Raw genomic sequence first — 50,483 nt, forward strand, 5'->3', positions numbered from 1 at the left:
ATCAATCGCCTCAAGCGGTTCCGTCGGTTCGCTACTCGCTACGAAAAGACCGCCCGCAACTACCTCGCCATGGCGCTGATCGCCTGTATCCTCATCTGGATCGGGGTTTGAAAACAGGCCCTAGGACGCCATCTCGCGAGTTGTTCACTCGTCGAGCTCCTCATCCTCCCGCAGGGTTCGCCTTGTCTCGGCTTCCGAGTGTCGCCTGGCCTCGTTCAATCAGGAAGGTGACGCGTGATCGTTGTGTCATTGGGTTCCCCCTCGTAAGAAAAGAAACCAGAACATGAGAAGGCTGACGATCAGCCACAGCCCAACCAGCAGGTACATCCGATTCGAAACCTGCTTGACCCGGACGCCGTAATGGCCGTTGGCGATCGCCTTTATGGTCCTGGGGTGTACGCGCACAAAGAGAGGTCCGTACAACCTGATACGATGATATCTCCCTAGACGAACCTCCTCCTGGAGCAATTGGCGACCACCTTCGGTTTTCCGAAGTTCGAGATAGTACCAGAAGGTTAATCCACCCATGGCCAAGCCATTGATCGCTATAAAGAGGACAAGGCGCGTCATTTTCCCCATCCTGGCAGGAATGATACGGAAGAGCCTGAGCACGACCACTTTGCCAGCTGGATGGCCCTCGCCAGGTTCCAGATGAATCCTGAGCAAAGGCGTTCTCTCTTGACCCCCTGAATGAAACAGATCGCGTATCCAAGCCCCTCTGCTGCCGCTCGCGTAACGCAAGCCGAGCGAGCAACCGAGTCTGATTGGGCTACAAAACTCCTCCATAATTCTTCCCGGACCTTCGGATCTTGCGCTATTACTTGACCGGATCAGCCGCTTCTCTTTTCTTTTCAATCAGCACGAAGGACGAGAAGAAGCGCTGAACGACCTCGGAATCTTCAATGCCGGGCTTTCCGAGGCTGAGGACGCGGTAGAGATTGCCATTCTTCTCGACATACAGGTAAGTGCCAACATATCCATCTTTGGTTTCGTAGGTCATATAATAAGCCGGGGAACCGCCAACGGTACTCCGGCGTTCAGTCATCAACTTATACTCGTTCTTTTCAATAAACATTTTACTAATGATTTTCACATTTTTTTCCGCACGCGATTCCAAATCAATTCTTAGTTCCTCTGAAAGAGATATGAGATACACGGCGGAGGCAGAATATGCCCGGTTTTCGCCTTCCAGTTTCGCTTCGAAGATTCTCACGTTGCTGCCAACAGTGGACGAGCTGAGTTCAGGAGGTGCCGGGAACTCGATGCGAAAGCCTCCTTCAGAGATGTGCTCTGTCCAGGTCTGTGCCAGCGCGCTACTGCCAACCAGCATCAGTCCGGCAGCCAGCAAGTTCCTTGACATGCCTCTTCTCCTCGTTGCTTTTCGCGTAGTGCGAAAGATGAAAAGATATGTCGAACGGTTTCGGGACTTTCAGTGCCAGGCTTTCCCACGCCAGGGATGCGATACCTGGATACAGTTCTCGCCCTATCCCACCCTGGTACTATAGCGCGCCTGCTCGCGTGTAGGGCGGCCGACCTGTGCCAGCAGCGGTCATTGCGGGAGCGCCCATCTCAATTTTCTCTGTGTCGGTGCGCGCCCCGGGTGGCAAACTCACCCCCTGCTGCGGTCATGGCAAGGCCGCAGCAACGGCACATTGCAACCAACCGCATCGTGGCACAGGAACAAGACCATGGATTTCGACGTCATGACCCGCGCCACCACCTGGAACCAGGTGGCTGACCTGGCGCGCCGCACGGAGGCGACAGGCTTTTCCGGCATGCTGTTCACCGAAGGCCACCAGGTGCCGTGGATGAACATCGCCGCCGCGGCGCTGGCGGCGCCGTCCCTGCATTTCTCGACCGGCATCGCCATCGCCTTCGCGCGCAGCCCGATGATCACGGCGCAGATCGCCTGGGAGCTGGCCCAGAACACGCAGGGCAGGTTCCGCCTCGGGCTCGGCAGCCAGGTGAAGGCGCACATCACCAAGCGATACGGCAGCACGTTCGACAAGCCGGCGCCCCAGATGAAGGACTACGTGCAGGCCGTGAAGGCCTGCCTCTCGGCCTTTCGGCGGGAGGGGCCGCTCCATCATGATGGCCCCTACTACAAGCTGAGCCTGCTGACCGAGCAATGGACCCCGTCCCGGCACGAGCACGAGGATGTCAAGGTCGACATCTCGGCCGTCGGCCCGATCATGGTGCGGGTGGCCGGGGAGGTCGCGGACGGCGTGCACGTCCATCCCATGCATTCGATGCACTACATCAAGAATCGCCTGCTGCCGGGCCTTGCCGAGGGGGCGGGCCGGGCCGGACGCGACGTCGCGAAGATCGACAAGATCATCCCGGTCATCGTCGCGGCGGGCAACACGCCGGAAGAGCAGGCCGTGCCGATCAGGGAGGCCAAGACGACGCTCGCCTTCTATGGCGCCACGCCGAACTATGCCTTCCAGTTCGACGACCTCGGCTTCACCGGCCTGCGCGACCAGCTGCGCGACTGCCTCAAGACGGGCGACAGCGAACGCAGCCAGGCCCTGATCACCGACGAGATCCTTCAGCAGTTCGCCGTGGTGGCGCGCTGGGACGACGTCGCCGACCGGTTGATCGAGCGCTACAGGGGCATCGCGTCGCGCCTCGTCATCTACCTCGCCTCGCACTGGCGCGAGGTCGACCCGAAGACTCTCGAACGCTGGGGCGAAGTGGCGCGCGCGGTGCGCAAGGCCGGATGAGAAGACCGATGACTGTCTCGCATCTTGCACAGCGAAGAAAAATGACTATTATGACCATATAGACATTTACGATTGGGATAGCCCCATGAGCGCCAACAACTGGACTGTCGCCGAGGCCAAGGCACGGTTCAGCGAACTCATCGAGCAGGCACAGGCCAAGGGACCGCAGACCGTCACCAAGCACGGTCGAACCGCGGCCATCGTCGTGTCGGCCGAGGAATGGGAGAGGAAATCGAAGCGAATAGGTAATCTGGCGGAGTTCTTCGCCACCTCTCCTCTCCGGGAATCGGGCATCGAGATCAAGCGAAGGAAGGACCGTCCTCGAAAGGCCGCGCTGTGAGCTTCCTGCTCGACACCAATGTCGTCTCCGAGTGGGTGAAGAAGAGGCCCGATGCGGGCGTCATCACCTGGCTCGCAGAGATCGACGAGGACCGCGTGTTCCTGAGCGTGGTGACACTGGCCGAGCTCAGGCACGGCATCGATCGGTTGGCTGACGGCAACCGGCGCAGGCGACTTGATACCTGGCTGCGGGACGAGCTCCCGCTTCGCTTCGAGGGCCGCCTGCTGTCGGTCGACCGGACCGTCGCTGATCGCTGGGGCGAGGTGGTGGCACGCCGCGAGGCCGCGGGCCGGCCGATCGGGGTGATGGACGCGTTCATCGCTGCCACCGCGAACGTCCACGGGCTCAAGCTCGTGACCCGCAACGAGTCGGATTTCAGAACGGCGGTGAAGGAGATCATCAATCCCTGGAGAGGCTAGTGCCGGCTATCTGTGGAAGGTGATCGCGACTGTCATCCCGAGCGCAGCGAGGGATCTCCTGCGAATGGCGCACTGTGCGTCCCGCGCGGGAGATCCCTCGCTGCGCTCGGGATGACGGATGTATCAGCGACCTGCGATTCCCAGCACTAGTTACTGCACTACCGCCGTGCAAGCACGGCGGTTCCGCGCCGTCAGACTTTTGCGTATTCCAGGCGGAAGCCGTCGCCCCAGCGCTTGATGTGGCCGACCGAGGGCGACGGAAAGTGCATCGTGCAGCACAGCGTGTCGGTGTCGCAGTAGCGCTCGAGGAAATTCCGGCGCGTCCGGACAGCCTGGTCGCGATCGGTGTCGACACGCATGACCAATTCGGGATAGCGGGCCTGAATCGGCGAATGGATCAGATCGCCGGTGAACACCGCGGCGTCGCCGCCCTTGCCGGCGCAGACCGCGAAATGGTCGGGCGTGTGGCCCGGGGTCGGGCTCAATCGGATATGGTCGTTGAGCGCATGATCGCTGCTGACCAGTTCGGCCCGGTTGGCCTCGATGATCGGCAGCACGCTGTCGGTGATCTGGTCGAGCGGCGTCTTCTGATGGATCTCGCTCCAATAGGTGTATTCTTTTTTCGAAAACAGGTAGCGCGCCTTCGGAAAGGTCGGGACCCAGCGCCCGTTCTCCAGCCTGGTGTTCCAGCCGACGTGATCGCCGTGCAGATGCGTGCACATCACGAAATCGATGTCCTCGACCCCGAGACCGGCAGCCTTCAGCGCGCTCATCCAGTTGCCGTCGGCCTTCTTGTTCCAGGCCGGCCGCAGCGGAAAATTCTTGTCGTTGCCGATGCAGCTGTCGACCAGGATATTGTGGTGCGGCGTCTTGACGACATACGACTGGAAGCACAACACGACATTCCCGCTCGCGCTGTCATAGCCGCCGGGCGCCAGCCAGGCGAGGTTCTCGCTGAGCGTTTCCTTTGACAAGGTCGGCAGGAAGTCGAGCATCGGTGTGAAGCCGCTCTCCTGCTCGACGATCCGGTGGATGGTCATGTCGTTGACGGAAAAGCTCGTGCGCATGGCTCGCGTCTCCTCATCCGTGGGCTATCCGGACTTGCCGGCCTATCGTAGCCTAGCCTGCAGCCGATGACGAACGGCGCCTTTGGACGACTAGCGCTGGGAACCGCAGGTCGCTGATACATCCGTCATCCCGAGCGCAGCGAGGGATCTCCCGCGTGGGACGCACAGTACGCTATTCGCAGGAGATCCCTCTCCTGAGCCTGTCGAAGGGGCGCTCGGGATCACAGTCGCGACTCACCTTCCACCGATAGCCGGTAGTAGAGGTCACCGTAGGAGCGTGCGTGAGTCCTAACGCGCCTTCATCTTGAGCTCAGTAAAAGAGATAGGACCCGTCTGGCTCCTGTGACGGAACACCCAGCTCGTCCCGGGCAAACATGGCCGTGATGGCCTTGCCGAGCGGATCAGTGTCAGCCCGCAGACGCTCGCTTGCCATCCCTCGCTGGAGAACCGCTGCATCGTCAGCCACATCGCCCATTGGCCACAGCGCCGAGCTTGCGAGACGGCGCTTCCGCATCATCAGACTCTGGAGAAGGCAGTCGAAAGAGTGCTCCCGATAACCTTCGTGAATCGCCATGGGCACGTGAACCGTCACTGGCCGGGTTTGGCCGATGCGATGCACGCGGTCATTGCACTGCTCTTCGACCGCCGGATTCCACCATCGCGACAAATGGATCACATGCGTTGCTGCGGTGAGGGTAAGTCCGGTGCCCGCCGCTTTCGGACCAAGGACAAGGAGATCGAACCCACGATCTTCGGAGAGATGCCGTTGAAAGCGGTCCACGATCGCCTGGCGCTGGGGGATCGGCGTATCACCGTTGATAAGATCGACGCGCACGAGGCCCAGCTCGCTGCGAACAAGCTCGATGAAGCGGTATTGCATCTGGCGGTGTTCAATGAAGACCAGCGCGCGCTCGCCCTTTGCCTTCACCCGCCTCAATATTTCCATTGTCGCTTCGAGGCGCCCGGAGGAGCGGGTAAAATCTTCATTGTTCATTTCTTCATCCAAGGACGGATGAACCGAAACACTACGGATATGATGCAGCATCTTGAGCTGCGCGCCCAACCCGCCACGGGCAAGCTTGAGCCGCGCGTCATCATAGGCCAGCGCCTGAGCATCCGGCATCAGGCGAGGATGAATGCGACGCGACTTTGACGGGAGATCGGTAGCGACTGTTTCCTTCAACCGACGGATTGCCAGCGGTGGCTTTGTGCCCCCGCGCTCGAAAACACGGGAGTACAACTCCGCCATATTGCCTTCTTCCGGCTTCAGGTACCGTTGGCGAAATTCCTTGAGGCTGTCGAGCGAACCGGCAGCCAGCTGATCCATGACAGCCCAGAGATCGACAGTACTGTTCTCAATGGGGGTGCCCGTAAGGCCGATCCTAAAATCGGCGTTGATGGAGCGGGCGGCAACCGCGCGCAGACTGATCGGGTTCTTCAGCGCCTGGATTTCATCAAAGACAACGGCCGAGAAAGGAATACGGGCGAGCGAGTGCTGGTAATTGGTTAACGTGGTGTAGGTCGTCAGCATCCAGAACCGGTGCGCCCTGCCCTCCGCCACAGCCTCGTGCAGCGCGCCGAAATCGAGCTTGGCTTCGCCGCTGTCGGTATCTGTTCCCCGAAAACCGGTGCGCCTGCGTCCACCGAGGCTCGAGCCGTAGAGGCGAATGAGATGGCCGAGCCCCGTCTCATCCATGTGACGGGCGACCTCCTGCTCCCAGTTTTCCAGAAGAGAGGTCGGCGCAACGACGAGAACAGGCCCACGTTTCCTGACCTCGGGACGCGCCAACGCCGTGTTCAGCCATGCCAGGAATGCGATCGTCTGGAGCGTCTTGCCGAGCCCTTGTTCGTCGGCATTCAGAACGCCGGGCAATCCCGATCGCCACGCCTCGATCTGCCAGGCGAAGCTTTCGACTTGATGGGATTTGAGCGGCGTGCGAACCGAGCCGGGCAAGGCATCCGCGATACCGGACGTTCTTGGCTTCAGCTTCGCATGCCATTTGAGGTCTTCATAGTTGACTTCGGTATCCAAAACGAAGGGTCCGCCTCTTTCGGCATCGACCTCCCGGTCATTCGGCTCGACAGGCCCGGCGTTGATCCTGTCAAGCCGCTCGTCAAGCAGCTTGAGCATTTCCGGGCGTGCCGGCAGCACCAGATCCTCGAGCTCCACCGTCGGCCACTGCTTTTCGATCGCTGTGGCCACGCGATCACGCAGGGCTTCGAGCTGCGCTGCGTCCTGCCGTCCTAGCGCATCAGCCAGACGACCAGCGAATTCTTCGGGCAACCATGTCGTGCTGCTCGGTTCGATCTCACCCAGATCGGGCTTCTCGTACTTCACGATGCCCGTCACGCGTTCCGAGAATTCCTGCGTCTCCACCAGAACAGGGCCGATTGCAGCTTCGATCGCTTCCTGCTCCGCCGCTGGCGACAATCCGTCCAGCTGTCCGGAGCGGCGAAGCTGAGCCTCGATTGCCTCGGTCAGCTTCGGCAGCGGGTTCTGAATGAAGGCGCGGCGATCTTCGGGGGACGCCTTCTGCATGCCGGCCATGACAGAAAGTGCCGGCGCCGCAGAGCGCTCCACGACGACATAGCGTCCTGGAGAAAGGCGATAGGCCGGCAAGGCGCCGCGTCCTCTGACCAGAGACTGAAATCGCTGAAGATCGGGGCCATCGACTTCACTCATCGATTCGGATGGCTCGGCAAAGCCCGAGGCAGCGTCACGCGCATCCAGCGTATCGCTCGAAAATGGAACCAGGTCGAAGTCCGTATCCCCCTTTGGTGAGATCGAGAAACGATCGACGAGGCGCACTTCGAGACCACTGAGGAAATCGGTCATGGAGATGCGCGATGCTTCGTCTCTACCCGCAATCGACGCGCCAGGATCAAGCGCCTTGCGGAAGCGACCGAGCGCCTCCCAGTCCGCGGCATCGCCTTGACCGGATTGATGGGAATCCGCGACCTCGATCGCGTCCAGCATCCAGAGAGGCAACCGTCTTGCACCCTGTGCGGTCTCCAGCATCGCGCCCGTCCGTCGCGGCAGCTGGCGCTGGCCGTTGCGTGACCATTCGTAGCGGAGGCGAAAGCCGGACGAACCGACGATGCCCTCAGCGTCGGTTCTAAGGGTCATATCCACCAATGGCGGCAATCCCAGCAGCTGGCCTGCCTCACCCGAGATCGACGCAGCGATACGATGAGACATCACGACGCGATCGGAATCGATCGACAAACGCTCGCGAAGCGCGTCCGCGGCAGCGCGCAAATCGGCGATCGCGTATGCGAGCGGCCGCTCCCCAGCAGGGAGGTGCTGCAGATCCGCTTCTGCGCCGCGACGAACAAGACGATGAAGCAGGCTCGTGCTTTTTCTCTTCACGGTGAGCGTGACCGCGTCGGGAGACGTAGATACAAGAAGCTCCATTGCTCGACCTAAATCTGCTCCATCACCCAGCTTTGCCAATTTCCAACATGTGCTCTTGCTTTTGAGCCAGGGAGTAGCCTGATCTGCTCACAATCATAGCGCCACTGATACAGGGTGGGCGCAGATCTGTCGGTCTCGTCAAAGATGTGAACCTTATAGCTATGAGAGCCTTCGACAACGATCTTTCTGCCGATCTTGAGCACAAGCAGCGAAGTATCCGACCTGCTGCCGCCGGCAGTCTGGCGTCCGAAGCTTAGAGTTCCCCTCCCACCCCCTCGCTGCTTTGCCTCTTGCTCTGCGGTATCACCGAAGGCCACCCACGCGGCGTCCACCCGCCCTCGACTATGCAACCCCAGCCAGAACTTTCTTCGCGGCTCCCACATATGGCTGCGCTCTACAGCCGAGACGACATCGAGGAAGAAGCGAATATTTTCGCCAGTCAGCCAGCGAAGGATGACAGCCAACCTATGATCGGGCACCGCAGACCAGATCCCGCCGCGCTGGACTCGTGGATCACCGTAGATGCCGATGATGTTTTCGGTCAGATAGCGAAGATCATTAGCCGGGGGCGCACAGTTTACCCAGGGCCCGAGCAAGGCCGAAATCGCCTCACCGGCCCCAGTGCTCTTGGCTTCTCGGCCCTCCGGCTTCAACCATTCAATGAGCCGCTTCATCTCAACCCTCGTGTCGAGATGCGGTTCGATTTGAGTCACATAAGCCAGATGAACTGCGTTCATAAGGCCGGGACCGTGAGGGCTGTGAATACCGAGCTTCTGCAGGCCGGTCCAAAGATCGTCCATGGAGATCATTTTCCGTGCAACGGCATCCGCCACAACGTTCGGCGACAGCATCTCCGGGGTAGCGTCCAGCAGCATGCGCCAACGCGCGCCCAAACGGTCCGTCACCGCCGACAATGCGCTGGCGAGCTTGTGGGTATGATCCGCGGCAGCATCGAAGCTGTCCATGTAGATGGAAAACATGCCGCCTAGAAAGCCGGCGCGGGTCGAAGCACGTGTTTCGCGGTAATAGAATTCCCGCAGTCCGGCGAGGTCTGGCCGCTCGCGGCGTTCCTCGTCGAACAAAGCCCTGCCAGCGCTCGTGATCAGCGATAGCTTGGTGTCTTTCCACTCATCGCGATCGAGCCGATCGCGGACCATGACGACGAGCCGCTCGCGATCCTTCTCCGGCGGGTTCGCAACGACATCGGGCCATCGGGCCATGATCCGCTCGGTCCTGGACATCAGCAGGTTCAGGGATGGCAGCGCCGGGCTGTTGAATTGGCGCTTCTGCGATAAGGCCTTGGAGAGTGTCATTTCGTCTCTCCTCGCAAGAGGCCTGCGCTCAATGCCTCGCGTATCCGCCCGATCTCCTCCGACTTGCTTGGCGCGTACATGATGATGCGAAGATCCACGCGGCGATTGGTATCACGGCCCTCCTTCGTCGCATTGTCTCTGACTGGCCTCATCTGTCCGTAGCCGGCGACCGACAATACGGGCTGCCGCCGGAAATTGAGAAGCTCGACGAGCTCCGGGGCCCTTCCGCGTATCGTGAAAAAGGTGTTGTTCGCACGCTCGGTCGACAGAGTAAGGTTCGACGCGAAGTCACCCGTCGAATCGGTGTGGCCTTCGATTTGAAGAGCCTCAATCACGGCATGTGCCGGGTTGCAGTCAGCCTTCCAATTCGAGCGGGCTCCCAGCGTGTAGCACGGAAGAATTTCCGCCAGACGAGTGGCCAGCGCTTCGACGATGGTCCTCCTGTCCGGCCGAAGTAAGGACGAGCCGGACGCAAAAAGGCCATCGCCCTGGAAACGCAGCGCGTCGATTTCTTCGCTGATGACGACCTGCAGATCGGGAAAGTCTATTTTCAGCTGCTTCTGCAGCGTTTCGAGAATGCGTCGCCGTTCGACAGCCGATAGCGCGAGATAGGTTTCAAGCGGATCGACCTTGCGAAGTTTTTCAAGCTCCTGCTTCAGCTGCGCAATTTCACGCTGCAGCTCGTCAATTTGCTTCTGCTTCGCGTCGATCGCTCCACGGAGTTCCTTGATCACCGCCTCTTGCTGGTCGATAAGCATCCGGAGCCGCGTGACCTCGCGACGTGCATCGTCCCGCTGTCGCACGACCTGATCGTAGTCGGCTCGCGGCACCATGCTTTGATCATTGTATTTGCTGGCAAAATAGGCCAGCAGCAGGATGACGACGAAAAGGAAGCTGACAGTCATGTCCGTCATGGACATGAAAGCACTTTCCTCTTCCTCCTCCTCATGGCGCGCTCGCTGGCCACCGCGCATCACGCTCTCCGCGATTGCGGAGCGAATTGCTCGGCCTGCTCGACGATCTCCCGCATTGTATCCAGCGCTGGACTAAGCCGATTCTGCATGTCCCGCACGTGTCCGAACATGCCCTGGACAGCCTTCTCGACATTCTCGGTATAGAGCTCGAAAGCCTGACCGAGCTTTCCATCCATGTCGTCCAGCCGGTCACCCTGCCCTCGCAATCTCTCCAGCATGACGGTCACACCGCCGAGGGCGCTTTCGATCGCCTTTGTCTCGCTGCCGAGAATTTCCCGGGCGGCGGCCAGCGCCGATGCGGCGGAATCAGCCGTCGCTTCCGCCGAACGGGTGACCGTGCTCGCCACTCGTTGGGTGCTGTCGGTCAACTGCCTGATCGAGCTATCCATCCGATCGGCGATGGACTTCACCGGTGTCGCTGCCGCGACCAGCTCGGCTGCTGCGCCCTTGAATGTGCCTGCGGCTTTCTCCGATGCGTCTGCGCCGGCCCTTACGCCATCGGACATGCGCCGCATGTCGGATGCACCTTGATTGAGCTGATTGATCAGAGCCTCGAGCCGCGTTCCGATTTCAGCAAGGGGCGCGAGCAACCCGGCTCCCGCCCTTTGCGACACATCTTCGGCTACCCGTGCGATTTCCGCGCTCGTCCGGTTGAACACTTCCGCGACATCTTTGCCGGCATTGCCAATCTGGTCGGCGACCTGCTGGCTGGCAAGCTTCATGCGCTCCTGCGCGGTTTCGGTTCCGGTGCGTGTCGCCGCCTCGATTTCCTGCTTGAACGACGCTGCCGCCCGACGCATGTCATCGGCCGCCGCCGACATCGCCCGCGCGCCCTCGCCGGTATTGTCGCGGATACCTTCGAGTGTACGGTTCATCACCGACAGGAGCTTTTCCGCACCTTCGCTGAAGGTGCCGCCAGTGACCTCCGCCGTGTTCATGAGCGCCGCGCGCAAATCCTCAACCGCCTGTGCGACGCGTTCTGTCACACCCTCCATTTCGGAGCCGATTCGTCCCGAGCTCTGATCGAACCGGTCCGCCAGGGAGCCGAGCCGGTCGCTCGCATCCGAAATCTTCTGACTGGCTTCCGAGAGCGCCAGGCCAATGGAGTCCGTCAGCTGGCTCGACAGACCGGAAACCATATCTCCGACGCCTTCCGTCCCCATCTTGCCAACCTTCTCGACGATTGGCGCCATGGCGTCTGCGATGGAGTTCTGGATGGCCGCAGGAAGCTCTTCTCGCAATGGACGGCCGATCTCGGCGACCAGCTCCATGCCGATCAGACGGAAATGCTCCCTTTGCTCGCGCGTCGCGTTCAGCTGCTCCGCAGCGAGCGCTTCCAAGCTGATATAGGTCAGATGTCTTTCGATCGCACCACACAGGTCATGGATGGCTTTTTCCAACCTGCCATAGAAAATGCGCAGGAAGATCGTGAAGACAATCGAGCAAAATAGCCCGGTCAGCGACATGATGAACTTGGCCGACGCTACCGACAACAGCTCCTGCATCGCAGCGCTATCGATCGCGGCTCGCCCGCCAAGGCTTTGCAGAGCCGCGATCAGCCCAAGGAAGGTCAGGAACAAACCAACTGATACGAATAGTCCTGGCATTATCCGCCAGCCACCGACACCAAATCCCAAATCTTCGGGATTGAGAAACGTGGATGGTCGCACGGCATTTCGCAGAATGATCTTGCCGTCCTCTTCATGAGGGACAAGCGTCTCACGATACTTGAGCCACGCTCTGGCTAGGTTGTGGCGATATCTATTGCTGCCGCCTTGGTCGATTGCCGCGGAAAGCCTGTCTATGTCGCGGCTGAAATCCGCGCCACTGTGGCTGCTTTCTATCTGCCTCGTGAGCCAGGCAACAGCCCTTTCCTGCCGGGATGTTTGTCGGATGAAGAGGATCGTGCAGATTGCAAGCAGTGCAACCAACCCTAGAGCGACATATCCTGGAAACTCTTCCCTTACCAGAATATTAGCTGCCGAAAGGATGAAGCTGACAGTGGATCGGCCAATTTCTTGAATTTCTTGAAACACTTAGTCTTTGCCCCCTGCGACTCTGCCCCGAAGAGTCTCAATGAAAGAAAATAAACCAAAGGGCGGTGATGCAATCAAGGGACATGTGTGAGGGAATGGATGCCAGAAGCTGGAGGTGGCTGGGTTTGTTTGAACAGCGTTTCGCCTTCGATACACGGCAGCCTGCCGGGATTGTCGGGACGGTTTGGTGCGCGCTTGAGGTGCAACGGAGGGAGGGCGTAGCCCGACCGCAGTGCACCCCAAGCGCGCGGCGAAATTCAAGCCGCCAGGGTCTGCTGCAGACGGTCGAAGCAGGCTTGACCAGGCGTTCGCGGGTGAAGGCTCGAGTGTGGACATCGCGTATTGTCGAAGCTGAAGGGCCGGCCCGGCGAGGTACGGGCCTCGCCGACGCTGTCGCAGGCAGGCAGACTTTTATTTCGTTCGCCTCTTTTCGTTCCGTTGTGGTGCACCGGGGTAGCTGTTTATATTGTTGAAGTTCTTGTTATGTTCCGAGAGGCCGCCAACCACTTCCCCTCGACAAGCACCGCCACTCTCCGCCGACATAGAGTTCGCCCCATGACCGTATCGGCCGTGTACACCAGTAGCGCGCGCCTCACTGGCGACAGCCGGCCGAGCGCACGCAACGCCAGCGACGGACCTGAGACAGCAGCGGAGCACCCTCCGCACAGAGCCAGTCCATGGTCAGACGTTGCCCATGATCCGGCCCTTCGACGAGCTCAGGACAGGCTGCTACGCGCCAGTGCGCCATCTCAGGCCAGGTCCACCGACCCGCAGCGGTGCGATCCCGGCCGCGACGCGCCCACCTTTCCGGTGCAGATCCTCCCGCCGCTCTGGCGCGACTGGTGCCGGCGCAACGCAGGCGCCGCCAGCGCACCCGCCGACTATGTGGCGCTGTCATTGTTGACGATGGCTGCGGGCCTGATTGGCGGCGGGCGGCGCATCGCGCCCGTGCCGGCGTGGCGCGAGCCCTGCGTGCTGTGGACGGCCCTGGCTGGCGCGCCGGGATCGGGCCGCACCCGGGGCATGGACGCCGCGCTGAGCCTGGTTCGCGAGCTGGAGCACCGCCTGGGCACCACCGGCGACGCCGCCTACGGCCGCTATGCCGGCGCACGGGAAGCGGCGCGCGTGCATGCGCGGCTCTGGCGCCAGGACGTGCGCAACATGGTGATCGCAGGCGAAGCACCCGATCCGTTGCCGCGGGAGGCCATGGACCCGCCGCCACCCCGCCGGCTGGTCATGGACGATCCGCGCATCCAGCACATTGCCGACGCCGGGCGCGGCAACCCGCAAGGCATGCTGCTGGCGCCTGGCACGCTCGATGGCTGGCTTGCCGCGCGGCGCCGGGCCGGCCCGGATCAGCGCTGCTGGCTGAAGGCGTGGTCGGCACAGCCCTGGACGTTCGGCCGCCCGGGCGCGCCCGTGGCTGACATCACCTGCGCCGTGTCGATCCTGGGCACGCTGCGGCCCGAGGCGATCCCGCGGATGCGCCCCGGTGATGGCGATGACGTGCTCGCGCGGTTCCTGTTCGCCGGCCCGCAGCGGCCAGCGGTCCAGCCGCTATCGCTGGCGGCGGATGGCCTGTGCCCGGCGGCGCTCGACGCGCTGGCGCGCCTGCGCGACATGCCGCCGGCCGTGCGCGACGTGCCGCTGGCGCCCGAGGCGCTGGCCCTGTTCGAGGTCTTCCGACATGCGCACGACGCGGAAGCCGCCGCGCTGGACGGACGCGAGGCGGCGTGGTGGGACAACGGCCCGGCCCTGGTGCTGCGCCTGGCCGGCGTGCTCTGCTTCCTCGACTGGGCGGCGCGGGCTGCCGGCACGCCGGAACCGGCGGTTGTGTCGGCCCGGGACATCGGCGCCGCCATCGATCTGTGGCAGGTCTGCCTCTGGCCGCAGGCACGCGCCGTGTTCGATACGCTCGGCCGGCGCGACATGGAACGCGTGCAGCGCTGGCTGGCGGCGCAGCGCCTGACCGAGGTGTCGCGCGAGCAGATCCGCCGCGACGCCCTCTCGCAGGCCGTCGACGCCGCCCAGGCCGACGCGGTCGCCGAGAAGCTCGTCGCCGCCGGCTGGTTGCGCCCGGTGGGCCGCACCAAGACCGGCCCCGGCCGCCCTGCCCGTCGCTGGCACGTCGCCCCCGGCTTGTGGGAAGAAAATCCTCCCCACGCCTCAGCGTGGGGAGGTGCCCCGGCACGACGTTTCGACGCTTCGCGTCGAAACGTTGGTGGACGGAGGGGAGCCGACGTGGTGCCTGCATCTGAGACACCGTGTGAGGTCCCCCTCCGGCCTTCGGCCACCTCCCCCACTGCGTGGGGGAGGGAGGAAGCCACAATTTCCGCTACCCCCTTTGAGTCGGAGGCTCGCGATATCAGTTTTCCCGCCGCCCCGGGGCACAGCGAAGAACCCGGAGCGCGGGCGTCTCGCCCGCATCAGCGCGAAGCGCCGACCACCTCGATAGCGCCCGCCGCTTCCGCTCCGGACGAATGCGGGCGAGCCGCCCGCGCGCCGGGTTCCTTGCGTCCAGGACGACAAGACCATGAAATTTCCGCTACATGGTTCGAGTTTCTCACCCCGGTGACGGAGGACATGCATGCAGCCCCTGCCGCTTCTGCCGACCATGGGCGTCGGCAGCTACGCCTCGCCCGGCTGGTTCATCTCGGGCCGGGCGCGCCTGCGGGAGGGTGACTTCGGGCCTGCCGACAGCGACGAGATGTTCGAGGATGCCACCCGCATCGCCATCGCCGACCAGGTCGAGGCCGGGCTGGACATCATCAGCGACGGCGAGCTGCACCGTCAGCGCTTCGTGTTCGAGATGTTCCAACACCTGCACGGACTGAAGCGCGTGCCGCCGGCCCGCAAGCTGGGCGTGCCGGGCTATGACATGGCGCCGCATTTCACCGTCGAGGGCGCCGTCACGGCGCCGCGCGGCCTGGGCGTCGTCGGCGAGTATCAGACCTTGCTGCGGCTGGCGCCCGGGCGGCACCTGAAGGTGGCCCTGCCCGGCCCCGTCACCTTCGCCGGATTCATGACCGCCGGCAGCCACGATCCCGGCGCGGTCGTCGAGTCGCTGATCGGCATCGTGCGCACGGAGCTCGAGGGCCTCGCGGCCGCGGGCGTCGACTACATCCAGCTCGACGAGCCGGGCCTGCCGGAAGCGCCGCTGGGCCTGTCGCTCGACGATTGCGTGGCCGTCATCAATCGGACCCTGGCCGGCTTCGCCTTCCGCCGCGGCGTGCATGTCTGCTTCGGCAACAACGCCGGCCGGCCGATGGCCGACCGCGACATCGTCCGGCTGATGCCCGGTCTTGTCGCGCTGAAGGCCGACGAGATCTCGCTGGAATTCGCCAACCGCGAGATGGCGCAGGTCGAGCTGGTCGGCGAGCTGGCACGCCGCACCGATGTCGCCGTCGGCGTCGTCGATGTGAAGAACTTCCGCCTGGAGCCGAAGGAGGCCGTGACGCGGCGCATCGAGCTGTGCCTGAAGCACGCGCCGGCCGAGCGGCTGCGGCTCACGGCCGATTGCGGCTTTTCCGCCCTGCCGCGCGGGCTGGCCCGGCGCAAGATGATCGCGCTCGTGGACGGCGCGCGGCTGGTGCGCGGCTCGCGGGCTGCCTGACCGGTTCGCGTTGGCCGGTTTTCCGCTGCCGGCCAGCGTCCTCTTCTGAGCGCAGCGAGGAACGACAGTGGGGATGCCATTCAACCGAATGTGCTCTACTGTACGGCAAAAGGCGCCGTGGAATGCCCGCGCCCGGCGCTTCGAGACAACGGGCGCAGCGGAGGAGACTTCCATGATCACGAGGCGCAAGGCCATCGTGGCCGGCAGCGCGCTGCTATCGACGCTGGGCTGGCCGCCTGGCGCATCGGCCCAGACCCGCACCTTCAGCTTCGGCTACGACCAGCCGCGCACCACCGGCTACGGTATCCTCGCCGACATCTTCAGCGGCAAGCTGAAGGAGCTCAGCAAGGGCACGCTGCTGATCGACCAGTTCCCCGGCGCGCAGCTCGGCCAGGAGCCGCAGATGCTGCAGAAGGTGCGCTCGGGCGACATCGACTTCATCATCAGCTCGACCGCCAACGCCTCGACCCTGGCGCCGGAGTCCGGCGTGTTCTCGCTCCACTTCATCTTCAAGTCCGAGGATCACCTCAAGAAGGCTATCGCCGATCCGGCGGTGATCAAGGCCGTGCGCGACATGATCGCCGAGCGCGTCCAGGGCGCCCGGGTGCTGGCGGTGGCGACGCTGGGCCTGCGCAACATCTACAGCAAGCGGGAGATCCGCCGGGTCGAGGACCTCAAGGGCATGAAGATCCGGGTCCAGGCGACCAAGACCGAGGACACGCACTTCCCGGCCTATGGCGCGCAGGTCGTGCACATGCCGTTCGGCGACGTCTACACCTCGCTGCAGACCGGGGTCGTCGATGCCGCCGAGAACGGCGTCAACGTCTACCTGTCGAACAAGCACTACGAAACCGCCCCGATCATGTCGTTCACCCAGCACGAAGCCAACAACAGCGTCGTCTGGGTCAGCGACAAGGTGTGGAGCAGCCTGAGCGACGAGCAGAGGAAGTGGGTGCAGGAGGCCGCCGACACGGTCGGCCGCGAGCAGCCCGCCCGCGCCCTGAAGCTGGAGGAAGACTCCGCGGTCCGGCTCGAGAAGATCGGCGTCAAGCTGGTGAAGGATGTCGACAAGTCAGGCTTCATCAGGGCCGCCCAGCCGATCCAGGACCAGCTCGCCCAGGAGCTCGGGCCGCACGCCGTGAAGATCCTCGACCTCGTCCGCAAGATCCCGTGACACGCCATCGCCACACGCCGTTGCGGACATGAGCATCTACGATCTGGTGTCGCCGCGCGAGCGGCATCTGAAATGGCGCTCGCTCGACGCCGTCGAGGCTGCCGTGATGATCCTGTGCGGCATCGCGCTCGGCGGCTTCACGGCCTCGGTTTTCCTGGACGTCACCACGCGCACGATCGGCCGGCCCTGGCTCTACCTGCAGGAGGTGACCGGCCACTTCTTCGTCTGGGGCGTCTTCCTCGGCTGCGCCGCCGCGACGCGCCGCAATGACCACCTGTTCCTGTCCGCCGTCACCGAGACGATGCGCGGCACCCGGCGCCGCTTCTTCGAGATCTTCAATCGCGGCGTCGTGCTGGCGGTGTCGTTCTGCCTGATCGTGTTCGGCTACCTGAACTTCGTCCATGGCTTCGGCAGCAAGCGCATGCCGTCGCTGACTCCCGAAGCCACCCTCACCGCGGCGATTCCGGTGTGCGGCGTGCTGGTCATGCTGTTCACCATCGAGCAGATGGTCAACGGCTGGCGCAACGGCTTTGAGGATCCGCCGGCCGTGCTCCCCGCGGACGGTGGGCCGGCGCCCCCGCCATGAGCAACGGGCTCATCCTGGGCCTGATGGCCTTCCTGTTCCTCTTCCTCGGCTACATGGGCGTGCCCGTCGCCTTCGCGATCATGGCGGGCGTGCTGGCGGCCACGCTCCTGACGCCGATCAGCCTCGCGTCCATCGTCGGCCAGCTCTTCTACGGCATCGACTCGGAGGCGCTGCTCGCCGTTCCGTTCTTCCTGCTGGTCGGCGAGCTGATGACGTCGGCCCACGTGGTCGGCCGCATGATCAATCTCGCCAATGTCATGATCGGCCATATGCGCGGCGGCCTGGCGCAGGTCGTGACGCTGTTCAGCATGTTCTTCGCCGGCATCTCCGGATCGTCGACCGCCGATGTCGCGGTGCTGACCCGCACGCTGGCGCCGTCCATGGACGAGGAAGGCTACGACCGCGGCTTCACGGCGGCGCTGATCGCGTCGGCCTCGACCATGGCCAACCTGATCCCGCCCAGCATCATGGCGGTGGTCTACGGCGCCACCGGCAACGTCTCCATCGCCGGCCTGTTCCTGGGCGGTGTCGTGCCCGGCGTCCTGGTCGGCATCGGTCTGATGATCTACAGCCATTTCTTCGGGCCGGTCGGCCGATTGAAGCCGCGCGCGACGCTGGGCCAGCTCAGCGATGCCGCCAAGGCGTCGGCGCTGCCGCTGATGATCCCCGTCATCATCATGGGCGGCATCCTGACGGGCTGGTTCACGCCCACCGAAGCCGGCATGGCGGCGGTGGTCTACATCCTCCTCGTCGCCATTCCGTTCCTGGCGCGCCAGCACATCCGCAATATCCCGCGCGTCTTCATGTACACCGGGCTGCTCTACTCCATCCCGCTGATCACGGTCGCCGCGGCCTCGGCCTTCGGCTGGATGCTGGCCTACCTGAAGGGGCCCGACGTCGTGGCCGCCTGGGTCGAGCATACCGCCGGGCCCGACCCGATGCTGATCCTGTTCCTGCTCGTCGGGGTCTTCATCATCGTCGGCGACTTCGTCGACGCGGTCCCGGCGATCATCATCTTCATGCCCATCATCAACAGGCTGACCGAGCTGGGCAACATCAACGCGGTGCACATGGGGGTCTGCATCATCGTGACGCTGGCGTTCGGCCTCATCACGCCGCCCTACGGCATCACGCTGCTGATGGCATCCAAGTTCACCAATGTCCGCTTCAGCACGGCCATGTTCCGCTCGCTGCCGCTGTACGTCGTGTTCCTCGCCACGATCGTCTTCTGCATCCTGTTCCCGGACGTGGTCCTGTGGCTGCCCAAGACGGTGCTGCCCGAGTCGGTCGGCTGCTTCAAGGCACCCGGCGGCGCCGGCTATATTTGCCCCTGATCGCCGGGAGACCGCGACATGCGAATCCTGCACATGCTCACCCTCGCGCTGGCAATGCTGGCAGCCGGCCCGGCGCGCGCCCAGACCTATCCGGCCAAGCCGATCCGGCTCGTCGTCGGCTACAGCCCCGGCGGCGGCAACGATGTCATGGCCCGCATCGTGGCGGCCAAGCTGCAGGACCGCCTGGGCCAGCCGGTCGTGGTCGAGAACAAGGCCGGCGCCCAGTCGATCATCGCCGCCGAGCTCGTCGCCAAGGCGGCGCCCGACGGCTACACGCTGCTGGTCGCGCCCAGTGGCCCGATGACCATCAACCCGGCGATCTACAGCAAGCTGCCCTACTCGCCGCGTGATGACTTCGCGCCGGTGTCGCTCATCGCCGAGTTTCCCCTGCTGCTGGCCGTCACCGCCTCGCTGCCGGTGAAGACCGTGCCTGAGCTGATCGCCTATGCCAGGTCGCGGCCGCAGGATGCCAACTACGCATCCAGCGCCGCGCCGTTCCAGCTCGCCGCCGAGCTGTTCAACCAGAAGACCGGCAGCAAGTTCGTCCACGTGCCGTTCAAGGGCAGCGGCGATGCCGTGGCCGCCGTCGCGACCGGCACCGTGATCATGACCATATCGGATGCCGGCCCGATCGCGGCCGGCCTGCAGGGCGGCTCGATCCGGGCCCTGGCGGTGACGTCGGCGGCACGGCATCCGGCCTTCCCCGGCGTGCCGACCATGGCCGAGGCCGGCATCGCCGACATGGTGATCACGTTGTGGACCGGCATCGTGGCGCCGGCCGGCACGCCTGAGCCGATCGTCAAGCGCCTGCAGGCGGAGATCGCCGCGGTCATGCGCCTGCCCGACGTGCGCGAGCGCTATGCCAGCCTCGGCATCGACGCGGTGAGCTCGACGCCGCAGGATTACGCCCGCCGCATCGCCGACGATATCGCGCGCTGGACGGCCATCGCCAGGGCTGCCGACATCAAGCTCAACTGACGCCCGACGGAGCTTGTCCATGCACACCTTCGATCGCCGCGCCGCCCTCGCAGGCGGCATCGCCGCGCTGGCCGCGCCGGGCGCGCGGGCTCAGCACGAGCAGCACGGGCCGCTCTACGAGCGGCTGAACCAGCCAGGTCGGGTGGGCGAGCCCGAGACCGCCGCCACCCAGCGCGTGTACGACAGCCCGGCGTCCAAGGCGGCGACCCAGGGACGCTGGGTCGCCCGCCAGCCGCTGCCGCTGCCGCGCAGCGAGATGGCCTGGGCGACGGCGCTGAAGGGACAGATGCACCTGGTAGGCGGCTATGGCGAGCAGCGCGTCGACCGGCCCTACCATCACGTCTACGATCCGGCCACGGACAGGTGGCTCGCCGCCGAGCCGATACCGCGCGGCGCCAACCATGTCGGTGTCGCGACCCTGGACGATCGGCTCTACGCCATCGGCGGCTTCCTCGGCCAGAACCACACGCCGCACAACGACTGCTTCGTCTTCGGCGCCGACGGCGCCAAGTGGTCGAAGATCGCGCCGCTGCCGCAGGCCTGCGGCGCCATGGCGTGCGTCGGCTTCGAGGGCAGGATCCACGCCGTCGGCGGCGCCATCGGCGAGGGCTTCGAGAAGCGCCGCTCGATCGACTGGCACCTGGCCTACGATCCGGCCACCGACCGCTGGAGCGAACGCGCGCCATTGCCCACCGGGCGCGACCACACGGGCATCGTGGCGGTCGACAACCGCCTGCACGTGATCGGCGGCCGCGTCGACACGTTCTACACCAACTCCAATTTCCACCACACCTACGAGACCAGGGAGGACCGCTGGCGCCTGCGCAGCCCCTTGCCCACGGCGCGCTCGGGCCATGGCGCGGTGGTCCATCGCGGCCGCATCTTCTGCATGGGCGGCGAAGGCGCCAACCGCGTCTTCGCCCAGAACGAGGCCTATGATCCCGCTGCCGACCGCTGGGAGGCCTATGCGCCGATGGCCACGCCGCGCCACGGCCTGGGCGCCGTCGCCATCGGCGACTGGATCTACGTCGCCGGCGGCGGACCGGTCATGGGCGGCGGCTTCCAGAGCGCCGTCCATGAAGCCTTCACGCTGGGCTGAACTACACCCCTTTCCCCGCGAGAGCGGGGAGAGGGAGGGGCCCATCGCGCGCAGCGCGATGGGAGGGTGAGGGGTAGCAATGGGCAGCCCAGAACATCCTTCCGAGACTGTTCGTTCGTACCCCTCACCCAACCTCTCCCCGCTCTCGCGGGGAGAGGAGTATGATTGCGCGGTCCGGATCGTGCATGTAACGATCAATACCTGACAGGGGGGTGAAACGATGATGATCGACAAGATTGCGGCGCTCGCCGTCGCCGGTGCCATGGCGCTCGTCTCGACAGGCGCAGCGGCGCAGACCAAGTGGGATCTCCCGGCGGCCTATCCCGCGACCAACTTCCACACGGTCAACATGCAGAAGTTCGCCGACGCGGTGAAGGCCGGCTCCGGCGGCAAGCTCGAGATCACGATCCACCCCGGCGCCTCGCTGTTCAAGGCGCCGGAGATCAAGCGGGCGGTGCAGACCGGCCAGGCCCCGATCGGCGAGATCCTGATCTCCAACTTCGAGAACGAGGATCCGCTCTACGGCCTGGACGTGGTGCCGTTCCTCGCCACCAGCTTCGCGGAAGCGAAGAAGCTGTGGCAGGCGCAGAAGCCGGTGCTGGAGAAGAAGCTGGCGGCCCAGGGCATGATCGCGCTGTTCTCGGTGCCGTGGCCGCCGCAGGGCCTCTACGCCAAGAAGGAGGTCAACGCCCTGGCCGACATGAAGGGCATGAAGTTCCGCGCCTACAACCGCGGCACGTCGCGCATCGCCGAGCTGACCGGCGCCCAGCCGATCACCATCCAGGCGGCGGAGCTCAGCCAGGCGCTGGCCACCGGCAAGGTCGACTCCTTCATCTCGTCGGGCGCCACCGGCGTCGATTCCAAGGTGTGGGAGCAGCTCACGCATTTCTACGACACCCAGGCCTGGCTGCCGAAGGACCTCGTGCTGATGAACAAGGCGGCGTTCGACAAGCTCGACGATGCCACCAGGAAGGTGGTCATGGCCGAGGCCGCGAAGGCCGAGGCGACGGGCTGGGCCGAGAGCGAGCGGCTGGCCAAGGGCTTCCTCGAGACCCTGGCCAAGAACGGCATGAAGGTCCAGCCGCCCTCCGCCAAGCTCGGCGCCGAATACAAGGAGCTGGGCAAGAAGCTGACCGAGGAGTGGCTCGAGAAGGCCGGCGCCGACGGCAAGTCGGTGGTCGAAGCCTACCGCAAGATGTGAGGCGGTCGGTCCCGGCCGATGCGTGCCTATCTGCGCAAGCTCTACGAGGCCGCCGGCGCGCTCGGCGGCCTGTTCATGATCCTGCTGCTGGTGTTCGTCCTCTACTCCGTCGGCCCCGGCGTCGGGTTGTGGCTCGAGCAGCAGGTCGGCCTGCCGAACCCGTTCAACTACGTGGCGCGCTCGGCTGACGAGTTCGCCGGCTATGCCATGCTGGCGTCGGCCTTCCTGGCGATGGCCTCCACGTTCGGCCGCGGCGAGCACATCCGGGTCACCCTCTTCCTGCAACGCCTGAGGGGCCGCGCGCGACGCTACGCCGAATTGTGGTGCCTGGCGCTGGGATCGCTGCTGGCCGGCTACCTGGCGTGGTTCAGCGTGCGGCTGTGCTACGTCTCGTGGCAGCTCAACGATGTCTCCACGGGCCTGATCGCCGTCCCGCTGTGGATCCCGCAGCTCGGGATGGCGATCGGCGCCGTCGTCCTGGCGATCGCCGTCGTCGAGCAGCTTGTCGTCGTGGCCATGGGCGGCCCGCTGATGGAAGAGCCATCGGGCGAGGAAGCCATGCACATCGAGCGCTGAGGCATCGCCATGGGATCGATCGACGCCCAGATCGCCCTGCTCGCGGTCGCCGCCCTGTTCTTCCTGTTCGGCACCGGCGTCTGGATCGGGCTGAGCATGATCGGGGTGTCGGTGGCCGTGATGTGGATCTTCGCGCCCGCCAAGCCGGCCGGCGACGCGATGGCCACCACCATCTTCAGCGACACCTCGTCCTGGACGCTGACGGCGCTGCCGCTCTTCATCTGGATGGGCGAGGTGCTGTTCCGCACCGCCATCTCCGAGGACATGTTCAGGGGGCTGGCGCCGTGGATGCGCCGCCTGCCCGGCCGGCTGGTGCACACCAACATCATCGGCTGCTCGATCTTCGCCGCCGTCAGCGGCTCGTCGGCGGCGACCTGCGCCACCATCGGCAAGATGACGGTGCCGGAGCTGAAGCGCCGCGGCTATCCCGACGAGATCGCCATCGGCAGCCTGTCGGGCGCCGGCACGCTGGGCCTGCTGATCCCGCCGTCGCTGATCATGATCGTCTACGGCGTGCAGGCCGACGTGTCGGTGGCCAAGCTGTTCGCCGCCGGTGTCATCCCCGGCGTCCTGCTCGCCGGCCTGATGATGGCCTATGTCGCCGGCTGGGCGATGCTCAACCCCTCGAAGGTGCCGCCGCCCGACGCGCCGCTGTCGCTGGCGCAGAAGCTCCATGAGTCGCGCACCCTGATCCCCGTCGTGCTGCTGATCCTGCTGGTGCTGGGCTCGATCTATGCCGGCATCGCGACGGCGACGGAGTCGGCGGCGTTCGGCGTGGTCGGCTCCTTCGCGATCGCCGGCTGGCAGCGGCGGCTCGACTGGCGCACCTTCTGGGACAGCGTGATGGGCGCCACCCGGCTCACGGCCATGATCCTGCTGATCCTGGCCGGCGCCTCGTACCTGAAGCTGGCGATGGGCTTCACCGGCCTGCCGCGCCACCTCGCCGAGAGCATCGCGGCGATGAACCTGTCGCCGGCAGCGCTGATCGTGGTGCTGGCGATCCTCTACATCATCCTCGGCTGCTTCCTCGACGGCATCTCGATGGTGGTGCTCACCATCGCCATCGTGCTGCCCATGGTCGAGCAGGCCGGCATCGACAAGCTGTGGTTCGGCATCTTCATCACCATCGTGGTCGAGATGGCGCAGATCACGCCGCCGGTCGGGTTCAATCTCTTCGTCCTGCAGGGCATGACCGGCAAGTCGATCTTCTGGATCGGCCGCGTGTCGCTGCCGTTCTTCATCGCCATGAACATCTGCGTCGTGCTGCTCTACCAGTTCCCGGCGCTCGTGCACTTCCTGCCCGACCTGATGGTCAGCGCCGCCCGCTGAAGCCGTGTCCTTCAGCCGGGCAGCCCGGCCCGGAACAGCCGCAGCAGGTCGAGCACGTCGTAGACCGGCAGGCCCAGCGCGCGCCGCAAGGCGGCCGCGTAGGGCGGAAGGTTGGTGCATTCCAGCACGATGGCGCCGAGATCGGGCTGGCGGTCGGCAAGGGCCCGCCCGGCCTCGAGGGTCTCGCGCTCGACGGCGTCGCGGTCGAGATCGGGCGCGTTGCCCAGGAACGTGTGTGCGAACGCGCCCCCGGCCGGCATGCCGGCGATCGGCGTGTCGGCGGGCGCGCCCACGGCGGCCAGGTGCGCCGGCGTCAGGCTGGCCGCGCTGGCGGTCAGCACGCCCACCCGCCTGCCCGCCGGCAGGGTGCGCGCGAGCTGCGGCACCAGCAGCAGCGCCGAGGTGGCCACGGGGATCGGCGACACCGCCGCCAGCTCGGCCTGGAACAGGGCGAGGAAGCCGCAGCTCGTCGCCACCCCGACGGCGCCGCGCTGCGCCAGGCGCCGCGTACTGGCCGCGAGCGCGCGGCTGACCCGCGCCCGGTCAGGGGCCGCCGACACCGCGTCGAGCGGGCCGATGCCCTCCAGCTGCTCGTAGATCACGGGAAAGGAGAAGCTGGCCGGGTTGCCGATATCGCCCGCGATCCGCGGGAAGCGGGTGTCGAGCATCAGGATGCCGAGCGGACGCACCTTCCCCTCACGTCACCGGGATCTCCTCCGGCTCGGCGTCGAGCGTGGTGAGCGCCGCGAGGAGGTCGTCGATGGCGGCCTGCACCTTGGCAGGATCGGTGCCGCGCACGATCAGCGACACGCTGGGCTTGCCCTGCCGGAAGGCGGGGTAGCTGCCGATCTCGGTGTCGGGGTGGTGGTCCTGCACCGCGCCCAGCTTCTCGGCGATGAAGCCCTCGGGCTGGCTGCAGCGGATGGTGCGGCTGATCAGCGGGCGGCCGCCCACCAGCACGTGCTTCATGGCGTGGAACATCCCCTCCACGATCATGGGCACGCCGGCGAAGGTGAACACGTTCTCCATCCGGAAGCCGGGGGCCACAGACACCGGATTGTCGACCAGGCTGGCGCCGTGCGGGATGCGCGCCATGCGCCGGCGCGGCGCCGTGAACAGCGCCGGGTCGGCGTAGTAGCGCGTCAGCCGGTCGACCGCCTCGGCGTTCTCGGAGATGCCGACGCCGAACGCCTTGGCGATCGCGTCGGCCGTGATGTCGTCGTGGGTCGGCCCGATGCCGCCGGTGGTGAAGACATAGTCGAACCGGCGCCGCACCGCGTTGATGGTGTCGACGATCACGTCCTCGACGTCGGGGATCACCCGGCACTCCATCAGGCGTACGCCGATCTTGTTCAGCTCGATGGCCAGGAACGGCAGGTTCGCGTCGCGGGTGCGGCCGGACAGGATCTCGTTGCCGATGATCACCAGGCAGGCGGTTACGGTCTTCTCGGGGCCAGTCGCGGCGCTGTCGTTCATCGCTCATTCTCCAGCAGTCCTGCCGGTTATAGGGCCCGCCGCCGCCCATGGTCCATGCCCCTGGCAGGATGGCCGGAGCGGCCCCGCCACCCTTGCCGACCGGGCCGGCGCATGCCACATACCCGGACATGACGTTCCAAGCTGAAAGAGCCCGTACGGACGACTACTGGGACCAGGACCAGCGCAAGATCAAGCTGCACGGTCCGGCCGATTTCGACGGCATGCGCAAGGCCGGCCAGCTGGCGGCGGCCACGCTGGATTTCATCGCCCCGCATGTGCGGCCGGGCGTGGCGACGGCCGAGCTCGACCGGCTATGCCATGAGTACATTGTCGGCCACGGCGCCGTGCCTGCCCCGCTGGGCTATCGCGGCTTTCCCAAGTCGATCTGCACCTCGATCAACCACGTGGTTTGCCACGGCATCCCGGGCGACAAGCGGCTGGCGACGGGCGACATCGTCAACATCGACGTCACCGTGATCCTCGACGGCTGGCATGGCGATACCAGCCGCATGTTCTATGCCGGCGAGCCCAAGCTGCTGGCGCGGCGCCTGTGCGACGTCACCTACGAGGCGATGATGCGCGGCATCGCCGTGGTCAAGCCGGGGGCGCGGCTGGGCGATATCGGCCAGGCCATCCAGACCTATGCCGAGTCGCAGCGCTTCTCCGTCGTGCGCGATTTCTGCGGCCACGGGCTGGGCAAGATCTTCCACGATGCCCCCAACATCCTGCACTACGGCACGGCGGGGACCGGCCCCGAGCTGCAGCCCGGCATGTTCTTCACCATCGAGCCGATGATCAACGCCGGCGCGCTCGACGTGAAGATCCTGTCCGACGGCTGGACCGCGGTCACACGCGACAAGTCGTTGTCGGCGCAGTGCGAGCACTCCGTGGGTGTCACCGAGACGGGCGTCGAGATCTTCACCGGATCGCCCGCCGGCCTGCACAAGCCGCCCTACTGACGCGCGCGGCCGGAGGCCTCGCCACCAGGCCGGCCTCTTTGGCCGGTTGCACGAAAGCTGCCCTTTTCTCGCCACGCCGTCACGCTACACTCCCCGTGAAAAAAGGGGTTGGGGCATGGGGCGACGGAAGATCGCGGACACTGAGCCCGGCATCGCGGTAGCGCCCGAGGCGCCGGCCGATGCATCGGGCGAGGATGACAGCCACCTGCTGGCGCTTCTCGCCGCCGGCCTCCACCTGCGCCCGGCCCGGGCGCGCGACACGGGCCGGCCGGTGTGGCGCGTCTCCGGCAACACGCTGGCGCACAAGGCGCTGCTGCGAGAGGCCGGCGGCAACTGGAACCGGATCGAGCAGGCCTGGGAGTTCACGGACGACGACCCGACCGCGAAGCTCGTGCAGGCGCTCGCCGCGCAGCCACCCGCCGCCGGGCACAATTCCGGGAGCACGCCGCCACCGGAGCGGCCGCATTACTGGGGCCATCGCCAGCGCGTGCGCGACCGCGTGCTCGCGGCCGGGGTCGATACCCTGCAGGACTACGAGCTGCTGGAGCTGCTGCTCTTCCACACGATCGAGCGCATCGACGTGAAGCCGCAGGCCAAGCGGCTCCTGGCCCGCTTCGGCACCCTGGGCGACGTGCTGTCGGCCGATACCGAGCGCCTCAAGGATGAAGGCGTCGACCCGCGCACCGTCGTGATGTTCCGCGCCGTGCGCGAGGCCGGGCTGCGGCTGGCCCGGCGCGAGGTGGTTGACCGTCCCGTGATCGGCTCCTGGCAGAAGCTGATCGACTACTGCCATGCCGCGCTGCAGTACGAGAAGACGGAGCAGTTCCGCATCCTGTTCCTGGACCGCAAGAACGTGCTGATCGCCGACGAGGTGCAGCAGCGCGGCACCGTCGACCATACGCCGGTCTACCCCCGCGAGGTGGTGAAGCGGGCCCTGGCGCTGAGCGCGTCGGCCTTGATCCTGGTCCACAACCATCCTTCGGGCGACCCGACACCGTCGCGCGCCGACATCGAGATGACCAAGGAGGTGAAGGCCGCTGCCAAGGCGCTGGGCATCGAGGTGCACGACCATCTCGTGATCGGCCGCAAGAGCCACGCCAGCTTCAGGAGCCTGGGGCTGCTTTCGTAATCCTTACGCCGTGGGCCATCCAGCGAGCATCCGCCCGTCCGCTCGCTGCCTCTTCCCGTCTTTCTAGAAGAAGACGAACGATCGAACCACGACGTTCTTGCGGCAGCGGGCGTCGGCGGGTGCGGTCGGGTCGACGCAGGCGGTGTGGAAAGACCAGCGCGAGACGGAGCCGTCGGTGACGGAGTCGTAGCACTTCAACATCGACACTTCCGTCGGTGTCTGCCGTGGGAACCAGTACCATTCGTGGTCGGGACGGTGCGTGAAGCGGGTGGTCTCGCCGACGCGGTCGTCGTAGATCCGGTAGTTGGTGATGTACGGCTGGTCGGCGAAGGAGGGCCAGGCGCAAAGCACGAACGGGTATTGCTCGACCGTCTCCATCGGCTTGGCGAGGTTGATCGACACGAACCGCCGCGACATCTTCGCGTCGGCCTCTTCCTCCGTGTAGTGCTGCGTACGCCCGAAGTTCCGCAGATTCCGGGTGAGCAGCTCGCGGCAGCGCACGCGGCCGCTGTTGTCGTTCAGGTCGTTATGCACGAGCATGGCGTAGCGGGCGTTTACGCCCGGGTTCTTGTTGTCCTGGTCTTCCGTGCGGTCGCCCGCATAATCCTTGTCGAACACGTCGTGGTTGTAGACGAGCGCATCGGTCGCGCCCGGGAAGAACTCGAGCAGGAGCTTCTCGATCTCGGGGTAGAACACACGCTCCACTTCCGCCGAATCGTAGAAGTTCGAGCACCTGGACTCGAGATGCGCCAGCGACACGCCGAGCCGGTCCATGCATTCCGGACTGTTGGGCGACAGGCCCGGGTAGTACTCGCCGATGCGGCGCGCATCGCGCATCACCTGCGGGAAATAGAGGTCCCGCCGCCGGTTGTCCTCCTCGCTCTTGCGCAGGATCGCCGCTATGTCGGCGCGCGCCGGGTCCCGCCAGAGAGCGTTCGACGGGACGATGGAATAGGTGGGTCGCTCGTAGACAGTGTAGGGCAACGGCAGCACCACGCCGCCCGCGGGTGCCTTCATGTCGCTTGCACGGATGTAGTCGATGCAATCGTCGTAGTTGCGGAATCCGAGGCCCCACCGGGTCTTGATCGGGCCCGGAGGCGCATTGTCGATCATGTCGATCACGCGCTGGCTTTCGCCCTCGGCGATCAGGGCGAGCGCGTCCTTGAGCGCCGCAGCGGTCCCCGCATCGCCATCTCGGTCCAGTGCCATGTAGGACAAGCCGCCGTTCGCCGCGATGGGCGGTGGCTGTCCTTCCGTTCTCTGGAGTGACGGCACATAGGCAGACGAGACCCTGTGCGTACCCGCTGCAGCGCTTTCCGCGGCGACCTTGAGCTGGCCCATGGCACACCTCCGATTTGTCTCACCATCAGCGTGGCACACGGGGCTAGCGCGTTCCAGATCATGAATCTTTTCCGATCATGAATCCACGTCATGCGACGTGCGCCGCTGCGTGAGGCCTGTCCGGCGTCGCCCGCCCCTGCCCCGGTCCGCGGGCGACGCCGCAAAGGTAGCTTCCGCATCGAGCGTCATCTGCATGCCGGCCTCCCGGAACCTGTGCTGAAAGGCCTGCAGCAGACAGCGCGACACGTCGGTGTGGGGCAGCAGGCGCAGCAGCCCCACGGCGCTGATCTCCTGCGACCAGCGGTAGGGGACCTTGGCGATGAGGCCGGCGCGCAGGTCGTTGTAGACGTGGTGGACCTGAAAGGCCGACAGATGATCGGAGTGGATGACCAGCGCGCGCCGCAGGGCGACATCGTCCGCTTCGAGCGCGATCTGCGGCGGTCCGGCCCCCTGGCCCGTGAACAGCTCCTCGATGCGCATGCGCACCAGCGACCCCGGAAAGTCCAGCACCCATTTCTGCTGGCCGAGCTGCCCGATATCGACACGGCGGGCGGTCGTCAGCGGATGGCCGGCGCGGCCGTAGATCGCCATGGCGTCGTAGTACAGCAGCTCGCAGCTGAACTCATGCTGGGCCGCCTCGCCCAGCGGCAGCATCGCCATCTCGACGTCGCCCTTGCGCAGCAGTTCGATCACCTCGGCGGGCTGGCCGACCGCGACATGGATTCTGACCGACGGCATCTGCGCCATCAGGTCGAGGATCGCCAGCGAGCAGGCAGCGAGCGGCACGACCGGCGCCGCGGCGAAGTGAAAATGCACGTTGGGCTCGCGCCGGCCTGCCGCCACGCTGCGCTGCAGGCGCATGGCATGGGCCCGGATCGCCCTGGCATGCTCCATGACCTCGCCGCCCAGCTCCGTCAGGCGCACGCCCTTGGCGCCGCGCTCGAACAGGCGCCCGCCCAGCGTACGCTCGAGCAAGGCGACGACCCGGGTCAGCGATGGCTGCGAGATGTTCAGGGCCTTGGCCGCCTTGTTCATGCTGCCGGCCTCGGCGATCGACAGCGCCGTCAGGACGTCGGCCACCAACCGCTCGTTATTCATTTCTGAATAGTCCTCGGAAATCTTTCGATTAGATTCTATAACCCGGACATGGGAACGTCGAGCCCTCAGGCACCGGAGGAAGAGATGGTCCTTGAAGACGCTGTGGCCCGCGCCGCCGCGGACCGACAGAAGGTGGCACCGACAAAGCTTGCCCATGTCGTCTTCAGGACGGCCGCCAAGCAGCCGATGCTCGACTGGTACAGCAAGGTGCTCGACGGCGAGGTCGTGTTCGACAACGCGTTCATCGGCTTCATCACCTACGACGACGAGCACCACCGCGTCGCCGTGATCGAGGTGCCTGACCTGCAGCGCCCCGAGCGGATCGGCCCGGGCCTGCACCATGTCGCCTTCACCTATGGCAGCCTGACCGACCTGCTGCACACCTACGAACGCCTCAAGGCCGAGGACATCCGGCCGCAATACTGCATCAACCACGGCCCGACCACGTCGATGTATTACGGCGATCCGGACGGCAACAGGGTCGAGCTGCAGATCGACAACTTTCCGACCATGGAAGAAGCCACGGCCTGGCTCAACTCCCCGGCGTTCGCCGAGAACCCGATCGGCGTCGACTTCGACCCCGAGGAGCTCCTCGCCAAGCACCGCCGCGGCGTGCCGGAGGCGGAGCTCAAGCGGCGGCCCAATATCGGCCCCCGAGGACTGCCTGCCCGCTAGCACGAGCCCCTCGACACTTCATGTCGCTGCAGCAGCCGCCGGCCGTGCGAGCGGGTCGGGCGCTGCTGCCGGCCGACGTTTCTTGAGCATGAGCACGATGTCCATCCAGGCGCCCATCCCCTCCGCCAGCACGGCCGCGGCCCGGCCGGTCCTCATCGTCGGCGCCGGCCCGGTCGGGCTGATGATGGCGATCCTCCTGGCCCGGCTGGGCATCCATTCGGTCGTCGTCGAACGGCGCCAGCCGCGCCAGAGCAGCGCGCCGAAGGCGCACGTGATCAATCCGCGCAGCCTGGAGATCTGCCGCTCGGCCGGCCTCGACGTCGCGGAAATGTACGCCCGCGGCACGCCGCACAGCGAAGGCCACCATGTCCGCTTCGTGCAGACATTGGTCGGCTACGAGTTCGGCGTCCTGGCGCTCGATGACGACGACGTGACGCGCGAGAGGCTCACGCCGACCCCCCTGCTCAACCTCGCGCAACCGACCTTCGAGGCGATCCTGGAGCATGCCGCCGCGCAACTGCCCGAGATCACGATACGGCGCGGCCACACCTGGATCGCCTGTGAAACGAGGGATGGGGGCGTCGAGTCGACCATCGAGGCCGACGGGTCCACCTATCGTCTGGCGAGCGCTTACCTGATCGCAGCCGACGGCGCCAACAGCGCGGTGCGCGACCACCTGGCGATCGACATGGACGGCGATCCGGCCGTCCGGGCCCGCGTCACCATCCACTTCGACGCCGATCTGCGCCACATCGTGCGTGACCGGCCGGGAATCCTCTATTGGGTGTTCGATACTGCTGCCGCCGGCACCTTCATCGCCTACGACGCAGCCTCCACCTGGGTGTACTCGCCGCGTGCCATACCGGCGACGTTCGATCGCGCGGAGTTTTCCGACGCCTATTGCGAGGCGCTGATCAAGCGGGCGATCGGCACGGATGATGTGCGCCTGTCCATCAAGCACGTCGTGCCCTGGATGATGGCGGCGCAGGTGGCGAAAACCTATCGCCGCAGCAATTGCTTCCTTGTCGGCGACGCCGCCCACCGCTTCCCGCCCACCGGCGGCCTGGGGCTCAATACCGGCTTGCAGGATGCGCATAACCTCGCCTGGAAGATCGCTGCGATCGAGCACGGCCTCGCGAGCAGCGCCTTGCTGGACACCTATGAGCGGGAGCGTCTGCCGATCGCGCAGATCAACACGCGGCAAAGCCTGAGCAACGCCAGCCGACTGCCGCACCTGTTCAAGATGGCGCAGTCAGCGCTGGCGCAGCCTGCGATCACGGCGCAGGCGGCGCAGGAGATTCGTGCCGAGATCGAGACGCATCGCGAGCATTTCCTGAGCACCGGCCTGCAGCTCGGCTTCTCCTACGGACCGCCCGTGCAGGGCCCCGCGGATCCCACCCGGTACGAGCCCTCGATCCAGCCCGGCGCGCGCCTGCCGCACGCATGGCTGCGGCATGACGGCCAGCGCATCTCCACGCTCGATCTGGCAGCCTTCGGCGCCTTCACCTTGCTGACGGGCGTGCAGGATCCGGCGTGGGGCCAGCTCGCGGCCCGCACCGGGCACGTTCGGCACGTCGCCATCGACCCGACCTTCCAGCTCGAAGCGGACTGGCTCGCGAGCGGCATTCTGAAGGATGGCGGCGCGGTGCTGGTGCGGCCCGACGGCCATATCGGCGCGTGCGTGCCCGACGCCAGCCCGCAATCGCAACAGCAGATCAGCGCGGCGCTCGACCTGCTGCTGCCGTCATAGGCCGCCGCCGACCAGCAGGACCTGGCCGCTCACATAGTCGCTTTCGGGAATGCAGAAGAGTCCCAGGTGTAGCCGGCATTGCTACAGCGCGCGTGCGATCAGCATCTTCATGATCTCGTTGGTGCCGGCGTAGATCTTCTGCACGCGCGCATCGGCGTACATGCGGGCGATCGGGTACTCGGTCATGTAGCCGTAGCCGCCGAACAGCTGCAGGCACTCGTCGATGACCCGGCACTGCGTGTCGGTGGTCCACCATTTCGCCATCGCCGCCGTCGTCGGATCGAGCGTGCCGGCCAGCAGCTTCACCGTCAGGTCGTCGACGAAGGTGCGCGCGACGACCGCCTGCGTCTTCGCCTCCGCGAGCTTGAACTGCGTGTTCTGGAAGCTGATGAGCGGCGCGCCGAAGGCCTTGCGCTCCTTGACATAGGCCGCGGTCAGCTCGACAGCCCGTTCCATCGCTACCACCGCGCCATGGGCGCAGGACAGCCGCTCCCAGGCGAGCTGCACCATCAGCTGGACGAATCCCTGCCCTTCGGTCTCGCCCAGCAGGTTCTCGGCAGGCACGCGGACATCGTCGAAGAACAGCTCCGACGTGTCCTGCGCGTGCATGCCGATCTTCTCGAGGTTGCGGCCGCGGCGGAACCCCGCCGCGGAGGCCGTCTCGACGACGAGCAGCGACACGCCCCGCGCGCCTGCGGCCGGGTCGGTCTTGGCCACGACCACGATCAGGTCGGCATTCTGGCCATTGGTGATGAAGGTCTTCTGCCCGTTGAGCACGTAGACGTCGCCGTCGCGCCGCGCGGCCGTACGCACCGACTTGAGATCGGAGCCGGTATTGGGCTCCGTCATCGCGACGGCGCCTACACGGTCGCCGGTCGCCATGCCCGGCAGCCAGCGCAGCTTCTGCGCCTCGGTGCCGTACGCCAGCAGGTAATGGGCCACGATGTTGGAATGCACGCCGCTGCCCGCACCGAAACCGCCGCCGAGACCGGCCCGGCCGATCTCCTCGGCGATCACCAGGTCATGGGCGCGCGTGCCACCACCGCCGCCATAGGCTTCAGGGATGCTGGCGCACAGCAGGCCCGCCGCGCCGGCCTTGCGCCATGCGTCGCGATCGACGATGCCGGCTTTGTCCCAACGTTCGCGATGCGGCACGAACTCGCGCTCCAGGAAACGCCGCGCCTGATCGCGCAGGATGCTCAGCTCTTCCGTCATCCACGGCGACACATGATCAGCCATGTTCAGGATCCCGACTTATACCTACCAGTCGGTAAAAATAAAATGATGGAAGAGCGCACGTCAAGAGCCCAAGACGACCGGAAGTTCGGTTGGGCTCGACGGCGCGCGCCGGCTCAAACGAACCGCATCGAGACCGCGCCGAGATCCTGGAACCGAGCATTGATGGTGTCACCCGGTTCCACCGCGATCGCTTCGGTGACACCACCCGTCATGATAAACGTGCCGGCGGGGATATGCTGGCCACGCGCGCCCAGATGGTTGGCCATCATCGCCACCGCCGCCAGCGGGTGGCCGAGCACCGCCGCGCCGGCCGCCATGGCCACGATCTCGCCGTTCTTCTCCAGCACGACGCCCAGGGTGCGCAGGTCGAGGTCGTCAAGCCGGCGCGACCGGCCGCCGATCACGAAGCGGGCCGACGACGTGTTGTCCGCCACCACGCTTTTCAGGTCGAACTTGAAATCGCGGTAGCGCGAATCGATCACCTCGACGGCCGGCACCACGAAATCGACCGCTGCCATCACGCTGCCGACATGGCAGCCCGGTCCCTTGAGCGACGCGTTGGTGACGACGCAGATCTCCGCCTCGACCTTGGGGTGGATGAGCTCGTCGTGCCTGATCTCGCCGCCGTCGGGGCGTGCCATGTAGTCGGCGACGAAACCGAACACGGGCGTGTCGACACCCATCTGCTTCATCTTGGCGAACGAGGTGAGGCCTGCCTTGAGGCCCACGATCCGGCTGCCGCGCGCTTGCTTGCGCCGACGGATCTCGTCCTGGACGGCATAGGCGTCGTCCCATCCCATGTCGGGATGATCGTCGGTGATCTTGGCCACGTCGCGCGCGCCCAGCTCGGCGTTCTCCAGATGCTCGGCTAAGGCCGCAGTCGTCCTGCTGTCGAGTGCCATGGTGATATCCTCGCCGTCAGATGAAGCGGACCGACGTGCTGCCCAGCCCGCCGACGCTGCACACCAGGCTGTCGCCAGCCTTGACCGCCAGCATCGGCGACTGCGATCCGGACAGGATCAGCTCGCCGGCCTTGAGCCCGATCCCCAGGCGCCCCAGCGTGTTGGCCAGCCATGCCACCGCGTTGACCGGCGAGCCCTGCACGGCGGCGCCGGCCGAGGTGCTGACGACCTCGCCGTTCTTCTCCAGCACCATGCCGGCGAGCGCCAGGTCGAGGGCATGCGGGCTCTTGCGCACGCCGCCCAGGGTCAGCACGCCGCAAGAGGCATTGTCGGCGACCGTGTCCTGGATCTTGATCTTCCAGTCGCGGATGCGGGAATCGACGATCTCGAAGCAGGGCATCACGCAGTCGGTGGCGCGCAGCACGTCGGCGGCGGTCACACCGGGACCCGTGAGGTCGCTCTTCATCATGAAGGCGACCTCGGCCTCGGCTTTCGGTGCGATCAACGTGGCGGTGTCGACCGGCTCGCCTTCGTTGAAGACCATGCCTGACGTCATCTGGCCGAAGTCGGGCTGGTCGACCCCGAGCATGTCCATCACCACCTTGCTGGTGACGCCGATCTTCTTGCCGATGACCGTCTCGCCCGTGGCGAGCCGGCGCTGCACCATGCGCAGCTGGATCGCATAGGCGTCCTCGATCGTAATGTCGGCCTCACGCTCGGTCAGTGGAGTCACGGGCGCACGCTCGACCAGCGCCTGGTAGAGCTCGTCGCCGTAGCGTTCGATCCTGGTCCTGTCCATGACTGCCTCTCAGTATTTCAGCATCACGTTGCGCAGCTCGGTGTAGAACTCGAACGAGTGCACGCCGCCTTCGCGGCCGATGCCGGATTGCTTGGAGCCGCCGAATGGCGTGCGCAGGTCACGCAGGAACCAGCTGTTGATCCAGCACAAGCCGACCTCGATCTGCCGGGCCAGCCGGTTGGCGCGGCTGATGTCCTGGGTGTAGATCGATGTCGCGAGCCCGTACCGGTTGCGGTTGACCTTCTCCAGCACCTCGTCCTCGCTGTCGAACGGGCTGATGTGGCAGCACGGCCCGAACACCTCCTCGGTCACCACCGCGGCGGTCTCCGGCAGGCCGGTCCAGATCGTCGGCTGCACCCAGCATCCGTCCTTCAGATCATCGGGCATCGTGGGCACACCACCGCCGGTCACGACCGTGGCACCCTCCTCCCGGGCCTTGCGGTAGTACGACAGCACCTTGTCCTGATGCTCCTTGCTGATCAGCGGGCCGATCCTGGTGTCGGGATCGAACGGCCGCCCCGGCTTCATGGCCTCGGCCTTTTGCTTCAAGGCGGCAACAAATGCCTCGAAGATCGGCCGTTGCACGTAGACGCGCTCCGTCCCCAGGCAGACCTGGCCGGCATTCTCGAAGCATGAGCGCGTGACCGTGTCGACGGCGACCTGGAAGTCGCAGTCCGCGAAGACCACGGCCGCGTTCTTGCCGCCCAGCTCCAGCGACACCGGGCGGATGCCGACCGCGGCGGCCTGCATGATCGCCGTGCCGGTGCGGGTCTCGCCCGTGAAGGTGATGCCGTCGACGTCGGGATGGGCGGTGAGGAAGGCGCCGGCCGAATCGGGGCCGAAGCCGTGCACGACGTTGTAGACCCCTGCCGGCACGCCGACTTTGTTCATCACCTCGCCCAGCAACGTCGCCGTGCTCGGCGTCTCCTCCGAAGGCTTGACCACCACGGTGTTGCCGCAGGCCAGCGCCGGGCCGACCTTCCAGGTCATCAGCAGCAGCGGCAGGTTCCACGGACAGACGACGGCGATCACGCCGCGCGGCACGCGCACGCCGTAGCTCAATGCCGTCTTGCCGTCCGGCGTGCGCATCTCGAACGCCTCCGTCGACATGTTCTTGATCGTGTCGGCGAAGATCTGGAAGTTGGCGGCGCCGCGCGGAATGTCGACATGCGACGCCAGGTGCGACGGCTTGCCCGTATCGGCGATCTCGGCCTGCAGGAAGTCGTCGAAGCGGCGATTGATCTCGACCGCGACCTCGTCCAGCAGCTTGACGCGCTCGACGACCGACAACTTTCCCCACGGCCCTTTGAGCGCCGCCTTGGCCGCACCCACCGCGGCATCGACCTCGGGCTTGCCGGCCTCGAAGACCGTGCCGATCAACGCATTGTCGATCGGCGTCCGCTTCGGGAAAGTCCTGCCGCTGGCGTTGCGGACATACGTGCCATCGATGAAGTTCATGATATCCCGGCTCATATGCTGCCTCCTGTTTGACGACGCACGTCTCCCCTCCTGCCGGCATGTGCGTCATGCCGGCAGGTAGCCTCCATTCAGCGCCGCGGCGTCGGGCTCAGGTGAAGACTTGGAGGAAGCGCTCGTTCAGCTTGCGATCATGGTAGAAGATCGCCGGCCCGAGCTCCTGCTCGGTCCAGGTGATCGTCGGCTTGTCGGGGTAGTAGATGTAGCCGCCGGCGAAGACCTCGTTGCGGTTGCCGGACGGATCGAAGAAGTAGATGGTCTCGCCGCGCGTGATGCCGTGGCGGGTCGGGCCGATATCCAGCGAGACCTTGTTGCGCGACAGGATATCACCCGCCTTGAGCACCTCCTCCCAGCTGCCGAGGATGAACGAGGCATGGTGGAACTTGCCCTTCACCGGCTGGCGGATGAGGGCGATGTCGTGCGGCTTGTTCGAGCAGGTCAGGAAGGCCCCGATCATCAGGCTGCCGTCCGGGCCGGCCGTCACCTGCTCGGCCAGGCCGAACCCAAGCACCTCACGGAACAGCTTCACCGTGCCGTCAAGATCGTCGCCGTAGAGCAGGCAATGATCGAACCGCGACGGCGCGATTCCGCGCAAATTGTCGGGCCACGGGTGGGGGTTGACGTCGGGTCCGTCGGTGCCGCAGTCGTTGCCGAGCTTGTCCTTCTCGGCGAACAGCTCCATGACGTGCCCCGTCGCGACGGTGAAGCGGAAGCGCTCGCCGGTCGCCGGATGCTCTCCCGCCGGGACCCAGCCCAGGTCCGACGCCAGGCCGGATTTCTCGATATCGGCGGCGAGCTTCTTCAGGGTCGCCGGCGAGTCGACCCGCCAGCCCATGTAGTCCATCCCGGCTTCGTCGGCTTCACGCAGCACGACGCTGTGGTGGTCGTGCTCGTCCCAGGCCTTGAGGAAGACCCGGCCCGCCTTGTCGCGCGCCACCTCGATCAGTCCGAGGACATCGACATAGTGCTTGAGCGCCGGTCCCATCTCCAGCACGCGCAGCGCCACGTGGCCGGGCCGCAATACCCCTGTGAGTGCCATTCAACTCTCCGTGTCGGGTTGAGAAGCCGTCGTCGCCGCAAACCCGAGTGCGAACGACGCCATGCCTTGTTGTGCTTCGATGGCGCGGACCATCTTGCCAACCACGGTGATCCGCAGATCGCCCTGCGGATAGACCTTGCAGGCCAACACACACCCGCGCGCTTCCTCCTCCATGCTCACCACGGCGCGGCTCATCTTGCGCTTGGTGAACTGCCCGTCGACCACCTCGACCTTGCAGACGCCGCAGCCGCCGTTGCGGCAGCCGACGGGAATACCCTTGCGCCGAAGCCTCTCCATGGCCGCCAGCACGCTCTCCTCACCGCCGCAGCCGAACGTCTCGCCGGTGTTGGTGATGACGATCGCGTGCGGCATCGCGGCCCTAGAGGTTCTTGAACAACGGACTGCGCGCCAGCGCCTGCGCTCCATCGCCGGCGGTGACGAACTTCTCGGTATAGATGTCGCGCTCGAACAGGCGCCCCTGCATCAGCGTGCGGATGCAGGCCTCGATCATGACCGGCGGTCCGCACAGATAGGCCTTGTGGCCGCGGAAGTCGTTGTCGAACGTCGCCTTCGCCGCGTCATGGACAAAGCCCTTGATGCCGTCCCAGCCGCAGGCCGGCGTCGGCTCGTTCAGCGCCGGCACATAGCGGAAGTTCGGGTGCTTCATTGCCAGGTCCAGGAACAGGTCATGATAGTAGAGCTCAGCCCGGTTGCGGGCGCCATAGATCAGCGTGATCGGCCGCGAATCAGCGTCGGTCTCCAGCATGTCCAGGATCATGGACCGCGGGCTCGACAGGCCTGAGCCGCCGGCCATGAAGATCACGGGCTGCGAATCGGACTTGCGCACGTAGAAGCGGCCCAGCGGCCCGCTGATCCTGACCTCGTCGCCGACGCGCAGCTGCCGGTGCACGTAGGTCGTGCCCTCGCCGTTCGGCACATGCCGCACGTTCAGCTCGAGACGGCCGCCCGGCCGCGGCTGGTTCGACAGCGAGAAGGCGCGCGGATGCTCCAGGCCGGGCAGATGCAGGTTCACGTACTGTCCGGCCTGGAACACCACCTCGTCGCCGGCGACGTCGATGAAGACACCCTTGATCGTGGGTGTCAGGTCGACCAGCTCGGCCACGCGGCCGAGATGGTCCTGCAGGGGGAGATGGCGGGCATCGGGGTCCTCGTCGATGTCGGCCTCGATGACCATGTCCTCCGTCGGCGTGGCGCAGCAGGCCAGGCAGCGTCCCTCGTCACGCTCGACATCCATGAGCGCGAAGGGCGATGCCGGTCCGTGGTCGAACTCGCCGCTCACCACCTGCACCTTGCAGGTCCCGCACAAGCCGTGGCAGCAGGCGTGCGGCAGGTAGACGCCGGCCCGCAGCGAGGCATCGAGGATGGTCTGCCCCTCCTCGACCTCGATGCTATGGCCCAGCGGCTCGATCGTGACCTGGTAGCCCATGGCCGCCTCCCGGATCAGGAGCCCGTGGCGCCGATACCATCGAGTCCGGGCGTGCGCAGGCGCAGCGCCGACTTGTGGCCCAGGCCATTGTCGGCCAGGCTTTTGCCGGGATCAGGCTTGAAAGGCTTGCCCGAGCGCAGCCATTCGACCTGGCTCCAGTCGATGCGGGGCCAATCGGGGTGAGCGGCGAACGCCGTTGTCGGCAGCACGTCGCTGATGAGCGCTCCGAACGGCATCGTCGGCGGCAGCGGCAGCGCCACCGGCGCGCAGATCATCATGTGCTGATCCCAGCCGATGTAGATCAGGTGATTGCCGTGGAACAGCTCGACGCGGTCCTTGACCTCGCCGGTATAGCCCGGCTGCAGCGCATTGACGGCCATGGTGTCACCTCGTGCGTCAGGAGGCCATCTTCAGGGGACCGCTCTTGGCGAGCCCCTTCCATTTCAGCCAGTTCGTTTCGTCGGGCGAGCCGGCATAGTCCATGTTGTCGCCCGGTCCGAAGTTGTAGTACTCGAGCACCGCGGCCAGCGGGTTGAAGTCCTTGGCGGTCGGGTCGGTGCCGGGCTTGAAGCAGTTGCCCTGGTAGATCTGGTGCACCGGCAGCCACGCCTGCACGTACTTCTCCGGCTCGTGGTCGAAGATGTCTTTGCAGCCATCCGAGCAGAAGTGGTACTTCATGCCGTTGTAGTCGCTCTCGCGATAGCAGGTCTGCGTCGGGTCGTCCGGCTCACTGAAGACCAGCGGGATCTGGCAGGTCTGGCACAGCATCGGCAGGGTCGTGTTGTAGAAGCGCTTTCCCTGCTTCTCCAGCTCGCGATAGTGCTCGAAGCGAGGACGATAGTACTTGTCGAATGTCCCGGGATATTTTTGCGACATCCAGTCCATGTCCTCCGCCGTCGGACACCACGGATTGAAATTGGCGGCGGCCGCATAGTTGTAGAACGTGTTCCAGGCCTCGCAGGACAGCCGGTCGGCGGCGACAACGGTCTGCTCCCAGTACTTGGGCATGCGCAGACCGTAGCGCTCCAGGTCCCTGAACAGGGCGCCGCCGTTCTGGACGAAGTACATGTCCCAGGCTTCTTTCCAGGACATCACCTTCTTGGGCACCATGAAGTCCATCATCATGGAGACCAGGGTCAGCAGCCGGTAGCCGCGCCAGAACCATTTGTCGATCCAGCGCTGGATGATCGGCACGTTGCCGGGATCCTGCTCGAGCAGGAACTTGATGCACTCGATGCCGAGCGTCATGTGCCGCGACTCGTCGCTCTGGGCCGAGAAGCCGAAGGTCACGGTCGCCATGTCGCCGTTGTAGGCAGCAGCCGACATGAACGGCATGAAGATCAGGTTGGTCAGCACGTACTCGAAGCTGAACGAGATCGCCACGATCCCCTCGAAGGGGCCGGCGGTCATCGCGTCCTCGAAGTACGACTTCGGCACCGACAGGTACCAGACCCGGTCATGCATGTGGCGGAAGTCGTGCATGCCGTTGAAGTACTTGTTGTACTGGCTGATGGTGTGGATCTGGGTCTGCGCATGCCGCAGCTCGTCAATCGACTGCATCTGGGCTGCGATCTGCGGCCCGACGCCGGCGAAATTGCGTCCCAGCATGGCGAACATGCGGTGCGCCGAATACTCCTCCGGCGAGATGCCGGTGAGGAACAGCTTCACCGTGTTGACGTAGCGGCCATCGCTGACATTGAGGTGACCGTTGTTCTGCTGGAAGGCGTCGATGATGGCGTAGAGCTTCTTCTCCTTCTCGGCCTGGTACTTCCAGTAGGCGTCCATGGTGAGACGGAACGGATCCTCCCACTTCTCCCAGTCGTGGATCTTGATGCCCTCGAAATGAGTCTGGGGAAACACCTTGTCAGGCGGCTGGTACGTCGTCTCCCAGCCCAGGCCGCGCGTGAGCTGCGCGTACTTGGCTTTGAGGCTCAGCTTCTTGGGTGCGGCGGCGGCCGTCGTCTTGTCGGTCATGGTCGTTCCTCCGGCGATGGTTGTCACTGTCTCCAGGCAAGGACGAGCTCGTCCTCGGTCTCGTCGATGTTGCCCGACAGCGAGATCAGGTTGACGTGGAAGGACTGCAGCTCCCATTCGACGCCGGTGATCTCCTCGACAGTCTGGCGCTTGAGCACCAGCCGGCCGGGTGCGTCGATCTTCACCATCGCCGGATAGCGGTGCACCACCGCGTGCGGATTGTCGGCTTCGATCGCCTCGATGATCGGCCGCGTCTCGTCGTTGGTCTGCAAGGCGAGGAAGACGTTGCTCTGGGTGGCGGTCATGGCGCGCTCCTTCAGACGGTGAGGCCGGCTTTGACGAGGCGCGCCTGCAGCTGGGCACCGGCGTCGTCGAGCACGGCGCGCGCCTCCTCGAGGTAGATCAGCTTGGCCAGCGGTGCCAACGCATCGCGCGTGCGTGCCGCGGCCTCGCGCGCCCAGGCCGACAGCTGGGCCTTGTTCTCCTGCGACTCGGCGGCCGCCGTCTTCACGAAGGCGTCGACCCACTTGACCTCCTCGGCGTACCAGGTGTCCATGAACTCGGTCAGCATCGCCACCACCGAGCCGCCGGCCTGCGACAGCTCGCCGCCGAAGCGGCCATACACCAGGGGATACAGCATTCCGTCGAGCACCAGGTTCTGCGCCACGAACAGCTCGAACCAGTCCTTGATGACGAAATTGTCCTCGACCAGCTTGCGCAGCGGCTGCCACACCGGATCGTTCATCCAGCTGTCCTTGGCGACGGCCAGCGACTCGCCGGTGTTGCCGTCGATCAGCAGGCCGATGCGCGACAGGTACTGCGCGATGCCCAGCCGATCCATCATGGCGAAGGTGGTGGCGGCCGTGATCGCGGTGCCCCAGCCATAGGCCGAGATGTAGCAGTTGTTGAGGTTGGCGCCGTACTCGACATGGCGCAGCGGCAGCAGGATCGCCTTGATGCGCCGCGCCAGGCCCTTGGGCAGGCTGGCGAGCGCGCCGTGGCGCTCGACGAAGTCGAAGTTGTTCTCGGCGGTGTCCTGCAGCTTGGCGCGGTTCAGCACGTAGGTGCCGTAGTAGAACTGGCGCGGGTCCTTGAAGGCGTACCAGTCGTTCATCCGGATCGCGGTGCGCCGCTTGTCGTAGAGCTCGTGCTCCGGGTCCCACAGCGGCCGGTAGTGGAAGTTGCAATCGGACTGGAGGTCGAATGTCGCCTCCTGGTAGCGCGACGCGGGCTTGTCGGCGCCCAGCCGGCGCGCGACGTGGCTGAAGGTCTGACGCACCGGGTCGATGGCCGCCGTCTTGATTTCCACGGACATTTCTCGCCTCCAGGTCAGCGGGACACGGATGGGATCTGCACGGCGCCGTTGGTGGCGCAGAACTCGCGATAGGCCGCAGCGGGCAGGATCAGGTCGACCGACAGAAGCGGGTCGCCGACGGCGAACTCGAACTCGATGAAGCCATCGGCGCGGACCTGCGTCACACGCACGAAGCATTGTCGCGGATCGAAAGACGGTTTTCCGGCGTCACCGGCTGTCATGGTTGCGTCCTCCCTCTATTGGACGTCTGTTTGACAGGCCGATGGCAAGAGCCGTGCCAAGCCGGGTCGCGCGCGACAAAGGCACGTCGTTTCTACGTTTTCCGAAAAGCACCGCTGCAGGCCGCGACGGCTGGCTGAATAATTTCAAACAATCGGGCCCCGTCGCCGGTGGCGACGCTGTTCAAATCCAATCAATCGCCCATGCTTGTCTTGTCCACACGGGCTTGCGCCTGCTTGTGCATGCAGCTGCGTGTTGTTTCGTTCCGGCGATTTGTGGCGTACGCTCCGCCGCAATCCAAGGGAGGGACGGCGGAATGAACAAAATCGGCAAACCGCCTCACGGGCCACCGATGCACCTGCCGCTGGTCCGGCCCGAGCACCTGCCCGTCGACCCGCACCGGCTTCCGGATATCGCCGATCTCGCCGCGCATCTGCGCTTCTCGCCCCAGAGCGGCCATATCTGGCTGCACGACAAGAGGATGCTGCTGATCCACGCCGAAGCCATGGGCGTGCTGCGCCGCGAGCTGATCGACAGCATCGGGCTGGACCATGCGCGCGGGCTGCTGACGCGCATGGGCTACTACGCCGGCGCGCGTGACGCCGAGATCGCGCGCAAGGTCCGCGCGCAGACGAGCCTGCATGACATGTTCATCGTCGGACCGCAGCTGCACGCCCTGTCCGGCATCGTGCAGGTCGAGACGGTCCGGCTCGACATCGATGTCGAGCGCGGCCGCTTCGACGGCGAGTTCCTGTGGAAGGCCTCGTCCGAGGACGATGAGCACATCCGCCACTACGGCGTCGGCCATGAGCCGGCCTGCTGGATGCAGATCGGCTACGCCTCGGGCTACACGAGCGAGTTCATGGGCCGCCCGATCCTGTTCCGGGAGACCGAGTGCCGCGCCATGGGCAACGAGATCTGCCGCATCGTCGGCAGGCCGGTCGAGGACTGGACCGATGCCGCCGACGACGTGCGCTTCCTGCAGATCGAGTCGTTCACCAAGGGCCTGTCGGCAGCCGCGGCCACACCGCGGGCCGACGCGCCGCGCACCGCCGCCGGCAAGCTGCCGACGGCCTTCGGCGACGACGACATGGTCGGCGCCTCGCCCGGGTTCAACTCGACCTGCCAGATGGTCAAGCGGGTCGCGTCGACCCGGGCCACCGTGCTGTTCCTGGGCGAGAGCGGCGTCGGCAAGGAGGTGTTCGCCCGCGCGCTGCACCGCATCAGCCCGCGCCACGACAAGCCCTTCGTGGCCCTGAACTGCGCCGCCATACCCGAGGCGCTGATCGAGTCGGAGCTGTTCGGGTCCGAGAAGGGCGCCTTCACCGGCTCGGTGGCCACGCGCATGGGCCGTTTCGAGCGCGCCAATGGCGGCACGCTGTTCCTGGACGAGATCGGCATCCTGAGCATGAACGCCCAGGGCAAGCTCCTGCGTGCGCTGCAGCAAGGCGAGGTCGAGCGCCTGGGCGACCACCAGACGCGCAAGGTCGACGTGCGCGTCGTCGCCGCCACCAACGTCAACCTGCGCGACGAGGTCGCGGCCGGGCGCTTCCGCGAGGACCTCTTCTTCCGCCTGAACGTGTTCCCCATCCGCATCCCCTCGCTGCGCGAGCGGCGCGAGGACATCCCCATCCTGATGCACTACTTCCTGGGCAAGTTCATGCAGCGCCACGGCCGCAGTTTCACCGGCTTCACCGGCCGGGCGATCGGCGCCATGCTGGCCTATGACTGGCCGGGCAACATCCGCGAGCTGGAGAACGTCATCGAGCGCGGCGTCATCCTGGGCACCGAAGGCAGCGCGGTCGATATCGGGCACCTGTTCACCAGCGGCGAGACGTTCGGCGCCCAGCGCTTCGAGTTGAGCCAGGACGGCGCCCTCACCAGGGCCGCCGACCCCGCCGGGATGCCGGCCGCAGCGGCGGCCGGCGTCGAGCGCGTCAGCCGGCGCGTCAACGACCTGCTGGGCGACGGCGGCGGCGACGACAACGACGTGGTGTCGCTGGACGAGATCGAGGATGCCCTGGTGCGCAAGGCCATCCAGCGCGCCAGCGGCAACGTGTCGGCCGCCGCCCGGCTGCTGGGCATCACCCGCTCGCAGCTGGTCTACCGGCTCAAGAGCCGCGGGATCGCGGCCCAGAGCGCATAGCCGTCAGCCACCCATCAGCTGCTCGCCCAGCAGCGCGATCAGGACGATCACCGCCGCCACGGCGACGCCGCCGATCGGCACGCGCCAGCGATCCTGGTGCCGGCCGAAGCGGGCCCACCACCAGATGGCGCCGGCGATCAGGGTGACATTCGCGATCAGGGCCACGAGGGTGAAATCGTTCATGGCCGCCAGACTAGGCGCTTTGACACGGGCCTGCACGCTCCCTTAGGCTGGCCCGGCAAAGCCTGCACAGGAGGGCCCTATGCCCGCAACCCTGCTCGAGCATTACAACGTCTACTGCAAGGACCTGAAGAAGACGGTCGACTTCTACGAGAAGTATGTCGGCCTGCGCGATGGCGAGCGGCCGCCCTTCCCGTTCCCGGGCGCCTGGATGTACGCCGGCGAGCAGGCCGTGCTGCATCTCGTGTCCGACAGCGGCCGCACCGACCAGGGCAGCGGCGCGATCGACCACATCGCCCTGCGCTGCACCGACCTGCGCGGCACGCTCGACCTGTTGAAGCAGGACAACGTGCCCCACATGCTGCGCAAGGTGCCGGCACGGCCGCTGCAGCAGGTGTTCGTGCACGATCCCGACGGCATCCAGATCGAGATGAACTTCTGGGACGAGGAGCTGGTCGAGGGCGTGTCGGAGCACCGCGACGCCAGCGCGCCGGTCTTCCAGGCCGCGCCGGCCACGGCCTGACCCCAGACGCCGCGGTCGCATCCGTCCTCCCCCGGCCGGCCGGGTGGTGCTAAGGTCGCGGCATGCTCGATTCGCCTGCCCTCGCCGCCCTGTTGCGAAGCCGCGCTGCGCTTCTGGCGCTGCGCGCGCCGCTGTCGTGGGTCAACGTCGCCACCGGCGCGCCGATCGTGATCGACGGCCAGACGCTGGACGCCCGCACCCAGTGGCTGCTCACCGTGTTCGAGAAGAGCAAGCGCCCCGAGATCCACGGCCTGCCGCTGCGCGACGCGCGGACCCAGTTCGACACCTACATGAAGGCGCTGTCGGCCTCGCTGCTGCCCATGGGCATGGGCGATCCGCCGATCGGCGAGATCGTCGACCGCACGATCCCCGGCCCGGCCGGCGCGCTGCCCATCCGGCTCTACCGGCCCGCCGACGCCGCGGCCAGCCGGCTGCCCGCGATCCTGTTCCTGCACGGCGGCAGCTGGACCCTGGGCAGCCTCGACGCCTACGACCTGCCGTGCCGCTTCCTGGCCAGCACGGCCGGCTGCCTGGTGATGGCGGTCGACTACCGGCTCGCGCCCGAGCACAGGTTCCCGGCCGCCGTCGAGGACAGCCTGGCGGCGTGGCGCTGGCTGGCCGCCAACGCCGAGGCGATCGGCGCCCTGCCGAAACGGCTGGTGGTGGCCGGCGATGCCGCCGGCGGCACCCTGGCCGCCGTGGTGGCGCAGCAGACGCGCGGCGAGGCGACGCCGCCGGCGCTGCAGCTGCTGCTCTACCCCATCCTCGACCTCGCGATGAGCACGCGCTCGTACGAGCTGTTCGGCGAGGGCTTCCTGACCACCCGCCGCAGCATGGAATGGACCCGCGCGCAGTACCTCGACGACCCGCTGGACGTCGATGACCCGCGCGTGTCGCCGCTGCGCGCCGACGACCTTGGCGGCCTGCCGCCGGCCCTGATCTACACCGCCGGCTTCGACATCGTGCGCGACGAAGGCGCGATCTACGCCGAGAAGCTGCGCGCCGCCGGGGTGCGGGTGGTGTACCGCAACTTCGACAGCCTCATTCACGGCTTCGTGGGCATGCGCGGCGCCCTGCAGGCCGCCGCCCGCGCCATGGACGACGTCGTCGCCGGCCTGCGCCACGAGCTGGCCCAGCTCGGCTGACGCAGGCCCGGCACGACCGCCCGGCGACACTGATCGTTGAACACGCCTTGCCCCGGTCCCGCCCGGCGTCCTAAACCAGGGATGCAGAACCGAGCGATGCCCGCATGAGCACTTCCGACACGCTGGACGATCGTCCCGAACCGCCCGCCGCCGACTCCCGGCGCGCCCGCAAGAAGCTGGAGAACCGCGCCCAGCTGCTGGCGGCGGCGCGGGCGGTGTTCGCGGAGATGGGCTTCGGCGCCGCCAGCGTGCGCGACATCGTGCGCCGCACCGACCTGGCGACCGGCACCTTCTACAACTACTTCGAGGACAAGGACGCGATCTTCGAGGCCGTGGTCGGCGAGCTCACCGACGAGCTGGTGCGCCGCCACCGCGAGGGCCGGGCCCGGGCGCCGACCGCCGAGGCCTTCCTGCACGCCCATTTCTCGGTCTACTTCCACTTCGTGGCCGACGACCCCGAGCTGCTGGCGCTGGCGCGCAAGAACGTGACGGCGATCCGCACGCTGCTCGACAAGCCCGACGTGCGCACCCTGGCGCGCTGCCTCTACGACGACCTCAGGGACGCCATCCAGCGCGGCACCCTGCCGCCGATCGACACCGCCCTGTTCGCGGCGGCGCTCTCGGGCGTTGCCTTCGAGATCTCGGTGATGATGATCGCCCGCGATCCCGTCGATGCCGATGCCGCCGCCGACTTCGCCACCCGCCTGATGCTGGGCGGCCTCACCGGCATGGGGGCGACGTGACGGCCAAATGACCGTCATCCCGAGCGTAGCGAGGGATCTCCTGCGGACGGAACCTCAATCCTCAGGAGATCCCTCGCTTCGCTCGGGATGACAGCGAAGATGCGTGGCTACGACACCCTGCGTGGGGAGGAAATAGCGCTACGCCCCCTGGGTGATGACGTTGCGCAGGACGCCGATGTTCTCGATCTCGACCTCGCAGACGTCGCCCGGCTTCAGCCAGGGCTGCGGCTTGCGCGCCATGGCCACGCCCGAGGGCGTGCCGGTGATGATCACGTCGCCCGGCTCCAGGGTCATGACCTTGCTGAGCTCGCTGACCAGCGTGGCGACGTCGAAGATCAGGTCGCCGGTGTCGCTGTCCTGCATCGTCTCGCCGTTGACCCGGGTCATGATGCGCAGCGGCGCGGCGCCCTTGGGCAGCTCGTCGGGGGTGACGATGTCGGGGCCGAAGCCGCCGGTGCCGTCGAAGTTCTTGCCCAGCGTGAACTGGGTGCCCGACTTGCGCTGCCAGTCGCGCACCGAGCCGTCGTTGAAGCAGGCATAGCCGCCGACGTAGCCCAGCGCCCGCTCCTTGGCGATGTTGCGGCCCTTGCGGCCGATGATCACGGCCAGCTCCGCTTCCCAGTCGAGCTGATCGGAGTGGCTGGACCGCGGCATCTTGCCGTTGTGCGGGGTGAGCGTGTTGTTGAAGCGGCAGAACACCACCGGATAGTCCGGGATCGGGCTGCCGGTCTCCTCGGCATGCTTGCGGTAGTTCAGGCCGATGCACAGGATCTTGCCCGGCGCCGGGATCGGGGGCAGGTACTTGGCCGACTTCTCCGAAACCACGGCACCGGCCTTGGGCTTGGCGCAGGCCTTGGCGATTGCGTCGCGGACGGACTTCCCACCGGCCAGGATCTCGACCACCGATTTCGGCCCCCGTGGCATCTGCTTGCTGAGGTCGAGGATCTGGCCGTCGACCTTGACGCCGACGACGGCCTTGCCATCACGCTGGATGGTGCACAGACGCATGCTCTTCTCCCTGAGGTTCCGGTGCGCGAACGCGCGGGCGCACAATCGCGCGCAGCCGATACATGGTCAAGCCGCGACGGTGGCGGCGAGCGAAAACCCGCGCCCTTCAAGCGCCGCGGGCAGCGGACCGCCGCTCGCCCAGTCGAGCAGCGCGACGGTGTGCGCCAGCGGGATCGCGGTGCCGCTGCCGATCTGACCGATGCAGCCGAAATTGCCGGCAGCGATCAGGTCGGGCGCCACGCGATCGATATTGGCGACCTTGCGATCGCGCAGGGTGCGCGACAGGCCGGGCTGCAGGATCTGGTACGTGCCCGCCCAGCCGCAGCACAGATGCCCCTCGGGCACGTCCTTGACCACGAAGCCTGCGGCGCGCAGCAGCGCCCTGGGCGGCTCGGTGAGCTTCTGGCCGTGCTGCATCGAGCAGGCGGCGTGATAGGCCACCACCACGGGCGTGCCGTCGGCCCGCACCGGCCGGCCGGCCGGCCGCAGCTCGCTCGGCGCCAGCACCTCGCTGACATCCCTGGCCAGCGCCGCCACCCGCGAAGCGGCCGCCTGCCATTGCGGGTCCTCGGCCAGCAGGTGGCCGTAATCCTTCAGCGTCGTGCCGCAACCCGAGGCGTTGGCGACAACGGCGTCGAGCGGCCCGTCGAGCGCGTCGATCCAGGCCGCGATGTTGGCCCGCGCCAGGTCGCGCGCCGCTTCCCGCTCGCCGACATGCAGCACCGAGGAGCCGCAGCAGCCGGCGCCTGGAGCGATCACCACCTCGATGCCGTGCCGGGTCAGCAGCCGCACCGTGGCCTCGTTGACATCGGGCGCCAGCACCTGCTGGCCGCAGCCGTTCATCAGCGCCACGCGCCTCTGGCGCGCGCCGGCGGCGGCGAAAACCTGCGGCCGGTCGACCGCGGACGGCGGCGGCAGCGATGCCGGCACCGCGTCCAGCATGGCCCGCAGCCGGCGCCAGAAGGTGGCGCCGCCGGCATCGCGGCTGACATCCGGCAGCAGCGGCGCCAGCGGCTTGGCCAGCCGGCCCAGCACCAGCGCCCAGCGGAACAGGCGTGGATTGGGCATCAGCACACCCAGCATCCGGCGCAGCAGCCGATCGCCCCAGGGCCGGCGGTAGGTGGCCTCGATATGCGCCCGGGCATGGTCGACCAGGTGCATGTAGTTCACGCCCGACGGGCAGGTGGTCATGCAGGCCAGGCAGGACAGGCAGCGGTCGATGTGCCGCGCGTCCTGGGCGGTCGCCGGCCGGCCCTGCTCCAGCATCTGCTTGATGATGTAGATGCGCCCGCGCGGGCTGTCGCGCTCGTCGCCCAGGGTGACGTAGGTCGGACAGGTGGCGGTGCAGAAGCCGCAATGCACGCACTTGCGCAGGATCGTATTGGCGGTCGCGATGTCGGGGTCGGCAAGCTGGGCCGGGGTGAAATGAGTCTGCATGACTGACGCCTCGGCCTAGCAGCCTGTCGGACTTGAGCCGAGAGCTGGAATGAGATTCATTATCGAGGGTTGATATTGGCTCGAGCCGGCGTGGTTGTGATGAGTAATTTCCGCCAAGTTGATCGTCAGACCGATTTTTTGCTGCCGCCGTCGGTGGATGAGTGGCTTCCGGAGCGTCACCTGGCGCGGTTCGTGGTCGAGGTGATTGATCGGCTGGACCTGTCTTGCATGGTGAAGTCGTATCGCGGCTCGGGGTCGGCATCGTATCATCCGAGCGTGCTGCTGG

47 protein-coding genes and 1 pseudogene are annotated in these 50,483 nt (G+C 66.1%); 22 read left to right on the forward strand and 26 right to left on the reverse strand.

What is annotated here, in order from left to right; genetic code table 11:
* Window positions 1–246 precede the first annotated feature (246 nt).
* Together FHP25_RS35445 and FHP25_RS35450 are read right to left on the reverse strand one after the other, a co-directional pair.
* The gene (locus FHP25_RS35445; RefSeq protein WP_147851726.1) at window positions 247–570 is read right to left on the reverse strand and encodes a hypothetical protein; all 324 of its coding nucleotides are present in this window, start codon (window positions 568–570) and stop codon (window positions 247–249) included.
* 247 nt (window positions 571–817) lie between these two features.
* Complete coding sequence (locus FHP25_RS35450) at window positions 818–1,360, reverse strand: hypothetical protein (RefSeq protein ID WP_147851727.1); 543 nt, start codon at window positions 1,358–1,360, stop codon at window positions 818–820.
* A gap of 328 nt (window positions 1,361–1,688) precedes the next feature.
* Between FHP25_RS35450 and FHP25_RS35455 the strand changes: the two genes are divergently transcribed.
* From FHP25_RS35455 to FHP25_RS35465, 3 genes are all read left to right on the forward strand, one after another.
* A complete protein-coding gene (locus tag FHP25_RS35455) occupies window positions 1,689–2,723 on the forward strand; it encodes a TIGR03617 family F420-dependent LLM class oxidoreductase (protein ID WP_147851728.1) in 1,035 nt (344 codons plus the stop codon).
* Between the two features lie 85 nt (window positions 2,724–2,808).
* On the forward strand, window positions 2,809–3,063 hold the full coding sequence (locus FHP25_RS35460) for a type II toxin-antitoxin system Phd/YefM family antitoxin (protein WP_147851729.1): 255 nt from the start codon (window positions 2,809–2,811) through the stop codon (window positions 3,061–3,063).
* Window positions 3,060–3,482, forward strand: coding sequence for a type II toxin-antitoxin system VapC family toxin (locus FHP25_RS35465; RefSeq protein WP_147851730.1), 423 nt, complete (start codon window positions 3,060–3,062; stop codon window positions 3,480–3,482). The genes FHP25_RS35460 and FHP25_RS35465 overlap by 4 nt, the downstream gene beginning before the upstream one ends.
* 191 nt (window positions 3,483–3,673) lie before the next feature.
* Here FHP25_RS35465 and FHP25_RS35470 read toward each other — a convergent pair whose 3' ends face one another.
* The 5 genes from FHP25_RS35470 to zorA form a co-directional block, all read right to left on the reverse strand.
* Window positions 3,674–4,549, reverse strand: coding sequence for an MBL fold metallo-hydrolase (locus tag FHP25_RS35470; protein ID WP_147851731.1), 876 nt, complete (start codon window positions 4,547–4,549; stop codon window positions 3,674–3,676).
* A 310-nt stretch (window positions 4,550–4,859) separates the two neighbouring features.
* On the reverse strand, window positions 4,860–7,964 hold the full coding sequence (locus tag FHP25_RS35475; RefSeq protein ID WP_147851732.1) for a DEAD/DEAH box helicase: 3,105 nt from the start codon (window positions 7,962–7,964) through the stop codon (window positions 4,860–4,862).
* A gap of 8 nt (window positions 7,965–7,972) precedes the next feature.
* Entirely contained in the window at window positions 7,973–9,277 is a 1,305-nt protein-coding gene (locus tag FHP25_RS35480; protein WP_178134042.1) for an EH signature domain-containing protein, read from the reverse strand.
* Window positions 9,274–10,251, reverse strand: a complete 978-nt coding sequence (locus FHP25_RS35485; RefSeq protein WP_147851733.1) for an OmpA family protein — start codon at window positions 10,249–10,251, stop codon at window positions 9,274–9,276. Before FHP25_RS35485 ends, FHP25_RS35480 begins: the two co-directional genes overlap by 4 nt.
* The gene (gene zorA, locus FHP25_RS35490; RefSeq protein WP_147851734.1) at window positions 10,251–12,287 is read right to left on the reverse strand and encodes an anti-phage ZorAB system protein ZorA; all 2,037 of its coding nucleotides are present in this window, start codon (window positions 12,285–12,287) and stop codon (window positions 10,251–10,253) included. Before zorA ends, FHP25_RS35485 begins: the two co-directional genes overlap by 1 nt.
* Before the next feature lie 810 nt (window positions 12,288–13,097).
* Between zorA and FHP25_RS35495 the strand changes: the two genes are divergently transcribed.
* From FHP25_RS35495 to FHP25_RS35540, 10 genes are all read left to right on the forward strand, one after another.
* Window positions 13,098–14,969 (forward strand): DUF3987 domain-containing protein, encoded by a 1,872-nt coding sequence (locus FHP25_RS35495; RefSeq protein WP_178134043.1) that lies wholly within the window; start codon window positions 13,098–13,100, stop codon window positions 14,967–14,969.
* On the forward strand, window positions 14,875–15,900 hold the full coding sequence (locus tag FHP25_RS35500) for a cobalamin-independent methionine synthase II family protein (protein ID WP_147851736.1): 1,026 nt from the start codon (window positions 14,875–14,877) through the stop codon (window positions 15,898–15,900). The genes FHP25_RS35495 and FHP25_RS35500 overlap by 95 nt, the downstream gene beginning before the upstream one ends.
* A 172-nt stretch (window positions 15,901–16,072) precedes the next feature.
* Window positions 16,073–17,074, forward strand: a complete 1,002-nt coding sequence (locus FHP25_RS35505; protein WP_147851737.1) for a TRAP transporter substrate-binding protein — start codon at window positions 16,073–16,075, stop codon at window positions 17,072–17,074.
* 28 nt (window positions 17,075–17,102) lie between these two features.
* Complete coding sequence (locus FHP25_RS35510; protein WP_147851738.1) at window positions 17,103–17,660, forward strand: TRAP transporter small permease; 558 nt, start codon at window positions 17,103–17,105, stop codon at window positions 17,658–17,660.
* The gene (locus FHP25_RS35515) at window positions 17,657–18,994 is read left to right on the forward strand and encodes a TRAP transporter large permease (protein ID WP_147851739.1); all 1,338 of its coding nucleotides are present in this window, start codon (window positions 17,657–17,659) and stop codon (window positions 18,992–18,994) included. Before FHP25_RS35510 ends, FHP25_RS35515 begins: the two co-directional genes overlap by 4 nt.
* Before the next feature lie 18 nt (window positions 18,995–19,012).
* On the forward strand, window positions 19,013–19,972 hold the full coding sequence (locus tag FHP25_RS35520; protein WP_147851740.1) for a Bug family tripartite tricarboxylate transporter substrate binding protein: 960 nt from the start codon (window positions 19,013–19,015) through the stop codon (window positions 19,970–19,972).
* Between the two features lie 19 nt (window positions 19,973–19,991).
* Complete coding sequence (locus FHP25_RS35525; RefSeq protein WP_147851741.1) at window positions 19,992–21,071, forward strand: Kelch repeat-containing protein; 1,080 nt, start codon at window positions 19,992–19,994, stop codon at window positions 21,069–21,071.
* A 220-nt stretch (window positions 21,072–21,291) separates the two neighbouring features.
* Window positions 21,292–22,272, forward strand: a complete 981-nt coding sequence (locus tag FHP25_RS35530) for a TRAP transporter substrate-binding protein (protein WP_331461721.1) — start codon at window positions 21,292–21,294, stop codon at window positions 22,270–22,272.
* 18 nt (window positions 22,273–22,290) lie between these two features.
* Window positions 22,291–22,848, forward strand: a complete 558-nt coding sequence (locus FHP25_RS35535) for a TRAP transporter small permease (RefSeq protein WP_147851743.1) — start codon at window positions 22,291–22,293, stop codon at window positions 22,846–22,848.
* Between the two features lie 9 nt (window positions 22,849–22,857).
* Window positions 22,858–24,177, forward strand: a complete 1,320-nt coding sequence (locus FHP25_RS35540; protein ID WP_147851744.1) for a TRAP transporter large permease — start codon at window positions 22,858–22,860, stop codon at window positions 24,175–24,177.
* Between the two features lie 11 nt (window positions 24,178–24,188).
* On the opposite strand, the gene FHP25_RS35545 is transcribed toward FHP25_RS35540, so the two are convergent.
* Window positions 24,189–24,866, reverse strand: a complete 678-nt coding sequence (locus tag FHP25_RS35545) for an aspartate/glutamate racemase family protein (RefSeq protein WP_231712596.1) — start codon at window positions 24,864–24,866, stop codon at window positions 24,189–24,191.
* Between the two features lie 7 nt (window positions 24,867–24,873).
* Window positions 24,874–25,653 (reverse strand): competence/damage-inducible protein A, encoded by a 780-nt coding sequence (locus FHP25_RS35550; protein WP_147851745.1) that lies wholly within the window; start codon window positions 25,651–25,653, stop codon window positions 24,874–24,876.
* A gap of 128 nt (window positions 25,654–25,781) precedes the next feature.
* On the opposite strand from FHP25_RS35550, the gene map reads away from it, so the two are divergent.
* Together map and radC are read left to right on the forward strand one after the other, a co-directional pair.
* Window positions 25,782–26,612 carry a type I methionyl aminopeptidase gene (map, locus tag FHP25_RS35555; RefSeq protein ID WP_147851746.1) on the forward strand — a complete coding sequence of 277 codons (831 nt, stop codon included), beginning with the start codon at window positions 25,782–25,784 and terminating at the stop codon, window positions 26,610–26,612.
* A gap of 487 nt (window positions 26,613–27,099) precedes the next feature.
* Window positions 27,100–27,741: a RadC family protein gene (gene radC / locus FHP25_RS42110; RefSeq protein WP_231712597.1), complete on the forward strand. Its 642-nt coding sequence runs from the start codon at window positions 27,100–27,102 to the stop codon at window positions 27,739–27,741.
* A 63-nt stretch (window positions 27,742–27,804) separates the two neighbouring features.
* Here radC and FHP25_RS35565 read toward each other — a convergent pair whose 3' ends face one another.
* Window positions 27,805–29,082, reverse strand: a complete 1,278-nt coding sequence (locus FHP25_RS35565) for a CmcJ/NvfI family oxidoreductase (RefSeq protein ID WP_147851748.1) — start codon at window positions 29,080–29,082, stop codon at window positions 27,805–27,807.
* Window positions 29,083–29,157: 75 nt separating this feature from the next.
* Window positions 29,158–30,162 (reverse strand): LysR family transcriptional regulator, encoded by a 1,005-nt coding sequence (locus FHP25_RS35570; RefSeq protein WP_178134044.1) that lies wholly within the window; start codon window positions 30,160–30,162, stop codon window positions 29,158–29,160.
* Between the two features lie 102 nt (window positions 30,163–30,264).
* On the opposite strand from FHP25_RS35570, the gene FHP25_RS35575 reads away from it, so the two are divergent.
* Together FHP25_RS35575 and FHP25_RS35580 are read left to right on the forward strand one after the other, a co-directional pair.
* A complete protein-coding gene (locus FHP25_RS35575) occupies window positions 30,265–30,855 on the forward strand; it encodes a VOC family protein (RefSeq protein ID WP_147851750.1) in 591 nt (196 codons plus the stop codon).
* A gap of 88 nt (window positions 30,856–30,943) precedes the next feature.
* On the forward strand, window positions 30,944–32,605 hold the full coding sequence (locus FHP25_RS35580; RefSeq protein WP_147851751.1) for an FAD-dependent monooxygenase: 1,662 nt from the start codon (window positions 30,944–30,946) through the stop codon (window positions 32,603–32,605).
* An 81-nt stretch (window positions 32,606–32,686) separates the two neighbouring features.
* Here the strand turns inward: FHP25_RS35580 and FHP25_RS35585 are convergent, their stop codons facing one another.
* The 12 genes from FHP25_RS35585 to FHP25_RS35640 all read right to left on the reverse strand — a co-directional run bounded on the left by FHP25_RS35585 (window position 32,687) and on the right by FHP25_RS35640 (window position 43,017).
* Entirely contained in the window at window positions 32,687–33,844 is a 1,158-nt protein-coding gene (locus FHP25_RS35585; protein ID WP_147851752.1) for an acyl-CoA dehydrogenase family protein, read from the reverse strand.
* Window positions 33,845–33,957: 113 nt separating this feature from the next.
* Window positions 33,958–34,746, reverse strand: a complete 789-nt coding sequence (gene dmpH, locus FHP25_RS35590) for a 2-oxo-3-hexenedioate decarboxylase (protein ID WP_147851753.1) — start codon at window positions 34,744–34,746, stop codon at window positions 33,958–33,960.
* Window positions 34,747–34,762: 16 nt separating this feature from the next.
* Window positions 34,763–35,545: a 2-oxopent-4-enoate hydratase gene (gene dmpE, locus FHP25_RS35595; protein ID WP_147851754.1), complete on the reverse strand. Its 783-nt coding sequence runs from the start codon at window positions 35,543–35,545 to the stop codon at window positions 34,763–34,765.
* 9 nt (window positions 35,546–35,554) lie between these two features.
* Window positions 35,555–37,018 (reverse strand): 2-hydroxymuconic semialdehyde dehydrogenase, encoded by a 1,464-nt coding sequence (locus FHP25_RS35600; RefSeq protein ID WP_147851755.1) that lies wholly within the window; start codon window positions 37,016–37,018, stop codon window positions 35,555–35,557.
* A gap of 94 nt (window positions 37,019–37,112) precedes the next feature.
* Window positions 37,113–38,060: a catechol 2,3-dioxygenase gene (locus FHP25_RS35605; RefSeq protein ID WP_147851756.1), complete on the reverse strand. Its 948-nt coding sequence runs from the start codon at window positions 38,058–38,060 to the stop codon at window positions 37,113–37,115.
* Window positions 38,061–38,432 carry a 2Fe-2S iron-sulfur cluster-binding protein gene (locus FHP25_RS35610; protein ID WP_147851757.1) on the reverse strand — a complete coding sequence of 124 codons (372 nt, stop codon included), beginning with the start codon at window positions 38,430–38,432 and terminating at the stop codon, window positions 38,061–38,063.
* Between the two features lie 7 nt (window positions 38,433–38,439).
* On the reverse strand, window positions 38,440–39,507 hold the full coding sequence (locus FHP25_RS35615) for an NADH:ubiquinone reductase (Na(+)-transporting) subunit F (RefSeq protein WP_147851758.1): 1,068 nt from the start codon (window positions 39,505–39,507) through the stop codon (window positions 38,440–38,442).
* Between the two features lie 14 nt (window positions 39,508–39,521).
* Window positions 39,522–39,887 carry a phenol hydroxylase subunit P4 gene (locus tag FHP25_RS35620; RefSeq protein WP_147851759.1) on the reverse strand — a complete coding sequence of 122 codons (366 nt, stop codon included), beginning with the start codon at window positions 39,885–39,887 and terminating at the stop codon, window positions 39,522–39,524.
* Between the two features lie 16 nt (window positions 39,888–39,903).
* The gene (locus tag FHP25_RS35625; protein WP_147851760.1) at window positions 39,904–41,481 is read right to left on the reverse strand and encodes an aromatic/alkene/methane monooxygenase hydroxylase/oxygenase subunit alpha; all 1,578 of its coding nucleotides are present in this window, start codon (window positions 41,479–41,481) and stop codon (window positions 39,904–39,906) included.
* Window positions 41,482–41,504: 23 nt separating this feature from the next.
* Window positions 41,505–41,786, reverse strand: coding sequence for an MmoB/DmpM family protein (locus FHP25_RS35630; protein ID WP_147851761.1), 282 nt, complete (start codon window positions 41,784–41,786; stop codon window positions 41,505–41,507).
* A gap of 11 nt (window positions 41,787–41,797) precedes the next feature.
* Window positions 41,798–42,796, reverse strand: coding sequence for an aromatic/alkene monooxygenase hydroxylase subunit beta (locus FHP25_RS35635; protein ID WP_147851762.1), 999 nt, complete (start codon window positions 42,794–42,796; stop codon window positions 41,798–41,800).
* Window positions 42,797–42,810: 14 nt separating this feature from the next.
* Window positions 42,811–43,017 (reverse strand): phenol hydroxylase subunit, encoded by a 207-nt coding sequence (locus FHP25_RS35640; RefSeq protein WP_147851763.1) that lies wholly within the window; start codon window positions 43,015–43,017, stop codon window positions 42,811–42,813.
* 314 nt (window positions 43,018–43,331) lie between these two features.
* On the opposite strand from FHP25_RS35640, the gene FHP25_RS35645 reads away from it, so the two are divergent.
* Complete coding sequence (locus FHP25_RS35645) at window positions 43,332–45,161, forward strand: sigma-54-dependent Fis family transcriptional regulator (protein WP_218578838.1); 1,830 nt, start codon at window positions 43,332–43,334, stop codon at window positions 45,159–45,161.
* 3 nt (window positions 45,162–45,164) lie between these two features.
* Here the strand turns inward: FHP25_RS35645 and FHP25_RS35650 are convergent, their stop codons facing one another.
* Complete coding sequence (locus FHP25_RS35650) at window positions 45,165–45,344, reverse strand: hypothetical protein (RefSeq protein WP_147851765.1); 180 nt, start codon at window positions 45,342–45,344, stop codon at window positions 45,165–45,167.
* Window positions 45,345–45,423: 79 nt separating this feature from the next.
* Between FHP25_RS35650 and FHP25_RS35655 the strand changes: the two genes are divergently transcribed.
* The 3 genes from FHP25_RS35655 to FHP25_RS35665 all read left to right on the forward strand — a co-directional run bounded on the left by FHP25_RS35655 (window position 45,424) and on the right by FHP25_RS35665 (window position 47,752).
* Window positions 45,424–45,864 carry a VOC family protein gene (locus FHP25_RS35655; protein ID WP_147851766.1) on the forward strand — a complete coding sequence of 147 codons (441 nt, stop codon included), beginning with the start codon at window positions 45,424–45,426 and terminating at the stop codon, window positions 45,862–45,864.
* A gap of 62 nt (window positions 45,865–45,926) precedes the next feature.
* Entirely contained in the window at window positions 45,927–47,009 is a 1,083-nt protein-coding gene (locus FHP25_RS35660; RefSeq protein WP_147851767.1) for an alpha/beta hydrolase, read from the forward strand.
* Between the two features lie 104 nt (window positions 47,010–47,113).
* Window positions 47,114–47,752 carry a TetR/AcrR family transcriptional regulator gene (locus FHP25_RS35665; protein WP_147851768.1) on the forward strand — a complete coding sequence of 213 codons (639 nt, stop codon included), beginning with the start codon at window positions 47,114–47,116 and terminating at the stop codon, window positions 47,750–47,752.
* Window positions 47,753–47,890: 138 nt separating this feature from the next.
* Here the strand turns inward: FHP25_RS35665 and FHP25_RS35670 are convergent, their stop codons facing one another.
* Both FHP25_RS35670 and glcF read right to left on the reverse strand, forming a co-directional pair.
* Window positions 47,891–48,760 (reverse strand): fumarylacetoacetate hydrolase family protein, encoded by an 870-nt coding sequence (locus FHP25_RS35670; RefSeq protein WP_147851769.1) that lies wholly within the window; start codon window positions 48,758–48,760, stop codon window positions 47,891–47,893.
* 66 nt (window positions 48,761–48,826) lie between these two features.
* Complete coding sequence (glcF, locus tag FHP25_RS35675; RefSeq protein WP_147851770.1) at window positions 48,827–50,197, reverse strand: glycolate oxidase subunit GlcF; 1,371 nt, start codon at window positions 50,195–50,197, stop codon at window positions 48,827–48,829.
* A gap of 99 nt (window positions 50,198–50,296) precedes the next feature.
* Between glcF and FHP25_RS41620 the strand changes: the two are divergent.
* Window positions 50,297–50,483: pseudogene (locus FHP25_RS41620) on the forward strand (IS5/IS1182 family transposase); the annotation flags it as partial.

The organism is Vineibacter terrae (genome assembly GCF_008039615.1).
GTDB classification, from domain to species: Bacteria; Pseudomonadota; Alphaproteobacteria; order Reyranellales; family Reyranellaceae; genus Vineibacter; species Vineibacter terrae.

Coding starts and splice junctions, on each gene's coding strand:
- map (WP_147851746.1), top strand. CDS start 25,782: ATGACGTTCCAAGCTGAAAGAGCCCGTACGGACGACTACTGGGACCAG.
- FHP25_RS35485 (WP_147851733.1), bottom strand. CDS start 10,251: ATGCGCGGTGGCCAGCGAGCGCGCCATGAGGAGGAGGAAGAGGAAAGT.
- FHP25_RS35510 (WP_147851738.1), top strand. CDS start 17,103: ATGAGCATCTACGATCTGGTGTCGCCGCGCGAGCGGCATCTGAAATGG.
- FHP25_RS35615 (WP_147851758.1), bottom strand. CDS start 39,507: ATGGGCTACCAGGTCACGATCGAGCCGCTGGGCCATAGCATCGAGGTC.
- dmpE (WP_147851754.1), bottom strand. CDS start 35,545: ATGGACAGGACCAGGATCGAACGCTACGGCGACGAGCTCTACCAGGCG.
- FHP25_RS35450 (WP_147851727.1), bottom strand. CDS start 1,360: ATGTCAAGGAACTTGCTGGCTGCCGGACTGATGCTGGTTGGCAGTAGC.
- FHP25_RS35605 (WP_147851756.1), bottom strand. CDS start 38,060: ATGGCACTCACAGGGGTATTGCGGCCCGGCCACGTGGCGCTGCGCGTG.
- FHP25_RS35650 (WP_147851765.1), bottom strand. CDS start 45,344: ATGAACGATTTCACCCTCGTGGCCCTGATCGCGAATGTCACCCTGATC.
- FHP25_RS35520 (WP_147851740.1), top strand. CDS start 19,013: ATGCGAATCCTGCACATGCTCACCCTCGCGCTGGCAATGCTGGCAGCC.
- FHP25_RS35460 (WP_147851729.1), top strand. CDS start 2,809: ATGAGCGCCAACAACTGGACTGTCGCCGAGGCCAAGGCACGGTTCAGC.
- FHP25_RS35505 (WP_147851737.1), top strand. CDS start 16,073: ATGATCACGAGGCGCAAGGCCATCGTGGCCGGCAGCGCGCTGCTATCG.
- FHP25_RS35640 (WP_147851763.1), bottom strand. CDS start 43,017: ATGACAGCCGGTGACGCCGGAAAACCGTCTTTCGATCCGCGACAATGC.
- FHP25_RS35645 (WP_218578838.1), top strand. CDS start 43,332: ATGAACAAAATCGGCAAACCGCCTCACGGGCCACCGATGCACCTGCCG.
- FHP25_RS35500 (WP_147851736.1), top strand. CDS start 14,875: ATGCAGCCCCTGCCGCTTCTGCCGACCATGGGCGTCGGCAGCTACGCC.
- FHP25_RS35580 (WP_147851751.1), top strand. CDS start 30,944: ATGAGCACGATGTCCATCCAGGCGCCCATCCCCTCCGCCAGCACGGCC.
- FHP25_RS35660 (WP_147851767.1), top strand. CDS start 45,927: ATGCTCGATTCGCCTGCCCTCGCCGCCCTGTTGCGAAGCCGCGCTGCG.
- FHP25_RS35635 (WP_147851762.1), bottom strand. CDS start 42,796: ATGTCCGTGGAAATCAAGACGGCGGCCATCGACCCGGTGCGTCAGACC.
- FHP25_RS35610 (WP_147851757.1), bottom strand. CDS start 38,432: ATGCCGCACGCGATCGTCATCACCAACACCGGCGAGACGTTCGGCTGC.
- FHP25_RS35475 (WP_147851732.1), bottom strand. CDS start 7,964: ATGGAGCTTCTTGTATCTACGTCTCCCGACGCGGTCACGCTCACCGTG.
- FHP25_RS35620 (WP_147851759.1), bottom strand. CDS start 39,887: ATGGCCGTCAATGCGCTGCAGCCGGGCTATACCGGCGAGGTCAAGGAC.
- FHP25_RS35515 (WP_147851739.1), top strand. CDS start 17,657: ATGAGCAACGGGCTCATCCTGGGCCTGATGGCCTTCCTGTTCCTCTTC.
- FHP25_RS35445 (WP_147851726.1), bottom strand. CDS start 570: ATGACGCGCCTTGTCCTCTTTATAGCGATCAATGGCTTGGCCATGGGT.
- FHP25_RS35525 (WP_147851741.1), top strand. CDS start 19,992: ATGCACACCTTCGATCGCCGCGCCGCCCTCGCAGGCGGCATCGCCGCG.
- FHP25_RS35565 (WP_147851748.1), bottom strand. CDS start 29,082: ATGGGCCAGCTCAAGGTCGCCGCGGAAAGCGCTGCAGCGGGTACGCAC.
- FHP25_RS35655 (WP_147851766.1), top strand. CDS start 45,424: ATGCCCGCAACCCTGCTCGAGCATTACAACGTCTACTGCAAGGACCTG.
- dmpH (WP_147851753.1), bottom strand. CDS start 34,746: ATGGCACTCGACAGCAGGACGACTGCGGCCTTAGCCGAGCATCTGGAG.
- FHP25_RS35600 (WP_147851755.1), bottom strand. CDS start 37,018: ATGAGCCGGGATATCATGAACTTCATCGATGGCACGTATGTCCGCAAC.
- FHP25_RS35575 (WP_147851750.1), top strand. CDS start 30,265: ATGGTCCTTGAAGACGCTGTGGCCCGCGCCGCCGCGGACCGACAGAAG.
- FHP25_RS35625 (WP_147851760.1), bottom strand. CDS start 41,481: ATGACCGACAAGACGACGGCCGCCGCCGCACCCAAGAAGCTGAGCCTC.
- FHP25_RS35455 (WP_147851728.1), top strand. CDS start 1,689: ATGGATTTCGACGTCATGACCCGCGCCACCACCTGGAACCAGGTGGCT.
- FHP25_RS35585 (WP_147851752.1), bottom strand. CDS start 33,844: ATGGCTGATCATGTGTCGCCGTGGATGACGGAAGAGCTGAGCATCCTG.
- FHP25_RS35535 (WP_147851743.1), top strand. CDS start 22,291: ATGCGTGCCTATCTGCGCAAGCTCTACGAGGCCGCCGGCGCGCTCGGC.
- glcF (WP_147851770.1), bottom strand. CDS start 50,197: ATGCAGACTCATTTCACCCCGGCCCAGCTTGCCGACCCCGACATCGCG.
- FHP25_RS35550 (WP_147851745.1), bottom strand. CDS start 25,653: ATGAACGACAGCGCCGCGACTGGCCCCGAGAAGACCGTAACCGCCTGC.
- FHP25_RS35540 (WP_147851744.1), top strand. CDS start 22,858: ATGGGATCGATCGACGCCCAGATCGCCCTGCTCGCGGTCGCCGCCCTG.
- FHP25_RS35670 (WP_147851769.1), bottom strand. CDS start 48,760: ATGCGTCTGTGCACCATCCAGCGTGATGGCAAGGCCGTCGTCGGCGTC.
- FHP25_RS35470 (WP_147851731.1), bottom strand. CDS start 4,549: ATGCGCACGAGCTTTTCCGTCAACGACATGACCATCCACCGGATCGTC.
- FHP25_RS35480 (WP_178134042.1), bottom strand. CDS start 9,277: ATGACACTCTCCAAGGCCTTATCGCAGAAGCGCCAATTCAACAGCCCG.
- FHP25_RS35630 (WP_147851761.1), bottom strand. CDS start 41,786: ATGACCGCCACCCAGAGCAACGTCTTCCTCGCCTTGCAGACCAACGAC.
- FHP25_RS35530 (WP_331461721.1), top strand. CDS start 21,292: ATGATGATCGACAAGATTGCGGCGCTCGCCGTCGCCGGTGCCATGGCG.
- FHP25_RS35665 (WP_147851768.1), top strand. CDS start 47,114: ATGAGCACTTCCGACACGCTGGACGATCGTCCCGAACCGCCCGCCGCC.